Here is a 57,671-nt window from a genome sequence, read left to right on the forward strand (position 1 = left end):
AACTGGACGCCGCGATCGAACAGAACGGCAAGGGCGACCTCGCCGCCCTCCTCGCCGGAGGCGACACCTGGACGGTCACCGCCCGCCATGCTTCATCCGCCCCGTCAGCCTGAGGAGTCACCGTGACGTACGTGATCGCACAGCCCTGTGTCGACCTCAAGGACAAGGCCTGCGTCGACGAGTGCCCCGTGGACTGCATCTACGAGGGCCAGCGGATGCTCTACATCCACCCCGACGAATGCGTCGACTGCGGTGCCTGCGAGCCGGTCTGCCCGGTCGAGGCGATCTTCTACGAGGAGGATCTGCCGCAGCAGTGGGCCGACTTCGGGCCCGCGAACGCCGAGATCTTCGAGTCCATAGGCTCTCCGGGCGGCGCCGCCGACTCGGGCCCGCTCGGCACCGATCATCCGGTCGTCGAGAGCACGGCCCCCGTCAGCGCCTGAGCCAGCAGGGCCCAACGGCCCCGACACCCACCGAGGCCAGCCATGCCCACCGCACGTACGGAAGCGACCGCCCCGACGGAAGCGACCACCCCCACGGAAACCGCCCCCACCACCCCACTCGCCGCCCCCCGCATCGCCGGCCCGCGCGGTGCCACACCACGCACAGTGATCATCCTCGGCTCGACGGGTTCGATCGGCACCCAGGCCATCGACGTCATACGCCGCTCGCCCGGCCGGTTCCGCGTACTCGGCCTGGCCGCGGGCGCCGGTCGGCTCGACCTGCTCGCCGAACAGGCCCTGGAGTTCAGCGTGCCCACGGTCGCCGTGGCCAGCGCCGACGCGGCGCCCGCGCTGCGCAGGCTCCTCGCGGAGCGCGCCGAAGGACGGCCGCTGCCGCGCGTCCTGGGCGGCCCCGACGCGGCCGTCGAACTGGCGGCGAAGGACTGCGACGTGGTCCTGAACGGCATCACCGGGTCCATCGGCCTGGCCCCCACGCTCGCCGCCCTGGAGTCGGGCACCACGCTCGCGCTCGCGAACAAGGAGTCCCTGGTCGCCGGGGGACCGCTGGCGAAGCGGCTCGCCCGGCCGGGACAGATCGTGCCGGTGGACTCCGAGCACTCGGCGCTCTACCAGTGCCTGTGCGGCGGCCGGGACACCGAGGTACGCCGTCTGGTGCTCACCGCGAGCGGCGGCCCGTTCCGCGGCCGGAGCAGGGCCGACCTGGCCGATGTGACGCCCGAGCAGGCGCTCGCGCACCCGACGTGGGACATGGGCCCGCTGGTGACGGTGAACTCGGCGACCCTGGTGAACAAGGGACTTGAGGTCATCGAGGCCCATCTGCTCTTCGACGTGCCCTTCGACCGCATCGACGTCGTCGTGCACCCGCAGTCGGTGGTCCACTCGATGGTCGAGTTCACCGACGGCTCGACGCTGGCCCAGGTGAGCCCGCCGGACATGCGTGTTCCCATCTCGCTCGGCCTCGGCTGGCCGCACCGGGTGCCGGACGCGGCGCCCGCCTGCGACTGGACCCAGTCCGCCGCGTGGACGTTCTTCCCCCTCGACGAGGAGGCCTTTCCCGCGGTCGCCCTCGCGCGGTTCGCGGGCGAGGAGGGCGGCGTCGCCCCCGCGGTGTTCAACGCCGCGAACGAGGAGTGCGTAGCCGCGTTCCTCGCGGGACGGCTGCCGTTCCTCGACATCGTCCCCACCGTACGCAGGGTGGTGGAGGAACGCCTGGACAGCGCCCCCGGTACGGAACTGACCCTGGACGACGTCCTGACAGCGGAGAAGCGGGCCCGCGCCCGAGCCCGCGAACTCACCGTGTAAGAGCGCCTTTGAAGAACCTCACCGGGCCGCCAGCCGGGGCGCGAGGTAGGTGACGAGGTCGGAGATCGTCGGATAGTCCCAGACCAGGGTCGGCTCGACGATCAGCCCCTGCTCGTCCTCCAGGTCGCCGCAGAGGCTGAGCGCGGCCACCGAGTCCATCCCGTACTCCTGGAGCGGCGTGTGGTGGTCGAGGGAGCCCTCCGGGCGGTCCAGGTAGATCGCGAGGCGTGCGGTGAGCCAGCCGCGCAGCTCAGCGGCGAGCGCGGCCTGCCCGGAGGTGCGAGTCGTCATGGCGAGAGCTCCTCGGCGGATACGGCCTGATACGGCCAGGATTGGAATCCCGCCGAGCATGCGCGCCCCGCCTAAAGCCCTGCTTGCAGCGCTAGGCCCGCGGGGCGTTGGTACGCACAGAGGGCCGGGCCGCGACCGGGTCCGGCGGCGAGCCATCGAACCCGGCCCCGAAGTGAGCGACCGTCAGCGGGTCATGAGAGCGAAGACACCCCACCCCAGATACTCACGCGCGTACCTGGCATAGCGGGCTGGCTCTCGGGAGAGTTCGGCCCTCAACTCGGCGGCCAACTCGGCATCCTCGTCATCGGGATTCCGGTCGAGCCAGCGCCGGATGTTGAGCCACTGCGCGGCCTGGTACCGATCCCAGCTGTCCTGGTCGGCGAGCACCATCTCGACGACGTCGTAGCCTAGTTCGCCGAACTGCCCGATCAACTCGTGCAGCAGCCGGAAGTCGTCCCGGTCGCTGGCGTAGCACGCTTCGACGGTGTCCTGGTCCGGGGGGTCCTGACGCCAGTACGGCTCGCCGATCAGCAACAGGCCACCGGGGCGGAGGCTGCGACGCAGCAGCTCGACCGTGCCAGCGACGCCGCCCCCGATCCAGGTCGCACCGAGGCACGCGGCGAGGTCGACGGGTTCGTCCGCGACATGGCCGGACGCGTCGCCGTGCACGAAGACCACCTGATCGGCGACACCGAGCTCGGCTGCCCGAGCCTGGGCCTTGGCCGTGAACTCGGTGCTGATGTCCACCCCGGTGCCGACGACGCGGTGGTCACGCGCCCAGGTGCACAGCATCTCGCCCGACCCGCTGGCCAGGTCGAGCACGCGCGTCCCAGGGGCCAAGCGCAACGCCCGCCCCAGGGCGGCCAGCTTCTCGCCGGTGAACGGGTTGTGAATGCGGTGACCGCTCTCACGGATGGTGAAACTACGCGGCAGATCCACGATGAGAATTCCTTACGTCCGATACGTCAGATGCATCTGATACATCTGATGAGGCCATGGCGTGCGCGGGGGACGGCCTGGTGAAGCTGGCCGCCGTTGCCTGGACCGTCATCAAAAGCACCTCATCCGGACGTGTGGATCTTCGAGCGTCGGCGACGCTAGGGCGTACGGCGCAGCGATGTCCACCGGTTTTCCCCTTCAAAGAGGCCGGTTCGGCCGCTGGCGTACGCCAGGGTCAACGCCCCAGCGCTGTCCGCAGGAACCGGATGCGTCCTCTTCGTCGTACCCCAGTTTCAGGAAGCGGTCGGCGCCCATCAGCAGCAGCTGCGCGGAAATCTCACGGCCCCAGGTGTTGCCCGTCTCGCCGGAGTGCTCCGGGTCCGCTGTCGGCGAACCCGTCTGGGCACCCGGTGCGCGCGGTGCTTGGGTGGCGGGATGGAGATCTTGGTTCTGGGCGGAACAGCATGGGTGGGCAGGGAGCTGTCGCGGCAGGCGATCGGGCGCGGCCACCGGGTGACGTGCCTGGCCCGCGGCGAGAGCGGAGAAGTCGCGGACGGAGCGAGGCTGGTGGCCGCCGACCGGCGCGACCCTTCGGCGTACGCACCCCTGCTCGACCGTGAGTGGGACGCGGTCATCGAGGTGTCATGGCAGCCGGGCTTCGTCCGTGAGGCGCTTGACGCACTGGGCGGCAGGGCCAGGCACTGGATCTACGTCTCTTCCGTCAGCGCCTACGCCTCCCACGCCGTGCCGGACGCGGACGAGTCCGCGACCCTGCTCGCCCCGACCGACCGAAGCGAGGTCGACCGCGGGTCGTACGGCGAGGCGAAGGTGGCCTGCGAGCAGGCGGCGGCGGCCGTCGTGGGCGACCGCCTCCTCATCGCCCGCGCTGGCCTGATCGGCGGACCTGGCGATCGCAGCGGTCGCTCCGGATACTGGGTGACCCGCGCCGCACGCGATCCGCTCGGGCCGATGCTGGTCCCCGACGCGTCGGCCATGCCGACCCAGGCGATCGACGTGCGAGACCTTGCCGCCTGGCTGCTCGACGCCGCGGAGGCGGGGGCCATCGGCGCATACGACGCTGTCGGCCCGGTCGTTCCGTTCGGAGAGTGGATCGAACTGTCCCGCGCCATCGGCGGGCACACCGGCCCGGTGGTCACCGCCGACTCGACATGGCTGCTCGCGAACGGCGTGGCCGGGTACATGGGAGCCGAGTCGCTGCCGATGTGGCTCGTCGAGCCGGGCTGGGAAGGGCTCTCGGCCCGCAACGGCACCGCGGCGCGCGCCGCAGGGCTGCGCCATCGTCCTCGGACGGAACTGCTGGCCGACACGCTGCTCTGGGAACGCGAGCAGGGTCTGGGCCGGGCCAGACGCGCTGGCCTCAGCGCCCAGCGCGAGCGCGAACTGCTCGACGCTCTCAGCTGACTGCATGGCCACCATGGCGGAGGGTGAAGCCAGCCGAGCGGCGGCTTGCGCGCGGCGGTCAGGGGAGGGTCAGGATGCGGGGGCCTTCTTCGGTGATTGCGATGGTGTGCTCCACGTGGGCCGCTCGGCTGCCGTCGGCGGTGTGCAGGGTCCAGCCGTCGGGACTGGTGTGGTAATCGTCGCGGCCGCCGGCCATGAGCATGGGTTCGATGGCGAGGGCCAGGCCGTGGCGGAGGGGGAAGCCGCGGCCGGGGCGTCCGCGATTGGGGACGTGGGGATCTTCGTGCATCCGACGCCCGATGCCGTGGCCGCCGAAGCCGGTGGGCATGCCACAGCGGGCTGCTCGGGCAACGGTGCCGATGGCGTGGGAGATGTCACCGATCCGCTTGCCGGGGACGGCGGCGGCGATACCGGCGTCAAGGGCCTGCTGAGCGGTCTTGATCAGTTCGAGATCGGAGGGGCGCGGAGAACACTTCGGCGCGCTGCTGCGTCAGGCACGTGGCGACCGCAGCATGGTGGAGGTCGCCGCAGCGGCGGGGGTGTCGGCGGAGACGTTGCGCAAGATCGAAACCGGCCGGGCACCGACTCCGGCCTTTTTCACCGTGGTGGCTCTGGCTGCCGCACTGGGGGTGTCCTTGGACGAACTGGCAGCCGCGTGTGTGCACGATGCCGGCCGGGAGGAAGGAGCGCTCTCGGCGTGAGTCACACGGTCGGTCAGGGTACGGAAGCCCCGGAAGGGTGCCACGGGCATCACCAGCCCAGAAGGGTGAACCTTGCCAACTCCACCGGCGGGCTGACGCTCCGTCGGTAACCTGGTCATGACGGGCACCGGAACCACGTCGAGCACTGTTGCCGCCGCACGAATGGAGAGCTTCTGATGCGTCCGATCCCCTCTCTCGCCTCCGGAGCGATCACCGCCCTGGCGACCGTGGGCCTGCTCGGCATTCCGCAACCCGCCCACGCCGCCGGCACCTCCGACCTGTACGCCACCATCAGCGCGTCGGCAGTCGCCGGGACCATCACCTACCAGACACTCTTCGACAACGCCGGTCCGCACAGGGCATCAGGCACCGCTACCGCCACGGTGAAACTCCCCCCGCAGACCACCAGCGCCAGCGTCAATCTCGCCGGCTGCACCTACGACAACAGCAGCAAGACTGTCACCTGCGATGTCTCGGGGATGCCCGTGAGGCAGGGGATCGCTCCCGTCGTGACAGCACAGATCGACCCCCTGGCTCTCGGACCCCTCAATGCCACCGCGAGCATCACCAGCTCGGGCACCATCGACCCCGACCTGTCCAACAACACCGCCTCCGCGCCCTGCACCGCCCTCATCAGCCCCATTATCGTCTGCTGATTCCGATACCGACCCCGCGCAGACTGCAGCACGCTCGGCCGGGGTGTGGCCGGTTGGGCAGGTCAAGGTCGGCACGGGCGGCTCCGGGGCCGGCCCGGAGTTGAACGACATCGAGCTGGCCTGGCGGCAGGCGAAGTACGAGGACTATCACAGCGCGCCCAGACCAGCACGGACTCCCTCGGCGAGGCCGTCGAGACGTTGACGTAGCCGATGGTCAACTCGCGGGTGAGTCCCCGTTCCGGTCCCCTCAGTGCTGCCTTCCAGCCCCGGGGCTGACTGTCACCGGCTGTGAAAGCCGGGCCGGAGATCATGGGATACGCCCACAGGTACTGCGAGACGAACCCGCCGCCGGTCGCATGCCATCCGGCCTTGCAGAACACGGTGGCGTCAGCCAGGGTCTGTCTCTCCTTGAGTACGATGGGGGGGCGCGGTCGGCGTAGGGGCGGCCACCTGTGTGGTGATCGCCTGTACGTCCAACGTGGCTCTCGCCTGCCGCCCGCGGCCCCGAATCGTTCCCCTTTGATCCGGTCATCCGAGTCGGCGCGCCGGACGGCCTGGGCACCCTTCTGCGACGGTCAGAGGTCGTCGGGAAGCAAGCGGAAGGCTGTGTGCCCGGTGATCGGCGCCATGGCGCGGAAGTCCCGCCGGTCGACGGTCAGAATCTCGTTCGTGCCGTGCTCGGCGGCCAGGACGACCACGACCGCGTCGGCCAGGTCGAGGTCCAGGCCGGAATACTGCTCCCGTACGGTCAGGGCGCGTTCCAGGACTCCGGCGGTGAGTTCTGCGAACTGGAAGCGTCCGGATCGAATCCGACGGGCGATGGCCCTGATGGCGCGGTCTGCGGCATCCCTCCCCGCGCGGGAGGTCACGACCTGATGAACCTCGGTGACGGCCAGCGGCGAGAGAATCACCAGCCCGGCGCGGGTGAGCGCGTCGAGTGAGCCCGCGTGGTCCTTGTCGTCGGGGTTGAGCGCTGCGATCAGACCGCCGGTGTCGGCGATCAGGATCACCGGCTCCGCTCCTTGCCGGTGCGCTCGGCGGCTTCGCGGCGGGTGGCCTTGATCTCGTCGTGCGAGACCGGTCCGCCCATGGGGATCAGCTCGTCCTCTGTGAAGGCAGGGGTGTCCCAGGTGCGGACGGACAGGGCGGCGAGGTGGACGCCGTAGCGGATGATCTCGGATTCGGAGCGGCCGAGTCGTACCGAGGCTTCCTTGATGAGGGCGAGGTCATCGGCGTCGGCGTAGACATTGGTTCTCTGCATCGACATGTGTCCAAGGTTAGTACATGTGTCAGCCCTGGGGGTGTGGTGAGGTTCCATGCTCGCCTGACTTCTCAGGTTCCTCGAACCCCGGATCCCCGGTCGCTCGCGGGGGAGCGGCCGGGGACGGCGTGGGTGGTCTGCTGGCGGTGTGTGTCGCGCTGGGGGCCGTGGGTGGGCCACGGTGGGGCCTGGTGGTGCGCGTTGGCGGTGGCGGTCGCCGGTGCGGGCGGGGACCGGGCGGGGGGCCGGGGCACGGGGGCGTCGCCCCGTGGGGACCGGCCGGGTCGCGACCAGCGGGCGGCGTCGCCTGGTCGGCGGCTGGGCGCCGCCTTGCCGTGGGTTCACCGCACCACGACCGCGGGTTCGCCGGAGCGCTCCTCCTCCGGCATCTCCTCCACCAGCTTCAGCGCCTCCTCGATCAGGGTCTCCACGATCTTCGCCTCGGGTACGGTCTTGATGACCTCGCCCTTGACGAAGATCTGGCCCTTGCCGTTGCCGGACGCGACGCCCAGATCCGCCTCCCGTGCCTCGCCGGGGCCGTTGACGACGCAGCCCATCACGGCGACCCGCAGCGAGGCGTCGAGGCCGTCCAGGCCCGCCGAGACCTTGTCGGCCAGGGTCCAGATGTCCACCTGGGCGCGGCCGCAGCCAGGGCAGGACACGACCTCCAGGCCGCGCTTTTTGAGGTTGAGTGACTCCAGGATCTGTAGGCCGACCTTCACCTCCTCCACCGGCGGCGTCGACAGGGACACCCGGATGGTGTCGCCGATGCCGTCGCCGAGCAGCGCGCCGAACGCGACCGCCGACTTGATGGTGCCCTGGAACGCCGGGCCCGCCTCGGTGACGCCGAGGTGCAGCGGGTAGTCGCACTGGGCGGCCAGCTGCCGGTACGCCTCGATCATCACGACCGGGTCGTTGTGCTTCACCGAGATCTTGATGTCGCGGAAGTCGTGCTCCTCGAAGAGCGAGGCCTCCCACAGCGCCGACTCGACCAGCGCCTCGGGCGTCGCCTTGCCGTACTTCTGCAGCAGACGCTTGTCCAGGGAGCCCGCGTTGACGCCGATGCGGATGGGGGTGCCCGCGTCCTTCGCGGCCCGCGCGATCTCCTTGACCTTGTCGTCGAACTGCTTGATGTTGCCTGGGTTCACGCGGACCGCGGCGCAGCCCGCGTCGATCGCGGCGAAGACGTACTTGGGCTGGAAGTGGATGTCCGCGATCACCGGGATCGCCGACTTCCTCGCGATCTCCGGCAGCGCTTCCGCGTCGTCCTGCGACGGGCAGGCGACCCGTACGATCTGGCAGCCCGCCGCGGTGAGTTGGGCGATCTGCTGGAGCGTGGCGTTGACGTCGGAGGTGAGCGTGGTGGTCATGGACTGGACGGACACCGGGGCGTCGCCGCCGACCGGCACATTGCCGACCATGAACTGACGGGACTTGCGGCGGGCGGCGACGGACTTGGGCGGCAGGGTCGGGGTACCGAGCAGGACAGACATGAGGGGGTTCCCTTCGGGTGGGTGGGGCGCGTACAGGGGGCGGGTGTGCGTAGAGAGGGAGGGTTGTGCGTACAGGGGGAGGGTGTGCGTGTGCTTCAGGCCGAGAGGCGTGCCGGGAGCTGGGCGTTCTGGCGGTTGAGGGTCTCGGTGATCTGCAGGGCGATGTCGCCCGACGTCAGGCCCAGCTCGCGCAGGATGTCCGCGCGCTTGGCGTGGTCGAGGAACTCCTGCGCGATGCCGTGCGAGCGCAGCGGCGTGTCCACACCGGCCGCGCGCAGCGCCTGCCCGATCGCCGAACCGACGCCGCCCGCCAGGCCGTTGTCCTCGATCGTGACGACCAGACGGTGCCGGGCCGCGAGCGGCGCCAGGGCCGGGGGGACCGGCTTGACCCAGCGCGGGTCGACGACCGTGCAGCCGATGCCGTCGGCGCCGAGCAGCGACGCCGCGTCGAGCGCGGTCTGCGCCATCGAGCCGATCGCGACGATCAGCACGTCCTCGGCGTCCGAGGCGTCCGAGCCGACCGAGGCGTCCACGGCGTCCACGGCGTCCGCGCGGTGCAGTACGTCGATGCCGCCGACGGTGTCCACCGCGTCGATGTCGGTCTGCACCGGGCCCTTGGGGAAGCGCACCGCGGTCGGCCCGTCGTCGACGGCGACGGCCTCGTCGAACAGCTCGGCGAGCCGCTTGCCGTCCCGCGGCGCGGCGAGCCGCAGCCCCGGCACGACCTGGAGGATCGACATGTCCCACATGCCGTTGTGGCTGGCGCCGTCGTCGCCGGTGACCCCGGCCCGGTCCAGGACGAACGTGACGGGCAGCTTGTGCAGGGCCACGTCCATCAGGGCCTGGTCGAAGGCCCGGTTGAGGAACGTCGCGTACATCGCCACCACGGGGTGCTTGCCGCCCATGGCGAGCCCGGCCGCCGACGTGACGGCGTGCTGCTCGGCGATGCCCACGTCGAAGGTGCGCTCCGGGAACGCCTTGGAGAAGTTGAGCAGCCCGGTGGGCTCCAGCATCGCCGCGGTGAGCGCCACCAGGTCGGGCCGCCGCTCACCGGCCGCGACGAGCGCGTCGCTGAACACCGACGTCCAGGTGCGGACCGGGGCGGCCGCCGCCTTGCCCTTGCCCGTACGCGGGTCGAAGGCGCCCGTGGCGTGGAAGCGGTCCAACTCGTGCTTCTCGGCGGGCTGGTAGCCGTTGCCCTTGGTGGTGATGGTGTGCACCAGGACCGGGCCGCCGTAGTGCCGGGCCCGCTCCAGGGCCTTCTCCAGGGCCGCCGTGTCGTGCCCGTCGACCGGGCCGATGTACTTCAGGCCGAGCCCGTCGAACAGGTTCTGCGGCGTGACCATGTCCTTCAGGCCGTGCTTGGCGCCGTGCAGCCCCTCGTACAGCGGGCCGCCGACGACCGGGGTGCGCTGGGCGACGAGCTTGCCCCACTCCAGGAACCGCTCGTACCGGTGCGAGGTGCGCAGCGTGGTCAGCTGCTCGGCGAGCCCGCCGATGGTCGGCGCGTACGAGCGGCCGTTGTCGTTCACGACGATGATCACCGGCCGGTCCTTGGCGGCCGCGATGTTGTTGATGGCCTCCCAGCACATGCCGCCGGTCAGCGCGCCGTCGCCGATCACGGCGATCACCGCGCGGTCCGACTCGCCGTTCAACTGGTGCGCCTTGGCCAGCCCGTCGGCGTACGAGAGGGCCGTGGAGGCGTGCGAGTTCTCCACGAAGTCGTGCGGCGACTCGGCCCGCGAGGGGTAGCCGGAGATGCCGTCGGCCTGGCGCAGCGAGTCGAACCGGTCGGCGCGGCCGGTCAGCATCTTGTGCACGTACGTCTGGTGGCCGGTGTCCCAGACGATCTGGTCGCGCGGCGAGTCGAACACCCGGTGCAGCGCGAGGGTCAGCTCGACGACGCCGAGGTTGGGGCCCAGGTGCCCGCCGGTCTTGGACACCTTGCGGATCAGCAGGTCGCGGATCTCCTCGGCGAGGAAGCCCAGTTGGCCGTGGTCCAGGTCCTTGAGGTCGCGCGGGGAGCGGACGCCCGCGAGCAGCGTGCCCAGCTCCTCCTCGCGGGCGCGGTGGCCCGCGGCCGGTACGAAGCGGATCCCGGCGCCCGGCTCAAGGCCGATCTCTGGTCCGGTGCGCGGCGGGTCGCAGGCGATCAACACGTTGTAGTGGTTGGGGAAGTGGCAGGCGTCCCAGCCGAGTACGGTGCCGACGCGTTCGCCGCCCACCCACACCTCGTCGCCGCGGTCCAGGACGCCGCCGCCCGCGATCTCCACGAAGCCGAGGAAGCCGACGCGGTCGACGGTGCCGCCGGGCTCGGTGTCCGCCTGGTCGGTGGTGACCAGCTCGTGCACCTCGCCTTCCCGCACACACCGGCTGGTGTGCGGCTCCAGGACCATGCCGCGGTCGTCGCGGCGGTGCTTGAGGACCTTGACGACGGTGCCGTCGACGCTCTTCTTGCGGCCGTTCTCGAGGTGTGCCATGACGATCGACTCCCTTGGCGCGGTGGGTTGCGGGGCGGGGCGGGCGGAGTACGGGGGGTACGGGGCGGAAGTACGGGCGACGGGGTACGGGCTACGGGTACGGGCGCGGGGCTCAGGCCGTCGCGGCGGCGCGCTCGGCCGCGTACACCCGGTCGACGAGGTCGAGCGTGGCGAAGCCGTCCGGCCAGCGGTCCCGCTCGCCGCGCAGCACCTCGCCGAACTCCCGGAGCACGCCCACGTATTCGTGGGCGAGCGAGCTCTTGAAGGCCGGGTAGCCGGCGAGCATGTCGCAGCTCAGGGTGCGGCCGTCGGCGAGCAGGACGTCCACGTCCTTGCGCTCCCCGTGCTCGTAGGCCCAGTCCAGGTCGACGACGGCCTCGACGCCGTCCGCGGCGGTCAGGCCGATCACGGCCTGCCGGTCGACGCCGTCGGCGTCCCGTACGACCGTCGCCTCCTTGAAGGCGACGTCGCCCAGGAACAGGTGCACCACGTCGATGGCGTTGGGCCCGTTGTCGGCGACGCAGCCGCCGCCGCAGCGGGCCGGGTCGAGGTACCAGCGGTCCTTGCCGACGTGCTCCTCGATCTTCTCCCAGTAGCGCACGGTCAGCTTCTCGACCGGCACGTCGGCGGGCAGCGCGGCCAGCAGGTCCAGGACGTTGGCGTTGTAGCGGCGGTGGTACGCGGTGAACAGCGCCACGCCCTTCTCGCGCGCCAGGTCCACCAGGGCGCGGCCCTCCCGCACGGTGATGCCGAGCGGCTTCTCCACGCAGACGGCGACACCGGCCGCGAGCGCGTCCCGGCACACCGCGAAGTGCACGTCGTTGGGTACGTTGACGACGACCGCGTCCAGGTCGGTCGAGGCCAGCAGTTCACGGTGGTCGCGGAAGGCGGGGACCCGGCCCCGGTGCGGGGCGAGCACCTCGTCGTTGAGGTCGCACACCGCGGCCAGTTCGATGTCGGTCACCTCGTCGGCCAGCGCGTCGACGTAGAACCGGGAGATGACGCCGAGGCCGATGATGCCGACCCTGATCGGTGTGCGGGTGCTCGTCTGGATGCTCATCGGGTCGCTCCAAGCGGGGTGGGCACGGTCAGGGACAGCTGCGACGCCACCTGCTCCAGCTCCGCGAACAGGGCGGCGGCCAGGGGCACTCCGTCGGCGCGGGCCTCGGCGGCGCGCTGCGCCTCGGGCCAGCCCGGATAGCGCACGGGCCGGTCGGGGTCGAGGGCGCGGGCGTTCATCAGCGCGCCGAACAGCTCCTCGGACTGCGCGCGGAACGCGCTGGGGGAGCGCAGCTTTCCGGGGGCGATGGCGAGTGTGAAGAAGCCGATGTTGTCGTCGCGCCCGGCCGTCGAGGTGGGGCCGAGCTCGGCGCCCGGCAGCAGGGCCGCCAGGGTCTCCACCATCAGGCTCAGCGCGTACCCCTTGAAGGAGCCGGTCTCGGGGCGGCCGCCCAGCCACTGGAGATGGGCCTCGCCGCGGTCGAAGGCGTGCGGGTCGGTGACCGGGTTGCCGAGGTCGTCGGCCAGCCAGCCCTCGGGGATGGACTGCCCGGCGCGGGCGGCGGCCCGGATCCGGCCGGTCGGCACGACCGTGGTGGACATGTCGAGTACGTACGGCGGGTGGTCGCCGATCGGCACGGCGAGCGAGAAGGGGTTGGTGCCCAGCAGCGGCTCGGCGGCGCCCGGCGGGCGGATGATGCGCTGCCCGCCGCAGTTCCCGGCCAGGAAGCCGATGGCGCCCCGGCTCGCCGCGTGCGCCGTGAAGTGTCCGGCGCAGCCGAAGTGGGTGCCGTTGTAGAGGGAGACCAGGGCGACGCCGTAGGTTTCGGCGCGCTCCAGGGCCAGTTCCATGGAGGCGTGCGCGGACCACAGGCCGAGCGCGTTGTGGGAGTCGACGAGCACGGCCGCGCCGCGGTCGGCGACGATCTCCAGGTCGGCGTCGGGGTCGGTGCGCCGGTCGTCGAACAGGGGCAGATAGAGCCGGGTCAGGTTGGCCAGGCCGTGCGAGGTGACGCCGGTCAGGTCGCCGTGGACCAGGGCTCGCGCGGCGATCTCGGCCCGCTCGGGGGCGAGTCCGCGGCGGGTGAACACCCGGGCGGTGAACCCGACGAGTTCCTCGTGGTCCAACCGGACGGTGCCTACGGCACGTTCGGCAGTGGTGGCGGTGGTCATCGCTTCCTCAATCGAGTCGGTGGTCGAGCATCGAGTCGGTACGGTGGCCCTGGAGCGGCCAGGGTGGTCAGGAGTCGCTCAGAGCTGGCTCAGGAGACGCTCAGGGCGGCCGGACGCCAGGTGGTCGCCAAGTGGGCTTCCAGGCGGCCGCCTGGCGGCCCGCCGGGGGACGGGCGCGGCGGTCAGACCAGTTCGGTGGCGGCCGTCGTCGACTCCGTGGTGGCGAAGACGGCCAGCAGCCGGGCGACGTCGGCGGCGAAGGACTCCAGCTCGGACCGCTTGGCGAACTCCCCTTCGGCGTGCGCGTTGTTGGCCCGCAGATCGCCGGGCCCGAACACCGCCGTGAAGGCGCCGGGCAGGCCGTCCGCCCAGATCGCGTCGCAGGTGAAGGCGGGCTCGTCGGCGGGCCAGCGGGCCAGCCCCACGCGGGCGGTGAGCAGATGCTCGGCCCACGCGTCGTGCGCGTCGAGGGTCGGCAGGCCGCGTTTGAGCCAGTCCAGGCGGGTGATCAGCTCGGCGTCGTGCGCGGTCAGGGCGAGCAGCGGGCTGCCCGCGTGCCGGGCCCGGAAGTCCGCGATCCCGGCCCGCAGCTCCCTGGTCATCGCGGCTTCCAGGGCGATGCCGTCGGCCGCGGCCCCGTAGGACAGGTTCAGCAGGAGCTGTCCGCTGCCGTAGACCTTGTTGTGCAGCGGCCCGGTCTGCAGGCCCGCCACACACACCTGCCCGCTGTCCGCGTACGGCGGCAGGGCGGCGGCCAGATGCCCGGCGAGGTGGCCGAGCAGCACCGAGGCGTTGTGCCCGGCGCCCGGCGCGTCGTCGATGGAGTCCTCGCCGTCGACCGCGACGCGCGCCGTCATGGACGCCGTCGAGCGGGTCAGCAGCCGCCCGCGGGTGGGCTCGCAGAAGATGTTGAGGCGGCCCGTGTAGCCCTGCTCGATCAGCGGCCGGGTGCCGAACACGCCCATCGCGCCGCCCTCTTCGCCGGACACGATCTGCACGAGGACGCCGACCTCGCTGCCGATCAGCGGCTCGGCGGCCGCCGCGGCGCGGATCCCGGCGAGCAGCGCCACGGCGGGCCCCTTGGCGTCGATGGCGCCCCGCCCGTGGAACCGGTCGCCCTCCAGCTTGACGGGCTGCTGTCCCGCGACCGTGTCCATGTGGACGTTGAACATCACCGTCGACCTCTTCGGCAGGCGCGGCCCGAGCCGCAGCACCAGGCTGGGCTGCACCTTCAGGAAGTCCGCGTCGCGGGCCATCGCGGCCCGCACCGAAGCGGGCACCTGCGGGTCGGTCACGGCCGAGGGTTCAGCCGTGCCGTGCCACTCGACGACGAAGCCGAGGTCACGGGCGGCTTCGGCGTACGCCCGCTGGGCCTCCCACAGCCGCACCCGGTCGCTCGCCGCGCCCTCCAGGGGCCCCGCGGTGGGCAGCGCGAGCAGGTGGAGCAGCAGATCGTCGTCGGCGGATGTCAGGGGGGCCTCGCGTACGGTCTCAGCGGTCGACGCTGACATGGGCTCGCTCCTTTCGTGGCTGAAGGGTTCGTGGCTCGCGGCGTGCGCCGAGGACTTCGGCGGCGACGAGGCTCTCCAGACGGCGGCCGTACTCGACGAACAGCCGCGGCCCGTCGTCGCCCAGATCGGTACGGGACTCGTGCGGGCGCAGCGCCAGATGCGGCTCGATGGACCACACCCCGGCGAAACCGGACTCGCGCAGCAGCCGCAGGCAGTCGGCGACGCGGCTCTCGCCCTCGCCCGGCAGCGTGTAGCGGGCCCGCTCACCGCGGCCGACGGCGTCCTTGACGTGCACGTGGGACACCGCCTCCGGGCACTCGCCGAGCAGGCGGACCAGGACGTCGTACGTCGAGTAGCGGTACGCGGCGCCGTTGCCGGTGTCGAACAGCAGCCGCAGCGCCGGGCTGTCCACCTCGGCGAGCAGCCGCAGCATCCGGTTCGCGTCGCGCCCCGCCCAGCCCGCGCAGTTCTCGTGCAGCAGCACCAGGCCGTAGCTGGCGGCGCGAGCCGCGAGCAGCCGCATCCGGCGGATCACCTCCCGGCCCCAACTCGCCTCGTCCCACCCGCTGTTCGGGTACGACATGACGCGGACATAGCGGGTGCCGAGTGCGGCGCAGCGCCGCCCGAGCCGGTCCAGTTCGGCGAGGTCCTGCTCGATGCCCTGGGCGACGGGCCGCGACCAGTCCGCGATCCGCGAGTCCACACACGCGGTGGTCAGGCCCGCGGCCTTCAGGGTGTCCGCGCAGGCGGCGAACGCGGCGTCGTCCAGGTCGGCGAGCGCGACCCCGTCCACCCCGCGCAGCTCGATCAGCTGCCAGCCGAGCCCCCGGATCGCGGCGATCTGCTGCTCCAGGGTCCGCCCCGCCTCGTCGCCGATCCCGGCGTACAGGATGCCGGGGGCGGCCTCGCCGCGCGGGCTGTGCGGAAAGGCGGCGGGCGCTGCCGCGGCGGCGGGCGCTGGCGCGCCGCCGGGAGGCGGTTCATGAGACATGGGGCAGGACCTCCGGGCGGATCTCCTGCTCGATGCGCCGCGCGAACGCGTACTCCTCGGCCTCCATCCGGTTGAGCCGCGCGTGCTCCTTGGCCTCCGCCAGCACCGTGGTGACCCGCGCGTTGAGCTGGAAGCCCGGATCGAGGTCGGCGTCCGAGGTGAACTGCTCGTAGGCGCGCACCAGGAACCGGGCGAGCGAGTCGTCGCGGAACACGCTGTGCGGGACCAGGCCGTCGGCCGAGGTGTCCAGGTGCGCGTAGTCGTCGCTCTCGCTGATCGGGTAGTGGCCGACGGCCCAGCCGCGGCTGAAGCCGAGCCTGATCACCCGCTCCCGTATCGGCGAGGCCAGATCCGAGATGATCTCGGTGCGTACGCCGCTGTGGTGCTCAAGGAGCAGCTGGGCCGAGCCCATGTCGGGGACGACGTTGCCCTTGACGCGCATGTCGTCCAGTTCGGCGCCGGCGGTCTTGGCGTCCCCGGCGAGCGACAGCACCACGCCCACCGAGTGCGGCAACTCCACGTCGAACGCGGTGGGGTGGCCGAACGTGCCGAGCGTGCGGGTGATGCGCGGCTTGCGCTGGGCGATGAACACGGTCTCCAGCTCGCCCAGTTCGCCCCCCGCGACGAGGGTGCGCAGACGCCGGGTCAGCGCGCTCTCCAGCCAGTGCGCCACCACCATCAGCTTCAGATCGCGGGCGCGCCGCAGCGCGTCGATGGCGGGCAGCTCGTCGACCGTGGCGACCAGCGGCTTCTCCACCAGGATCCGGTCGAACCCCAGGTCGGCCAGCTCGGTCAGCGGCCCCAGCCGGTGCGTGGGCGGCGTACACAGATGGACGATGGTGTCCTTCGGGTCGAGCAGCTCGCGCGCCTGCTCAAGGCTGGGTACGGCGAGCACGCCCGGATCGGCCAGCTGGGCGCTGTGCGGGTCGGAGTCGTAGACGACGGGTGGCAGTTCGGAGAACAGGCCCGCACAGCGGTCCATGGTGCGCAGTCGGCGCAGCACGCTCCAGTGCAGTCCATGGCCGGCTCGGCCGAATCCGACGATCAGTGTCCTGGGCATCTCAGTGCACTCCGTAGGGCGGTCGGGGTCAGTGGCTGCGATAGGCCACCTGCGTGGCCAGCTGGGAGAACTCCTGATGCCAGGCCTCGTCGAGCCCCGAAGCGGCCAGCGACGCACAGGCCTTGTCGACCAGGGCCGCGATGGTGCGCTCCACGGCGGCGCGCACCCCGGTCTCCTCCAGCACCCGGCGCAGCTCGTCCACGTCCCACGGCTCGCCGTCCCGCCGCTCCAGCAGGGCGGCGGTGCGCGGGTCGCGCTCGGCCGCCATGGCGAGCAGCAGGGTCATCTTGTGCTCGGCGAAGTCCAGGCCGGTCGGCTTGCCCGCGTCCTCGGTCGAACCGAAGGCGTCGATCAGGTCGTCCCGCAGCTGGAACGCCTCGCCGAGCGCGAGCCCGTACCCCTCGAACGCGGCGGCCATGTCCGGGCGGCCCGCGAGGGTCGCGCCCAGCACGAGGGGGCGGTGGATGGTGTAGCGGCCGGACTTCTGCACGGCCACCCAGCGGGACAGCTTCGGGTCGACGACGCCCTCGGCGGCCACCGCCATGTCCAGGTGCTGGCCGATGACGAGCTCGGCGCGCATCTCGTTCCACACGGCGCGGGCGGGCGCGGGCAGCCGCGCCGCCAGCTGGTCGGCGTAGACGAAGGCCAGGTCACCGGCGAGTACCGCGATGCCCTCGCCGAACCGCCGGGACTCGCCCTGCCAGCCGTTCGCCCGGTGCTCGGCCATGAACACCTCGTGCACGGTGGGGGCGCCGCGGCGCAGCGCGGAGTTGTCGGCGATGTCGTCGTGGATCAGGATGAACGTCTGGAGCAGCTCCAGGGCGGCCGCGGCGTCCACGGCGACCGGGTCGCCGGGACTGCCGCCCGCGGCCAGGAACCCGCTGAGGCAGAACGTCGGGCGCAGCCGCTTGCCGCCGCTGGCGAGGAACGCGTCAAGCGCCTCGACTGGCCGTGCCGCGCGTGGATTGAGCCCGTACCAGCGCTGCTGCTCGCTCGCGATGAGCCCGCGCATCCGGTCCTCGACCTGGGCCAGCAGCCCGGCACGGGTCGGCCGGATCGCGGACTCGGTGACGGAGTATTCGGTGGTGGGGCGGTGGGCGACGGTCGTCATGGAAAGCCTTCTTCGCTGTGGGGTGCGCCATAAGGGCAGGCGGGTGGCGTACGGGGAATACGAGGGGTGTATCCGAGAAGGGGGCGGCGGCACGGCCGCCGAAATGTCAGGCGGCGCTTTCAGCGTTCTCGGTGAGCGAGGCGGGAAGGCCGAACACCTGGTTCTCGACGGCGGACTGCTCGATCTCCAGGTCGACGTAACCGAATTCGGCGAGCCGGTCGAGTACCTGCTCCACCAGGATCTCGGGGGCGCTGGCGCCCGCGCTGATCCCGATGCTCTCGACCCCCTCCAGCCATTCAGACCGCAGATCCGCGACCTCCGGCACCAGATGGGCCGCCGTGCCGAGTCCGCGCACCACCTCGACCATGCGGATGGAGTTGGAGGAGTTGGTGGAGCCCACCACCAGCACCAGGTCGCTGCGGGCGGCGATCGCCTTCACCGCGTTCTGCCGGTTCTGGCTGGCGTAGCAGATGTCACTCTTGGCGGGCGCGTCCAGTGTGGGGAAACGTTCGTGCAGGGCGTCGATGATGTCGGAGGTCTCGTCGAGCGAGAGCGTGGTCTGGGACAGATAGGCGAGGTTCGCGTCGCTCGGCAGGTCCAGCGCGGCCACCGCGTCCACGTCCTCGACGATGATCGTACGGTCGGGCGCCTCGCCGAAGGTGCCCTCCACCTCCTCGTGGTCGGCGTGCCCGATCAGCAGGATCGTCTTGCCGTCACGGGCGTAACGGCGGGCCTCCTGATGCACCTTGGACACCAGCGGGCAGGTCGCGTCGATGACGTCGAGGCTCCGGCCCTGCGCGTTGGTGCGCACCGCCGGGGACACCCCGTGGGCGGAGAAGACGCACACAGCGCCGTGCGGTACCTCTTCTTCCGAATCCACGAATATCGCACCGCGCTGCTGGAGAGAACGCACCACATAGTGATTGTGGACGATCTCCTTTCGTACGTAGACAGGCGCTCCGAACTTGTTCAGCGCCTCCTCGACGATGGAGATGGCGCGGCGCACACCGGCACAGAATCCACGTGGCTCGGCCAGAATCACCTTCTTGGTACCGGCGGAATTCTGTGAGTTGCTCGGCTTCGTCATCTCTGGCGTCTCCCGGTTCGGCGGTTTCGGCGGTGCTGTGGTTCGAGGTGATGCGAGAGTGCCGACCGACGCGAAGACGCGTCAACGAAATCGAGTGCGCACGCCCCGTCCCACCGCTGAAGCCCCCTTTCTCTGCCTGAGTGCTGCCACAGCCGCCCGCCGCCGCACCCGTCCTGCCAGCCCCTGCCCGGCAGCCCGCCGCCGCCTTGCCATGGGCTTGCCATCACCCGCCTTTAGCCGCCCCTTGGCGGGCTGTGCGCACAGTGGCCCATGACCGACTCGCCCGCGCCGTCGGAGCCACGGCAGTTGCTGATGGAGCTGCTCCAGGCCAGGTTGTCCGCGCTGCCGATGCCCGCGGGCGCGCCTGAGCTGCACGCGGAGCGGCTGCTCGCGTTCCTCGGCGGCCGCGACACGGGGGCGATGGCGGAGATACCCGAGGAGATACCCGGCGCGGTCCGCCCCGCGCCGGGTGACCGCGCGGCTCTGGTGGACGCCGCCCTGCTCTCCGTCATCGAGGCCTTCGAGTCCGTCGCCCCCGGCGCCCCGGCCACTACCCCGGAGCCGGGCACGCACCCCGGAGCCTCCGACCAGGCCGCACCCTGACCGCACCCGGTCGAGCCCCGCCCGGTACCGCGTCCACTCGGTACCGCACCCGGTCGAGTCCTGTCCGGTACCGCACCCGGTCGAGCCGCACCCGGTCGAGCCGCGCTCGATCGCGCCGCGCTCAGTCGCGCCGAAGCTGGTTGAGCCGCACCCGGTCGATCCCCCTGGGGTGCGCCCGCGCGCCCCGAAGACCGCCAAGCGCCGCGTCCCCCGGCGCCCCACCCCCTGGAGTCGCCCGGCATGACCATCGCCGTCCTGCTCGCCGAACCGAACCCCGCGCACCGCGCCGCCCACACCGCTCTGCTGGCCGCCGAGCCCGACATCGAGGTCCTGGCCGCCTGCGTCGACTGCGCCGCGGCCCGCGGCGCGGTCGAGCGGCTGACGCCCGACGTGCTGGTGGCGGATCTCCATCTGCCGGGCGTGGGCGGCGTCGAGCTCACCCGCGGCGTGACGGCGGACGGACGCCTCCGCACCAGAGTCGTCGTCCTCGCGGACAGCGCGGACAGCGCAGGCAGCGCACCCAGCGCGGGCGGCGCAGGCGGCGCGGGCAGCGCACCCAGCGCGGGCAGCGCACCCAGCGCCGCGCACGGCCTCGCCTTCACCGCGCTCAACGCGGGCGCGCGCGGATTCCTCTTCAAGGACACCGACGCCGCCTGGCTGCCCCGCGCCGTCCGCGTCGCCGCCGACGGCGGGGCGTTCGTCTCCTCGCGGATCACCAGATCGCTGATCGACCAGTGCCTGTGGCGGGTCGCACCCCCCGCCCTGGACGAGCTGACCCCGCGCGAGCGCGAGGTCCTGTCCCTGGTCGGCACCGGCCTGTCGACACAGGAGATCGCCGACCGCCTGTTCGTCTCGCCGATCACCGCGAAGACCCACGTCCACCGCACCATGGTCAAGCTCGGCGTGCGCAACCGCTCCCGGCTCGTCGCCATCGCCTACGAGAGCGGCCTGGTCCGCCCGCGTACGCCCCGCCCGCGTACGTCCCGCCCCAACGCCGTGGCGCTCCCCGTTTAGGCAGGTGCGGGGCACGCGTTTAGGCACGCGCAAGGCACGCGCAAGAGCCGCGGCCAAGACTCCGCTCCGTCCGGCCGACCGCCGTGCCACTGTCGCAGACGGGGGATCTCATGATCAGCAGACGCTCACTCATACGCACCGGCGCCGGGCTCGGCGCGGCCGCCGCGCTGCCCGCCGCCAGCGGCGCGGCTCTCCTGGCCGGGGCGGGCTCCGCCGCCGCCGCGCCCGCGTGGAACGGCCTGCGCGACCGGCTCGCGGGCGACCTGGTGCTGCCCGCGGACTCCGGCTACGGGCAGGCGGTCCAGCTGCACCAGGCCAAGTTCGACGCCGTGGGCCCCCAGGCCGTCGCGTACTGCACCAGCGAGGCCGACGTCGCCGCCTGCATCCGCTTCAGCCAGGACAACGACCTCGCATCGGCGGTGCGCAGCGGCGGCCACTCCAACGCGGGCTACTCCACGACGCCGGGTCTGGTCATCGACGTGTCGCGGCTGAACTCGGTACGGGCCAGCGGCCGCACCGTACGGTTCGGCCCCGGCACCCAGGGCGTCGACATGGTCAACACCCTCGCCCCGCTGGGCCTGCAGGCCCCCTCCGGCACCTGCCCGACCGTCGCCATGGGCGGCTGGATGCTGGGCGGCGGCTTCGGCCCCGCCTCGCGCAAGTACGGCCTGGGCGCCGACCGGCTGGTGTCCGCGCGGGTCGTGCTCGCCGACGGGCGCGCGGTGCGGGCCTGCCCGTGGTCGCACAGCGACCTGTTCTGGGCGCTGCGCGGCGGCGGTGGCGGCAACTTCGGGGTCGTCACCCAGTACGAGATCCGGCCCGTGCGGACCCCCGTGATGACCCTGTTCAACCTGGCCTTCGCCTGGGACGACGCCGTCGACCTCGTACAGGCCTGGCAGAACTGGCTGCCGAGCGCCCCGCGCGAGCTGACGACGCAGCTGCTCATGGTGTGGCAGACGGACGCGGGCGGCACCCCGCACGTCATCCTCACCGGCACGTACGTGGGCACGAAGTCGTCCGCCGACACCGCGCTCGACAAACTCGTAGGCGCGGCCGCGCGGCCCGCGCTGAGCCGGGAGGTCGTGGAACTCCCGTACCAGCAGGCGATGATGACCGTGTTCGGCTGCGGGGACAAGACAGTCGACGAGTGCCACCGGGTCGGCTACTCGCCCGAGGCGGTGCTGCCGCGCGAGTACCACACCACGTACCGGCACGTACTCGCCGGGCAGGCCATGTCCCGCCCGGCGATCCAGGACGCGCTGGCCCGCCTGGAGAACTCGGTGCGCCCCGCGCAGTTCCGCCTGCTCGGCTTCTTCTCGTACGGCGGCCGCATCAACGACGTGCCGAAGTCCGCGACCGCGTACGTGCACCGCGACACCCTCTACGAGGTCGGCATGCAGATCGCGCTGACTGCCAAGACCCCCGGCGACGCGGACCGGGAGGCGGGGGCCGCCTGGCTGAACGGGACCTACTCCACGGTCGAGCCGCACTCGAACCACGAGCTCTACCAGAACTTCGTGGACCCGGCGGTGAGCAACTGGCGCGAGGCGTATTACGGCCGGAACCACGGCCGTCTGGTGTCGGTGAAGAAGACGTACGACCCCTACCGCTTCTTTGACTTCGCCCAGGCCGTCTGAGGGCCGGACACGAGAGGACAGATGGCCGGACAGATGGCCGGAAACCATACCGAACACAAGAGCTGCTTTAGCGCATCCGATGATGTTCGGATCATGCGTCACCAGACCGGGCAGTCAAGGCCGATCGGGCATCGGCGTCGAAAGAGGTCGCATGAGCTTCGTCGAGGGAACGCGTCGTTATGTGTCGCTGCGGGAGCGCACCGAGGAACTGGCCGCCCTGCGCGACCAGGTGGTGCACGGGGCCGATGAACGCGCCACTCAGGCCCAGCATGCCAAGGGCAAGCTGACCGCCCGCGAACGCGTCGAACTCCTCTTTGACGACGGGACGTTCACCGAGATCGAGGGACTGCGGCGGCACCGGGCCACCGGCTTCGGCCTGGAGGACCGCAGACCGCACACCGACGGGGTGGTCACCGGCTGGGGGCGGGTGCACGGCCGGACCGTCTTCGCCTACGCGCACGACTTCAGGATGTTCGGCGGCGCGCTCGGCGAGGCGCACGCGGAGAAGATCCACAAGCTGATGGATCTCGCGGCCACCACCGGCGCGCCCGTCGTGGGCCTGTGCGACGGGGCGGGCGCCCGCATCCAGGAGGGCGTCACCGCGCTCGCGGGCTACGGCGGCATCTTCCAGCGCAACGTCCGCAACTCCGGCGTCATCCCGCAGATCAGCGTCATCGTGGGCCCCTGCGCGGGCGGCGCGGCCTACTCGCCCGCGCTCACCGACTTCGTCTTCATGGTGCGCGGCACGTCCCAGATGTTCATCACCGGACCCGACGTGGTGCAGTCGGTCACCGGGGAGTCCGTCACCCACGAGGAGCTCGGCGGCGCCACGAGCCACGCGGCCGCGTCCGGGGTCGCCGCGCTCGCGTACGACGACGAGGAGAGCTGCCTGGCGGACGTGCGCTATCTGCTGTCGCTGCTCCCGGCCAACAACCGGGAGCGGCCGCCGGAGGGCGACCGCTCCGACCCCGTGGACCGCCGCGGTGAGCGGCTGCTCGACATCGTCCCGGCGGGACCCCATCAGGCGTACGACATGCGCGCGGTGATCGAAGAGATCGTCGACCACGGCGAGTTCTTCGAGACGCACGCCCAGTGGGCGCCCAACGTGGTGTGCGCCCTGGCCCGCCTCGACGGCCGCCTCGTCGGCATCGTCGCCAACCAGCCGACCGCGCTCGCCGGTGTCCTCGACATCCGCGCGTCGCAGAAAGCCGCGCGCTTCGTGCAGTTCTGCGACGCGTTCAGCATTCCGCTGGTGACCCTCGTGGACGTACCCGGCTTCCTGCCCGGCGTCGACCAGGAGCACGACGGGATCATCCGGCACGGCGCGAAGCTGCTGTACGCGTACTGCAACGCGACCGTGCCGAGAGTCTCGCTGATCCTGCGCAAGGCGTACGGCGGCGCGTACATCGTCATGGACTCCCGCTCGATCGGCGCGGACATCGCGCTCGCCTGGCCGTCCAACGAGATCGCCGTGATGGGCGCGGAAGGCGCGGCGGGCGTCGTCTTCCGCCGCGAGATCGCCGCCGCCGACGATCCGGACGCCGTACGCGCCCAGAAGATCAAGGAATACCGCAACGAGCTGATGCACCCCTACTACGCCGCCGAGCGCGGCCTGGTAGACGACGTGATCGACCCGGCCGAGACCAGAGCCCGGCTCGTCGACGCGCTGGACATGCTGGACGGCAAGCACGCCGACCTGCCGGGCCGCAAGCACGGAAACCTGCCGCTGTGAACGCGCGGGCGGACACGGACGCGCGGGCGGACGCAGAAGCGCGGGCGGCGGCGGTCTCGCTGCGGGTGGTCAGGGGCGACCCGACGCCCGAGGAGATCGCCGCGCTCACCGCGCTCGCCGCGCTGCTCGCCGCGCGCGTGCGGCCGCCACGGCACACGGACCGACCAGACCACAGGGGCCGACCAGGGGCGGCGCGCACGGCGCGGTCCTGGCACACGAAGGGGTTCCGGACGCCGGGCGCCTGGGCGTCGTGAACGCCTCGCGGCCTCGCGGAAACCGGCCGAAGGGGGAATTGAGGATGGACCAGGGCGGCGTGCCGCTCCTCGAGCGACAACGGGAGACCGACCTCGTGACCGCCGCGCTCGACCGCGCGCGCCAAGGCGAGGGCGGCGTGGTGGTGTTCGACGGGGCGGCCGGGCTCGGCAAGACCGGCCTGCTGCGCGTCGCGCGCGACAAGGGCGCGGCCCAGGGCTGCACGGTGCTGCACGCGCGCGGCAGCGAGTTCGAGCGGGACTTTCCCTGGGCCGTCGTACGCCAGCTCTTCGAGAGCCAGGTCGGCGGAGCGGCGCGCGGCGACCGGGACATCCCGGCGCTGTCCGGGCCCGCGGCCCTCGCCCGGCCGCTGTTCGCGTACGGGGACGGGGGAGACGCCGCGGGCGGCGGCCAGGCGCACGGGGCCGGGGGCGGTGCTCACGCGAGCCTGGACCCCGGCGTCGAAGGCGAGGTGTACGGCGCCCTGCACGGCCTGTACTGGCTGTGCCGGAACCTGTCCGCGCGGCGGCCGCTGCTGCTCGTCGTCGACGACGCGCAGTGGGCCGACGAACTCTCCCTGCGCTTCGTCGGCTATCTCGCCAACCGCGTCGACGGCGCCCCGATCGTGATCGTGCTCGCCGGTACGCTCGCCGATGACGACGACGGCGGCATGGGCGGTGACCGCGGCGGCGGCAGTGACGGCTGCGGCGGCAGTGACGGCCGTGATCTGCTGATGGCCGCCGCCACCTCGCCGTCGGCCCGCGTCGCCCGCCTCGCCCCGCTGAGCCGGAAGGCCGTCGCGGACGCCGCGGCCGCGCGGCTGGGCCGCATCGCGCACGAGTCGTTCGTCCGCGCCTGCCACACCGCGACCGGCGGAAACCCGCTGCATCTACGGGAGTTGCTGGAGGACGCCGCCACGCGCGGCATCGAACCCGACGAGGCGGCGGTCGCCGCGCTGCACCGGCTCACCCCGCGCAGGGCCGCCTGGAACGTACGCCGCAGGCTCGGCAGGCTGCCGAGCACGGTGACGGACCTGGCCGGGGCCATCGCCGTACTCGGCGCGGACGCCGAGCCGCGGCACTGCGCGCGCGTCGCCCGCATCGACCACGCGGACGTCGTCGCGGCGGCCGGTGCGCTACGGGACGCGGGCGTCCTCGGCCCCGGCGTCCCGTACACGTTCCACGGCCCGCTCGTCGGGCAGGTCGTGTACGCCGGGCTGTCCGCCCGTGAGCGCAACGCCGCGCACCGCAGGGCGGCCCACTGCCTCGCCGACGCCGAGTCGGCGCCCGCCGCCGCCGACCACCTGTGCCGCACCGACCCCGGCGCGGACCCGTGGGCCGTACGGGTGCTGCGCGCGGCGGCCCGCGAGGCGCTGCTCGCGGCCGACCCGCGCCGCGCCGTACGCCACCTGCGGCGCGCCCTGGCCGAACCGCCCGCCGATGGCGACTGCGCCCGTGTGCTCGCCGACCTCGGCGCGGCCGAGCTCAGGGCCCGGCACCCGGACTGCGTCGACCACCTGGCGGGGGCGCTGCGCGGCCTCGACGACCCGGTCGAGCGGCAGCGCGTACGCCTCGACCTGGCCGCCGCGCTCACTTCGGCGGGCCGCCCCGCCGAGGCCCGCGCCCTCCTGGCCGAACCCCTCTCCCCGACAGCCGCCCCGCACGACCACGCCGCGACCCGCTCCCTCCGGTCCGTACTGGCCTGGGCACTCCCCGACGACGACACCGCCGCCCGCGCGAGCGAGAGCGCACCCGCGGGCGTGGACGCCGCCGAGCGCGGCTCGCTTCGCGGGCCGGATGTGCGGGCGCGGGCCGCCGGTGAGGCCCTGGCGCGGGGGCTGCCCGCGCGGCGGGTGGCCCGGCTCGCCCGGTCGGCCGTCGCGGCCGGGACGCGGACGGGCGACGTACGGGCGGGCGAGCGGGCGGGCGAGCGGGACATGGAGCTGCCGCCGGTCACCGTTGCCGCCTGGGCCCTCGCGCAGTGCGATCAACTCCCCGCAGCGGAACGGGCATTGGCCGAGATCGCGCGGCGCTCCGCCGAACAGGGCCACACCCTGGCCGCGACCACGGCCGAGGCCCTGCGCGGCACGGTACTGCTGGACAGCGGCCGGATCGCCGAGGCCGAGACCGTGGCCCGCGCCGTCCTGCGTGACCAGACGGGGCCCTGCCTCACGCTGATCGCCGTGCCCGTCGCGGCCGCCGCCCTGGTGCACTGCCTCATCGAGACGGAACGCCTCGCCGAGGCCGAGCAGACGCTACGGCGCACCGGCCTCGCCGGGCAGCTGCCCGACACGGCCTTCTCCGTCCCCCTCCGCCTGGCGCGCGGACGCCTGTGGATCCGCCTGGAACGGCCCGCGGAAGGCCTGGCGGAACTGCTCGACTGCCGCGGACTCGCCCAGCGCCGGGGCTGGCTCCCCCCGTCCGCCGCCTGCGCGTACCTGCCGGACGCGGCGCACGCCCTGGCCCTGGCCGAAGGACCGCACGCCGCCCGGAAGATCGCCGCCGAGGAGATCGTACGAGCCCGGTCGTTCGGCGCTCCCCGCCCCCTGGCCGCCGCCCTGCGCACCCACAGCGAGCTGATGGGCACCGGCGATGGCCTCGCCCGCGTCGAGGAGGCCGCCGACCTGCTGGCCGCGCTTCCGGGCACCCTGGAGCACGCCCGTACCCTCGTCGCCCTCGGCTCGGCCCTGCGCCGCGCCGGGAACCGCACCGCCGCCCGCCGCCGCCTCACCGAGGGGATGGAACGGGCCCACGGCTTCGGCGCCCGCGCCCTGCACAACGCCGCGCGGGCCGAACTGCGCCTGGCCGGAGCCCGGTTGACCCGTACGACCGCCGGTCCCGCGGCGGCCCTGACCCCCGCCGAGCTGCGGGTCGCGCAGAAGGCGTCGATCGGACTGACCAACAAGGAGATCTCGCGGACCCTGTTCGTCACCGTGAAGACCGTCGAATGGCACCTCAGCCAGGCGTACGCCAAGCTCGGCATCGGCAAGCGCTCCGAACTGCCCGGCGCACTCGCGTCCGCCGCCACCGCCGGTTCCGGCGGCGCCATCGACGAACGCCGCACCGGATGATGACGACGATGCCCCGCGACCGGCGATTCTGGGGGCGGGTGCCGGGGGTGTGCCGGGGGCGCGCCGCCCGCGAGCTCGGCACGCTCTGCCAGGGAACCGTTCGATCGGACCAGGGGAGGCGACAGTGACGGTTGCGGTCAGCCCCGTGGACCTGTTCGGGAGCGGGGAAGGCGACGGGCCCGTCATCGCGCCCGAGTCCCTGGGCAGCGCCGGGTTCCGCGAGGCCCACGGCGTGCGCTACGCGTACGTCACCGGCTCCATGTACAAGGCGGTGGCCTCCGAGGAGATGATCCTGCGGATGGGCCGGGCCGGGCTGCTCGGCTACTTCGGCGTGGGCGGCCTGCGCACCGACCGCGCCGTCGCCGCCTTCGACCGCTTCCGGCGCGAGCTCGGCGACGACGGCCCCTACGGCGTCAACCTCCTGGCCAGCATGACCAAACCCGCCCGCGAGGAGGAGCAGGTCGAGCTGCTGCTGCGGCACGGCATCCGCCGTGTGGAGGCCTCCGCGTTCATGAAGCCGACCCCGAGCCTGGTGCGCTACCGGCTCAGCGGGGCACGCCGCGCCCCCGACGGCTCGCCGCACGTCCCGCACCGGATCCTCGCGAAGATCTCCCACCCCGAGGTCGCGGGCACCTTCCTCGCACCCGCCCCGCGCCACCTCGTCGACGACCTGCTCGCGCGCGGTCTGCTCACCCCCGGCGAGGCGGCCCTGGCGCCGCAGGTGCCGATGGCGGACGACCTGTGCGCGGAGGCCGACTCCGGCGGTCACACCGACCAGCGCCCGCTGGTCATCCTGCTCCCCGACGTCGTACGCCAACGCACCCTGGCCGCACGGGACTTCCCGGCCGCGGCGCGGGTGCGGGTCGGCGCCGCGGGCGGGCTCGGGGCGCCCGAGTCGGTGGCCGCGGCGTTCGTGCTGGGCGCGGACTTCGTGCTGACCGGCTCGGTCAACCAGTGCACCGTCGAATGCGGCACCAGCGAGCGGGTCAAGGACATGCTGCAGACCGCGGGCGCCCAGGACATGGCGATCGTCCCGGCGGGCGACAAGCTGGAGACCGGCGCGCGCGCCCAGGTACTCAAGCGCGGCCTGTTCTACCCGGCCCGCGCCAACAAGCTGTACGAGCTGTATCTGCGCCACGACTCGCTCGACGACCTCGACCCGCAGACCGCCGACATGCTGCAACGCCGCTACTTCCGGCGCAGCTTCGACGCGGTGTGGCAGGAGACCCGCGCCTACTACGCCGAGGCCAACCCGGCCTCGCTGGAGCTCGCCGAGCGCGACCCGAAGCACAAGATGCTGCTCGTGTTCAAGGCGTACTTCATCCAGTCGATCCGGGCCGCGATGAGCGGCTCGGAGCAGGACCGCACCGACTACCAGATCAACTGCGGGCCCTCGATGGGGGCGTTGAACAGCCATCTGCGCGGCACCCCGTGGGAGGACTGGCGGCGTCGGCACGTCGACGACCTCGCGGAGATCCTGATGCGCGGCGCGGCGCGGGTGCTCACCGAGCGGATGCGCGGCCTGACGTCAGACTGACCCTGGCCCTGGCCCTGGCCCTGACTCAGCGACTCAGCTGACCCTCAACTGGCCGAGACCGGGCGCATCGTGGCCGATACCCGCTCGTTGTGCGGGTATGGGCAGTTTTGACGGGCGAGTGGGGGAGCGCTTCGCGAAGGCGTTCCACATGACCGACGAGGCCTGGCGCAGGCACGCCAACCCCTGGAGCGTGTGGACGCGGTTCGCCGCAGTGCCCGCCCTGCTCCTGGCGGTCTGGAGCAGGGCCTGGATCGGGTGGTTCGCGCTCGTGCCCGTCGCGCTCGTCGTCGGCTGGCTGTGGCTCAACCCCCGCTGCTTCCGGCCCGTCGACACGCCGCCGCGCCAGTGGTCCGCACGCGGCGTCTACGGCGAACGCCTGTGGGTGCACGAACGCTCCCGGCTGCCGCGCCACCACCGTACGACGCTCGCCCTGCTCGCCTGGCTCGGCCCGCTCGGCGGCGTCTTCCTGGTGTGGGGCCTGGCAGCGCTCGAACCCTGGCCGGTGGCCTTCGGGTGCGCGGTCGTCGTCCTCGCGCAGCTGTGGCGCATCGACCACTTCGGCTGGGTCTACGAGCAGGCGACCACGGCCGAGGCCCCAACCGCGCAGGCCCCAGCGGCACCGGACCCAGCGGCACCGGACCCAGCCGCACAGGACCCCGCACCCCGCTGACCCGGCCCGGCCGTCCCGCCACCCCTGGGTACCCGAGTCCGGGGTCACAGGGGGTCAATGCTGGGGGTGAACCCTGGTGTCCGGCCCGCCCCGGCAGGCGAGGCTCGATGGCGCGACACGCCTCCGGACACATCCGTACCGGCGGGCGTCATCAGCCAGCGACAGCGAAGGGACGCGCCATGCCGACGCCGACCGACCAGAAGCCGCCGACCCCAGGGCTGAGCGAGGGCGAGCGCGACTACGTCGACCGCATCGCCGAGCACTACCGGGACACCGACAAGATGGCCTGGGACCACGGGTACCTCATCGGCTGGCTGATGATCAGCGACCCGGTCGAGCAGTCGGTGGAGCAGCTCGTCAAGACGCTCGGCGTCAGCCGGGACGCGGTCGACCACATCGACCGCCTGCTCACCCCGCCCGGCGTCCTCACCCGCCGCGAGCTGTCCGACGGCGAGTACGCGCTGACGATGACCACCGACGTGTGGCCCAACAACGTACGACAGGCGCTGCTGGCCATGCCGAACTTCCACGCGGTGATGCGGCACGGCCTCGAGGTGCTCGAAGACGCCCCCGACGAGCGTCGCCGCCGCCTGGTCAACATGGAGGCGTTCTTCCGCTACCTGGGACGGGAACTCCCGGCGGTCTTCGACCGGTACGAGTCCCCGGACGCCGCCAAGGCGTCCTGAGCCAGCCCGCCACCCCACCGCGAGAGGACGGACCGACCATGACCGAGCAGGAACCCCCGAAGGCGCCGGAACTGACCGAGGGCGAGCGCGGCTTCGTCCACCAGGTCGCCAAGCACTACAAGGACACCGACAACATGGCCTGGAACACCGGCTATGTCTTCGGCTACCTGATGATCTGCTTCCCGGTCGAGCAGCGCGCCAGCGAGATCGTCAAGGCGCTCGGCGTCCAGCGGGAGGACGTCGACCACGCCGCGAAGCTGCTCGCCACACCGGGCGTCTTCGAGAAGCGCGAGGAGCCCGGCAGCGACGACTACTGGATGTCACTCCCGGAGCACAACTGGCCCAAGGCCGTGCGCTATTCGCTCACCAACGTGCCGAGGTTCCACGAGCACCTCAAGCGGGGCCTGGAGGTCCTGGACGGCGCGTCCGACGAACGCCGCGAACGCCTCGTCGTCCTGGAGCGGCTCTACAGCCACCTGGCCGTCGAGATCCCCGCGGTGTTCGACCGCTTCGAGACCGCCACGGCCAAGTGACCCAGCAGGGCGCCCCCGCTCCCGCCGCCGCGCCCGCCACGGCGCGGCGGCTGTCGCCCGAGCACCTCGGGTCCCCCGCGTTCCGACGCGACCACGGGGTGCGCTACGCCTACGTCGCCGGGGCGATGTTCAAGGGCACCGCGTCCGAGGACATGGTCCAGCGGATGGGCCGGGCCGGGCTGCTCGGCTACTTCGGCACCGGCGGGCTGCGTACCGAACGCGTCGAAACGGCGATCCGCACCCTCACCGCCGCCCTGGGCGGCGAGCACGCCTGGGGCATGAACCTGCTGAGCACGCCCAGCGCCCCCCGCAAGGAAGACGAACTCGTCGACCTCCTCCTCGCGCGCCGCGTCCGGCGCGTGGAGGCGGCCGCGTTCATCCAGATGTCGCCCGCCCTGGTCCGCTACCGCGTCACCGGGCTCACCCGTACCCCGGACGGCCGCGTGGCCGCCGCGAACAAGGTGCTCGGCAAGGTGTCCCGGCCCGAGACGGCCGAGGCCTTCCTCGGCCCGCCGCCGCCCGCCGTCGTCCAGGACCTGCTGCGGGCCGGGCGCGTCACCGCCGAAGAGGCCGACCTCGCGGCGCACATCACCATGGCCGACGACCTGTGCGTCGAGGCTGACTCCGGCGGCCACACCGACCAGCGGCCCCTGGTCACCCTGCTGCCCGACATGGTGCGGCTGCGCGCACGGGTCGCGGCCGCGCACCGCCCGGCCGAAGCCGTGCGGGTCGGGGTCGCGGGCGGCATCGGCACGCCCGACGCCGTGGCCGCCGCGTTCATGATGGGCGCCGACTTCGTCCTCACCGGCTCCGTCAACCAGTGCACCGTCGAGGCGGGCACCAGCGACGCCGCCAAGGACCTGCTCCAGCAGGCGGGCGTCCAGGACACCGCGATCGTGCCCGCGGGCGACATGCTGGAGATCGGCGCCAAGGCCCAGGTACTGCGCAAAGGGCTGCTCTTCCCGGCCCGCGCCAACAAGCTGTACGAGCTGTATCTGCGCCACGACTCACTCGACGAGCTCGACGCCAGGACCGCCCGGCAGATCCAGGAGAAGTTCTTCCGCCGCACCTTCGACGACGTGTGGCAGGAGACCGCCGCCTATCTGCGGGGCAGCGACCCCGACCAGCTGGCCGCCGCCGAGCGGGACCCCAAGCTCAAGATGATCCTGACCTTCAAGTGGTACTTCGTGCACTCCACCCGGCTCGCCATGCGCGGCTCGGCCGAACAGCGCGTCGACTACCAGATCCCCTGCGGCCCCGCGATGGGAGCGCTCAACTCCCTGCTGCGCGGCACCGCACGCGAGGACTGGCGCGCCCGCCACGTGGACGACCTGGCAGAACTCCTCATGGACGGCGCGGCACGGCTGTGGCAGCGGCGCATCGACGAGACCGCCGCCCTCCAGAAAGGCTCGATGTGACCGTCATCCACGTCTTCCCCGGCCAGGGCGCACACCGCGTGGGCATGGGAGAGGAGCTGTTCGCGACCTACCCGCACCTGGTCCGCCAGGCCGACCGGATCCTCGGCTACTCTCTCAGCGACCTGTGCCTCAAGGGCCCCGAACAGCGGCTCTCCGACACCCGCCACACCCAGTGCGCCATGTACACGGTGGGCGCCCTGTCGTACGTCGACCGGGTGCGCACCACCGGCGAGATCCCCGACTTCGTGGCCGGACACAGCCTCGGCGAGTACGTCGCCCTGTTCGCCGCCGGGGCCTTCGACTTCGCCACCGGACTCGAACTCGTCGCCAAACGCGCCGCGTTGATGGCCGACGCGGGCCCCGGCGCGATGGCCGCGGTACTCGGCGTCACCGCCGACCGGGTGCGGGCCGTACTCGCCCGCGACGACGCCCCGCCCGTCGACGTCGCCAACCTCAACGCCCCCGAGCAGACCGTCGTCTCGGGCGCGCCCGACGCCGTCACCGCCGCGAGCGCGCTGCTGAACGAGGAGGCCAAGGCCGTCGTACCGCTCAAGGTCAGCGGCGCCTTCCACTCGCGTCTGATGGCGCCCGCGGCGCGGGAGTTCGAGCGGTTCCTGGCCGGATACCGGTTCGCGCCCCTGCGCATCCCCGTCATCGCCAACGTCACCGCCCGCCCGTACGAGGACCACGAGACCGCCGACCTGCTGGTACGCCAGCTCACCGGCTCCGTGCGGTGGACGGAGTCGGTCGCCCACCTCCTCGACCAGCCGGAGCCCGAGTTCCACGAGCTGGGCCCGGGCCAGGTGCTCACCGGTCTGATCGGCCAGATACGCGCGCAGCGGCCGGTGCCCGCCGGTTCGCCGAGCTGACCCGGAAGGACTTACGACATGCCATCCGCATCCGCGCACCGGTTCCGCGTGGCGGGCGACGACGTCGCCCTGTTCGCGCAGGCGAGCGGGGACCGCAGTCCGCTGCACATGGACGCGTCGTACGCCCGGCGCACCTCCTTCGGGCAGCGGGTCGTGCACGGGGCCGTGGGGGTGCTGCACGCCCTGGCCGCCCTGCCCGAGCCGCCGGACGGCCGGGTTCCCGTCGCCCTGGAAGCACGCTTCCACGCGCCCGTGTTCATCGGCCAGGACTACACCGCCCGTACCCGCGCCGACGGCGAGCGGGCGGGCGTACGGATCGCGGACGGCGCCCGCCCCGTCCTGGACGTCGAAGTCACCTACGGCACCCGCGCGTTCGGAGCCCTGCCGCTCACCCCGGACGCCCCGCGCCGCCGCGCCGAGGCCGCCGTACGCGGCCTCGACTCCCTCACATCCGGCGCGCTGGACGCGGCGTACGACCCCGACCCGGAGGCGTACGAGCGGCTGCTCGCCCGCATCGGCGGCGCCCCGGCCCCGGTCGAACTGGCCGCCCTGCTCGGCTGGGCCAGCTACCTCGCCGGAATGGAGGCGCCGGGACGGCCCGCGCTCGTCTCCCGCTACACCCTGCGCCTCGACGGCACCGACGCGGCGGCCGAGACCAGGGCGCGCGCCGAAGTCACCACGGTGGACCGCAGGTTCGGCCGCGTCGAGCTGACCGCCCGCGTCGACGGGCCGGGATTCGCCGCTGTCGCCGAGACCGAGGTGCTGGTGCGCGACGAGCCCGCGTCTTCCCGCATCGACACGCTGATCGGCCAACTGGGCGGCGGCGACACAGCTTTGGAAGGCCGCGTCGCCCTCGTGGTCGGCGCCAGCCGCGGCCTCGGGGCCGCACTCGCCCAGGCGCTCGTCCTGCGCGGCGCCACCGTGTACGGCGGCTACCACCGGAGCCGCGAAGACGCCGAGGCGGTGCGCGCGGGGCTCGGCGACGCCGGGCAGCGCCTGCACCTGCTGCGGGGCGACTGGGCCGACCCCGACTGGTGCGCCACGGCCCGCGAACGGATCCGCGCCGCGCACGGCCGCGTCGACCTGCTGCTGCTCAGCGCCTGCCCGCCGGTCAACACCCTCGGGCTCGACGCCGCCGCCGACGACCGCGCGGCCGCGTACGTCGCGGACAGCCTGGCGCTCACCCGCGGGCCGCTCGCCTGCTTCGCCGAGGACGTCGCCGACGCCGACGGCTGGGTGGCGGCCCTCTCGTCCGAGTGGGTGACCCAGCCGCCGCCGGGCCGCTCCCACTACGTCACCGCGAAGTTCGCCGTCGAGGGCCTGCTGCACGCGGCCGCCGTCGAATATCCGTCGGCCCGCTTCCTCATCGCCCGGCCGCCGCGGCTGGCCACCGGACTGTCGGGCGGCATCGCGGGCCAGGCGGGCGGCATGCCGGTCGAACCGGTCGCCGCGGCGCTGGTCGACCGGATCCTGCGGGGCGGCGAGCCGGGCACCGCCCATCTGCTCGACGCCTTCGACCCGGCCCACGCCGCCGACGTACGGTCCGACGGAGCGGAGGCCGCCGGACCGCACACCGCCGCACCCCTGACACGGGCGTCCGTCGGCTCGGGAGCCGACGCCCCGCCCGCCCCCGAGGTGACCGCCCCCGAGGTGACCGCCCGCGAGGTGACCGCCCGAGACCAGGCCGCCCGAGACCAGGCCGCCCCCGAGGAGGCCGCCCCCGACCCCGCGGCTCCCGACGACGACCGACGCCCGGCCCTGGTGGCCGCCGCCACCTTCACCCTCGACCCGCTGATGCCCGTACTGGAGCACTGGAACGCCCGCATGGGTCTCGGCCTGCGGCTCGAACCCGCCCCGTACGGCCAGGTGTTCCAGGAACTCCTCGACCCGGCCAGCTCCTTCCACCGCAACACCGGCGGCTGCAACGCCGTCCTGCTGCGCGTCGAGGACTGGTTCGACGGCGACGGCGAACCCGAACGCGCCGCCGCCGACTTCGTCGCCGCCGCCGAGTCCTACACCGGGCACGGCGGCGCACCCGTACTCGTCCACCTCTGCCCGATGGAGCCGCACCAGGACCCGGCGCGCGCCGCGCGCGCCGCAGCGGTACGCGACCTCGTACGCGACGGGCTCACCGGACTGCGCGGCGTCCACCTGACCGGCGGCGACGCCTGGGGCGGCGGCTACGAGACCCCGGAGTACCACGACGCGGCCCGGCTCGGCCACGCCCACATCCCCTACACCGACGCCGCCTACACCGCCATCGGCACCGCCCTGATCCGCTCCGCGCACAGCCTGCTCGCCCCGCCCTTCAAGGTCCTCGTCCTGGACTGCGACAACACCCTGTGGCGCGGAGTGTGCGGCGAGGACGGGCCCGACGGAGTCGCCTTCGACGACGCCCACCTGCGCCTCCAGGAATGGGCGCTGCGGCTGCGCGAGCGCGGCGTCCTGCTCTGCCTGGCCAGCAAGAACGACGAGGACGGCGTCGCCGAGGTGTTCCGCCGCCGCGCCGATGTGATGCCGCTGCGCTGGGAGCACCTGGCGGCCTGGAAGGTCGACTGGCGGCCCAAGGCGGCCAACCTCGTGGACCTGGCCCGCGAGCTGGACCTCGGCCTGGACAGTTTCGTCTTCCTCGACGACAACCCCGTGGAGGTCGCGGCGGTGCGCGCGGCCTGCCCCCAGGTACTCGCGCTGACCTTCCCCGCCGACGACCCGCGGGGCCTGCCCGGCTTCCTGGAGCGGATCTGGGCCTTCGACCGGCCCGAGGTCACCGCCGAGGACCGCAAGCGCGCCGCGACCTACGAGGCCCGCCGGGAGCGCGAGGACCTGCGCAAGTCCTCGCTCACCTTCGCCGACTTCATCGCGAGCCTCGACCTGGTGATCGACATCCGCCCCGCGGCCGAGGCCGACCTGCCGCGCGTGGCCCAACTCACCCAGCGCACCAACCAGTTCAACTTCTCCACGATCCGCCGCTCCGAGGCCGAGATCCGCGCCCTGCTCGCCGACGAGCACGCGGACACCCGCTGCCTGGTCGCCGAGGTCCGCGACCGGTTCGGCGACTACGGCATCGTGGGCGCCGCCCTGACCCGGCACGAGCCGGGCGCCGACACCGTCGTACTCGACACCTTCCTGATGAGCTGCCGGGTCCTGGGCCGCGGCGTCGAGCACGCCCTGCTCGGCCACCTCGGCGCGGCCGCGCGGGACGCGGGCGCGCGCGTACTCGAAGCGGCCTGGCGGCCCACGCCCAAGAACGAACCGGCCCGCGCCTGCCTGGAGTCGGTCGCCGCCGCGCACGCGCGGCCCCAGGACGACGGCGCGGTGCTCTACCGGATGCCCGTCGACCACGCGGCCGCGATCACCTTCCGGCCCGACGAGCACGCCCCCGCGCAGGCCGCGACCGGCCAGCGCGACCCGCGGGCCGTGCCCGCCGACCCGGTACGCCTGTCCGCGCTGACCGAACTGGCCGAGCAGATCACGGACGTGGCCGCCCTGGACGCGCGAGTACGCGGCACGACCCCGAGCCCCGCCCGGGCATTGCCCTCCGCCTCCCCCTCGTCACACGGCGACCTGGAGTCGATACGCGCCGCCGTCCTGGAGGTGTTCGCGCGCACCCTCACCGACCCCAGGGTGTCCGTCACGGCCGACGCCTCCTTCGAGGCGCTGAAGCTGACCTCGCTCGACATCGTCAACCTGACCGTGGCCCTGGAGAAGCGGCTCGGACGCGAACTGCCGACCACCCTGCTCTTCGAGCACCGCGGCATCGACGGCCTCGCCCGCTCCCTCGCGGGCCCGCGGCAGCGACAGGCCTCCGCCGCTCCCGCCGCTCCCGCCGCCCCGACGGCCGCCACTCCCACCACAGAGGACCCCATCGCCGTCGTCGGCCTGGCGGGCCGCTACCCCCGGGCCCGGACCGTGGACGAGCTGTGGGAGCTGCTCGCCGCGGGCCGCAGCGCCGTGACGGAACTGACCTCCGAACGCTGGGAGCACCGCCGGCACCTGGACCCGGACGGCGGCCCCGACACGACGTACTCCGCGTGGGCCGCGCTCGTCGACGACGTCGACCGGTTCGACGCCAAGTTCTTCGGCATCGCCCCCAGCGAGGCCGCGATGATGGACCCGCAACAGCGCCTGTTCCTCGAAGTCGCCCACGAGACCGTCCAGGACGCGGGCCACACCCGCGCCACGCTCGGCCCCGACGTCGGCGTCTACGTCGGCGCCATGGCCAACGACTACGCCGCGCTGAGCCGCGCGGCCGCCGTCACCGGGCACAGCCCGTTCCCGTACGCCGAGAACTACCAGATCGCCAACCGCGTCTCGTACTTCTTCGACTTCGCCGGGCCCAGCCTGGCCGTCGACACCGCCTGCTCGTCGTCCGCCGTCGCCCTGCACATGGCCTGCGAGGCGATCCGGCGCGGCGAGGTCGGCGCGGCCATCGCGGGCGGCGTCAACCTCGTCCTGCACCCGGCGCGGCACATCCAGTACGCGCAGATGGGCATGCTGTCGCGGGGCGGCGCGTGCCGCTCGTTCGGCGCGGGCGCGGACGGGTTCGTCATCGGCGAGGGCGTCGGCGCCGTCCTGCTCAAGCCGCTGTCCCAGGCGCTGGCCGACGGCGACCACGTGCACGGCGTGATCAGGGGCAGCGCACTCAACTCCGGCGGCCGCACCAGCGGGTTCACCGTGCCCAACCCCGACGCGCAGGCGGCGCTCGTCGCCCGCGCCCTGGCCGCGGCCGACGTCGACCCGCGCACCGTCAGCTACGTGGAGGCCCACGGCAGCGGCACCGAACTCGGCGACCCCATCGAGATACGCGGCCTGACCACCGCCTTCGCACCGGGCGACGGCGAGCGGGGCTGGTGCGCCGTCGGCAGCGTCAAGTCCGCGATCGGACACCTGGAGTCGGCGGCCGGGATCGCGGGCCTGACCAAGGTCCTGCTGCAACTGCGGCACCGCACGCTGGCGCCCACGCTGCACGCCGACACCCTCAACCCGCGCATCGACTTCACGGCCACCCCGTTCCGGGTGCACCGCGAACTGAGCGACTGGCGGCGGCCCGAAGGGCCCCAGGGCGAGACGCCGTTGCGGGCCGGAGTCAGCTCCTTCGGGGCGGGCGGCGTCAACGCCCACCTGGTCGTCGAGGAAGCGCCCGCCCGCGCGGCCGCCGGGTCGGGACCGGCCGCCGACGGACCCGAGCTGATCGTCCTGTCCGCCGCCGACGCCGACCGGCTGCGCGCGTACGCCCACCGGCTGCACACGCACCTGACGAGCGCCACGGCCCCCGACGCCTCGCTCGCCGACATCGCGCACACGCTGCGCGTCGGCCGCGAACCCCTCGCCCACCGGGCCGCGTTCACCGCCCGCAGCCGCACCGAACTGACCGACTGCCTGGCCAGGCTCGCCCGGTCCGAAGAGGCGCCCGGGATCGCGTACGGCCAGCCCGACGCCGACACCTCGCTCGCGGACGTGTTCACCGACGACGCCGAGACGACCCGCTTCCTGGCCGACCTGATCACGGCGGGCGACCTGACCCGCGTCGGCCGCTTGTGGACCCGCGGCGCCCGCGTCCCCTGGGACGCCCTCCTCACCGCCGTCGGCCGACGACGCGTCCCCCTCCCCGCCCACCCCTTCCACCCCACCCGCCACTGGCTCCCCAACACCCAGCCACCCACACCCGGATCCCCCACACCCGGATCCCCCACAGCCAGCACGCCCGCCGCCCGGCTGTCCGACGGCCAGGTGTCCGCGGACCGCGGCCCGGCGGGCGCGGGTACGGGCGCGGGTCGCGTGGCCGGGGGACAGGGGGAGCGGGCCTGGTACCTGCGGCCGGACTGGCGGGACGCCGACGCCACCGGCACTCCCGAGAGCCCGGCGGACGCCATCGTCGTCGCGCTGGCCTCCGGGGCCTGGCGGCCGCACGGCGGCCCCTCGGTCGAGGTCGTCCCCGACGAGGAGCACGCGCTGCGCGTCGTCGCCGCCGCGCCGCCTCGGCGGCGCGTGGTGGTGCTCGACGCGCGCCGCCTGCACGCCGCCGCACGCGCGGACGACCCGCTGCGCCTGCCCCTCGCCCTGGCCCGCGCCTGCGCCGACGGCGAGACCCGAGTGACCTACGCGGGCCTGTACCCGCCAGCCGACACCGACCCGCTCGGCGCCGCCGTCGCCGCGTTCACGCGTTCCGCAGAGCAGGAGCTGCCCGGCTTCCGCGGCGTACGCGTCGAGGTCGACGACGCGCACGCCGCGCCCGACACCGCACGGCTGCTCGCCGAGGCGTACGGCACCGACGCGGAGGTACGACTCGCCGACGGACGGCGCCAGGTCCGTACCCTCACCCCGCAGCCGCCGCGCACCGGCCCCGCGCCCTGGCGCGAGGGCGGCGTCTACCTCGTCACCGGCGGCGCCGGGGGAGTGGGGCGACTGGTCGCCGAACACCTCGCCCATACCCACCACGCCGCGCTGATCCTGCTCGGCCGCGCCCCCGCCAGCGCCGCCACGCACCACCTCGTGGCGCGCGTCGAGGAGCTGGGCGGCCGGGCCCTGTACGCCACCGCCGACGTCTGCGACCCCGACGCCCTGGCCGCCGCGCTCGCCGCGGGCGAGGAGCGGTTCGGGCCGCTCAACGGCGTCGTACACGCCGCGGGCACCATCGAGGACGGCGGCCTGCGCGGCAAGTCCGACGACTCCTTCGCCCGCGTACTCGCACCCAAGACCACCGGAACCCGACTGCTCGACGCGCTCACCGCCGACCGCGGGCTGGACTTCTTCTGCCTGATGTCGTCCGTCAACGGCACCCTCGGCAACGCGGGCCAGGCCGACTACGCCGCGGCCAACCGCCACCTCGACGCGTTCGCCCTGTGGCGCGACGCGCGCGTACGGGCCGGTGAACGCCACGGCCTGAGCGTGTCGGTGGCCTGGCCGCACTGGCGCGACGGCGGCATGTCCGTCACACCCGAGGCGCTCGCGCTCGCCGAGACCGCCACGGGACTCACCTCTATGGACACCACGGCCGGGCTTCGCGCGCTCGACGACGTCCTCGCGGGCCCGCCCGGATGCACCGTCGTGGGCGTGGGGGACCAGGACAGGTTCACGGCCGCGTTCACCCGCACGCCCTCGCCGTCCTCGTCGTCCGTCTCTGCCGCCATGCCGTCCGGTACGTCGCCGAGCGCGGCGGCGGGATCCCCGCTCGCGCAGCGGCTCGTGGACATCGCCGCCGGGATACTCGGAATGCCGGGCGACGAGATCGACGCGGACGCCGAGATGGGCTCGTACGGCTTCAACTCGGTGCTCCTGACGCGGTTCTGCGCGCAGCTCAACTCCGCCTTCGGCACCGCCCTCACCCCGGTGGTGTTCTTCGAGCACCCCACCCTGACCCGCCTGGAGGGGGTGCTCGCACAGAACGACGCGGTGCGGGAAGCCCTGACGGCGACGCCGCGGCCAGCCGCGTCCGAGCCGGAGCCGGAGCCGGAGCGGGAACCGGAACCCTCGCGTCCCGCGCACCCCGAGCCCGTGGCCGTCGTCGGCATGGCCGGGCGGTTCCCCGGAGCGCCCGACCTGGAGACGTACTGGGAGAACCTGCTCGCCGGACGCGACGCGGTGCGCGAGGTGGATCCGGAGCGCTGGGACTGGCGCACCTCGCCCGCGGGCGAGGCCTGCCGCTACGGCGGCTTCCTCGACGACATCGACGCCTTCGACGCCGAGTTCTTCGGCATCTCGCCGCGCGAGGCCCGCACCATGGACCCGCAGCAGAGGCTGTTCCTGGAGACCGGCTGGGCCGCGATCGAGCACGCCGGATACGACCCCCGTTCGCTGTCCGGCAGCCGCACCGGCGTGTTCGCCGGAGTGACCCTGCACGACTGGCTCGACGTGCTGCGCGAGCACGGCGAACCGCCCGCCGCCCACACCGTCACCGGCAACGTGCACAGCATCGTGCCCAACCGGCTCTCGCACGCCCTGGACCTGCGCGGCCCCAGCGAGGCCCTCGACACGGCCTGCTCCAGCTCGCTCGCGGCCCTGCACCGGGCGGTGGCCGCACTGCGCTCCGGCGAGTGCGACCTCGCGCTCGCCGGTGGCGTCAACGTCCTGCTGTCCACGTCCGTCTACGCGTCACTCGCCCGCGCCGGGATGCTCTCGCCCACGGGCCACTGCCACGCCTTCGGCGACGCCGCCGACGGGTACGTACGCGGCGAGGGCGTCGGCGCGGTCGTGCTCAAGCCGCTGTCGCGGGCGCTCGCCGACGGCGACACGGTGCACGGGGTGCTGCTCGGCACCGCCGTCAACCACGGCGGACGCGGCCACTCGCTCACCGCCCCCAACCCGTCGGCGCAGGCCGACGTGGTCGTGGACGCGATCAGGGCGGCCGCCGTACCGGCCGCGAGCATCACCTACGTCGAGACCCACGGCACCGGCACCCGGCTCGGCGACCCGATCGAGGTCGGCGGGCTCAAGGAGGCCTTCGACCGGCTCGGCGCCGCCGACGGCGCGCCCGGCGGCTGCGCCCTGGGCGCGGTCAAGTCGAACATCGGACACCTCGAGTCGGCCGCCGGTATCGCGTCCCTGGTCAAGGTGCTGCTCGCGATGCGCTACCGCACCCTGCCGCCCAACCTGCACTGCGATCCGCCCAACCGCTATCTCGACCTGGCGGGCGGACCGTTCCGGCTGCCCGCGACGGCCGAGCCGTGGAAGCCCCCGGCCTGCGCCGACGGCGCCGTACCGCCGCTGCGCGCGGGCGTCAGCTCGTTCGGCTTCGGGGGCTCCAACGCGCACGTGATCCTGGAGGAGCCGCCTATGCCGTCAGACCCCACCGCCGAAGCCGGTGCCGCGCAGGCGGTCACCCTGTCCGCCCGCTCGACGGAGGGCCTGCGCGCCTACGCGCGGCGGCTCGGGGCCCGGCTCGCCGAACACGAAGGACCGGAGACGCTCACCCTGCCCGACATCGCGTACACCCTGCGGACCGGCCGCGCGCACTTCGCGTGCCGGGTCGCCCTGGTGGCCGGATCGGTCGAGGAACTCAAGGACCGCATCGGGCAGTTCCTCACCGAAGGCGGCGGCCCCGGCGTATACACGGGCGACACGGGCGACACGGGCGACACGGGTGACACGGGCGACACGGGCCACGCGGGTGACACCGATGCGGCGGGACCGGCGCACGAGCTGGCCCGCGCCTGGGCCGCTGGCGGCGACGTCGACTGGAGCGCGCTGCACACCGGCACGCCGCCCCGCCGCATCCCGCTTCCCACATACCCGTTCGACCACACGCGGCGGCACGGCCCGGACACCGGTTCCACCGCCGCGCCCACCTCACCCGCCGCACCCGCCGCACCCGCGCGGTCCGCGCCCCCGCCGCGGTCCACACCCGCGGGGTCCGCTTCGCGCGCGACCGGCGACAGCGTCGATACGACGACGCCCGACCCGTCACGCGCGCGGCGGCCCGAGACCGACGCCTCCCCGGCCGACGCACCCGAGCCGACCCCCGGCACCGGCCCGGACCACCACCCGGTGCTCATGGAACGCCGCTGGGTGACCCTGTCCGGCACACTGCGGGCCCCGCGCCGCCGACTGGCCTGCCTGCTCCTGGTGCGCGGACCCGAGAGCCTCGGACTCGTCGGCGCGCTGGACCCGGACATCGACTGGATCGTGCTGCGCGAACGCGCCCGCACCCCCCGACTCCTGCCGCCGGGCCGGGAGTTCGAGGTCGACTTCGACGACCACGCGGACGGCGCGGCCGTCGCCGCAGAGATCGTCGAGCGGCACCCCGGCATCGACGCCGTACTCGACCTCGTGGACCTCGCCGTCCCCGACGCCGTACCCGAAGCCGCGTCCGAAGCCGCGTCCGAAGGCGCGTCCGAAGGCGACGGCGCGGAGACCGGGCTCGGGCGCGAGGCCGCACGGGTCGCCCTGCTGCAGACCCTCGTACGCCACCACGTCGACTCAGACCTGCACGTCGTCCACGCCACCCGCGCCCTCGCCCCGTACCGCAACCCGCGCCCCGGAGTCACCGGCGCCCGCATGGCGGCCCTGATCCGCACCCTGGGCAGCGAGTACTCCGCGGTCCGTGCCACCACCGTCGATCTCGAACCCGACACCGACCAGAGCGCCGCGCTGCCGCTCGCCGTACGCGAGATCGAGACCGCGGGCGAAGAGCCCGAGGTGTGCTTGCGCGGTAATGTGCGCTACGCACCCCGGCTCGTCGACCTGGACCAGGACGGCGAAGTACCGGCACGCGACGGCACGTTCGGCGGATTCCCCATGGACCCCGCCCGCGTGTACGTGATCACCGGCGGCACCGGCGGACTCGGCGCCGCACTCGCCCGCGAACTGTTCGCCCGCGGCGCCCGCCGCTTCGCCCTGCTCGGCCGCCGCCCCGTACCCCCCGTGGACGAGTGGCGCGCCGACGACGCCGGGCCCGGCCTCCCCAACGGCATCGCCGACCTGGCGGCCCTGCGCGACCAGGGCGCCAGGATCGCCGTGCACAGCGGGCCGCTCACCGAACGCGGCACGCTCGGCGCCTTCCTGGACGAGGTGCGCGGCACGCTCGGACCGATCGCGGGCGTCGTGCACTGCGCGGGCTCGGTCGACGAGCGCAACCCGGTGTTCATCCGCAAGACCTGGCAGGACATCGCCCGGACGTGGGAGCCCAAGGGCGAGGGCACGGTCGCCCTGGACGCGCTGCTCGCCGACGACGAACCGGACTTCATGGTGTTGTACTCGTCGCTCTCGGCCGTCCTCCCGTTCCTGTCCGTCGGCCTGGCCGACTACGGCAGCGCCAACGCCTACCTCGACGCCTTCGCGGCGCGCGCCGCGAAGCGCCGGTCCGGCCGTACCCGCTACCTCTCCGTCGCCTGGGGCGGCTGGGCGCAGATCGGCATGGGCGAGGTGCGCAGCTCCCGCTATATCGAGCAGGGCTTCACCTCGCTCACCCCGGCCGAGGGCATCGGCCTGCTCGACCGGGCGCTGCGTCGGCGTGGCCTCGGACCGACCGTGATCGCCCTGGCGCGCAGCGGCGACATCGCCGAACCCGCCCCCGCCTCCGCGTCCGCGTCTGGTGCGTCCGGTGCGCCCGACACGCCCGGAGGCGGGACGGGCGCACCCGGCGAGATCTCCGAGCAGCTGCGCGAGCTGGTGGTCGAGGCCGTCTGCGACCTCATCGCAGAAGAGGTGCTGGTGCCGCGCGAGCGCGTGCGCCCCGACAGCGACTTCGCCGAACTCGGCGTCGACTCCGTCCTGTTGTCCGGAGTGGTCGCCCAGCTGGAGACCCTCACCGGCGGTCCCGTGCCACCGTCGGCCGTCTTGGAGTACCCGACGCCGGGCAAGCTCGGCGCGCATCTCCTCCAGGAGCATTCGACGGGCGTACGGGCTTGGGCCGAGGACCGCCTGCCCGAGCCCACCGGCCCCGTCGAGCCCACCGGCCCCGTCGAGCCCACCGGCCCCGTCGCCGGGCCTGCCGAGCCCGCCCCCGCACCCGCGTCCGCACCCGCCCAGGCAACCGCGCCCACCCCCGGCCCCTTGGCGGTCATCGGCATGGCGAGCCGCTTCCCCGGCGCGCCGACCACCGACGCGTACTGGGAGCTGCTGCGCACCGGGACCGACGCGGTGACCGAAGTCCCGGCATCCCGCTGGGACATCGACCGGCTCTACGCCCCCACGGCCGCCCCCGGCCGCTCCACCAGCAAATGGGGCGGCTTCATCGAGGGCATCGAGGACTTCGACCCCGGCTTCTTCGGCATCTCCGACGATGACGCCCCCCACGTCGACCCCGTCATCCGCCTCGTACTGGAGAGCGCCGAGTCCACCTTCAGGGACGCCGGATACCAGCGCGACGAGCTGTCGGGACGGCGGATCGGCGTCTTCGCCGGGGCGGCCGCCAGCGGGTACGGGACCAGGATCGCCGAGCCGCGGCGCGGCACCGTCACCGGACTCAACCCCAACTTCATCGGCGCGCACATCGCCCACGTCTACAACCTCAGCGGCCCCAACATGGTGGTGGACACCGCCTGTTCGTCCTCCGTCACCGCGCTCTACCTGGCCCGCCAGGCCCTCGCGCTCGGCGAGTGCGAGATGGCCCTCGTGGCGGGCGCCGACCTGCTGCTCGACGAGCGGCCCTACCTCAAGCTCAGCGCCGCCCAGGCACTCTCACCGCAGGGCCGCTGCCGCGTCTTCGACGTGGACGCGGCGGGCCTGGTACTCGGTGAAGGCGCGGGCGCCGTCCTGCTCAAGCCGCTCGCCGCGGCCGTCGCGGACGGCGACCGCGTCCACGCCGTACTCGAATCCGTCGCGGTCAACAACGACGGCCGCACCATGGGCCTCACCACACCGAACCCGGAGGCGCAGGAGCGGGTCGTGCTCGACGCGCTGCGCACCGCGGGCGTCGACGCGGACACCGTCTCCTACGTGGAGGCGCACGGCACCGGCACCATGATCGGCGACCCGATGGAGCTGCGGGCCCTGACTCGGGCCTACCGCCGCACCACCGAAGAGGCGGGCTACTGCGCGGTCGGCAGCGTCAAGTCGAACATCGGCCACCTCCTGATGGCCTCCGGCATGGCGGGCCTGCACAAGCTGATCCTGGCGCTGCGCCACCGGCAGCTGCCGCCGACACTGCACTGCGACACGCCCAACCCCCGTTTCTCGTTCGACAGTTCGCCCTTCTATCCGAACACCGGGCTGCGCGAGTGGACCCCGCGTGCCGGGGTGCGCCGCGCTGGCATCAGCTCGTTCGGATTCGGCGGCACCAACGGGCACGCGATCCTGCGCGAACCCCTCGGCGACGAGCGCCGCCCCGCCGTCCGCGAGGCGCTGCCGCCCGCCCCGTTCGAGCGCGCCCGCCACTGGGTGGAGCCGCTCGCCGCCCCGGCCGCCGCACCCGCCGTGTCGCCACCGGACAGCGCGCCAGCCGCCCCGCGGGCCGTTCTCGCAGGCCGCCGCTATCTGGAGTTCGTCGCGGACGAGCCCGTCTCCCCTTCCCCCGTCGTCACCTCTCGTACGCCTGGCGGCCCCGCACTCGGGGCCCCCGCGCACCGGCCGTACCTGCAGCTGGAGGAACTCTCATGACCCCATCCCCCCGCCCGTCCGCGGTCGACGCCGACCTCGCGGCCATCGAGGGCCGTCGGCTGCGCTCGGTCGTGACGGCCGACGACGAGATCGTGCGAGGGCATCTGGTCCACGAGGTTCCGGTGCTGCCCGGCGTCTTCCACCTGGATCTGACCCTGCGGCTGCTGGCGCACCACGGCGTCGACCCGGCGTCCGCCGAGCTGCGCCGCTGCCTGTTCATCGCCCCCGTGGTGGCCACCGCCGAGCTGAACAAGGAACTGCGGGTCGTCGTGGGGACGCGCTCCGGACCCGACACCGTGCCGGTCCATGTGGAGAGCCGCCCGCTGATCGACGGCGAACCCGTCGGCGACACCTGGGAGCGCAACTTCCAGGCCGAGATCAAACTCGGCCAGCCCACCGAGAGCCCGGTCATCGACCTGGCGGAGCTGAGGGGCCGGGCCACCGAGCAGGGCGACGCCGAGGAGCTGTACGCCTTCGCCCGCCAACTCGCCATCCATCACCGTGACTTCATGAAGGTCGCGGGCCGCATCCAGTACGGTCCTTCGGTCGCGCTCGCCGATGTCTCGCTCGGCGACGCGGCCACCGCCTATCTCGACCACTTCCACATCCACCCGGTGGTGCTCGACTTCTCCACCCTGGTGCCGTTCCTGCACTTCGGGCGGGACCAGCGGGAGGCGCTGACCCGGCCGTTCATCCCCATCTTCATCAAGTCCTTCCGTGCCACCGGATCGCTGAGCCGCGACAGCTGGGTGTACGTCCCCGAGATCGGCCAGCGGGTCGCGGACGGCGACACGGTCACCGGCGATATCCGCATCTGCGGCGCGGACGGCCGGGTACTCGGCTCGATCACCGGCTTCACCTGCAAGCGCGTGCGGTCGGCCGAGCACATCACCAAGTTCACCGAGGCGGTACGCACGCCGACCGCGCTCGCACCGGCCGCACCGGCCGCGCCCGCCGCGCCCGCCGCACCGGTCGTACCCGAGCCCGCCCCCGAGCCCGAGCCCGCGCCCGACGCGGCGTCGCTGGACCGGCTGATCACCGGCCTGGTGGCGGAGGCGCTGGGCAGTGACGACGTACGGCAGGACCTCGGCTTCTACGATCTGGGTCTGACGTCGGTCAACTTGCTTGCGATCGCGGGGAAGTTGGAGGAGGCGTTGGGGCAGGAGTTGTATCCGACGCTGTTGTTCGAGTATCCGACGGTGCGGAGTCTGGCCGCGCATCTGCGTGATGAGGGCATGGCCCCCCAGACCGCCCCCGAGCCGTCCGCCCCCGAGCAGGCCGCGCCCGAGCCGTCCGCGCCCGTTCCCGCGCCCGCGCCCGCGCCGGTGTCCGTACCGGCCGCCCCCGCCGAACAGGACGGCGCGCCGGGCGTCGGCGACATCGCCATCGTCGGCCTGGCGGGCCGCTACCCCCAGGCCGACGATGTGAACCGGTTCTGGGACGTGCTGCGCGACGGCAGGGACTGCGTCACCGAGATCCCCGAGGAGCGCTGGGACTACCGGGACTACTACGAGCCACGCCGCGGCGCCACCGGCCGCTCGTACAGCAAGTGGGGCGCGTTCCTCGACGGCGTCGACCGGTTCGACCCGCTGTTCTTCAACATCTCGCCGCGCCAGGCCGAGTTGATGGACCCGCACGAACGGCTGTTCCTGGAGACCGCCTGGGAGACCATCGAGGACGCCGGGTACACCCCGGAGGCACTCGGCGCCGCCACCGGCTCACGGGTCGGCGTGTTCGCCGGAGTGATGTGGAACGACTACCAGCTATACGGCCTGGAGTCGGTCCAGCGCGGCGACCCGCAGGTGGTGGCCTCCACCTTCTCGCTCATCCCCAACCGCGTCTCGTACGCCTTCGACTTCCAGGGCCCGAGCGTGGCCATGGACACCGCCTGCTCGTCCTCCCTTTTCACCCTGCACATGGCGTGCGAGAGCATCCGGCGCGGCGAGTGCCGGGCGGCGGTGGCCGGTGGCGTCAACCTCTCCCTGCACCCGTACAAGTACCTGCGGCTGTCCGACAACAACCTGCTGTCCACCGACGGCCGGTGCCGCGTCTTCGGGCGCGGGGCCGACGGCTATGTGCCCGGCGAGGGCGTCGGCGCGGTCCTGGTGCGCCCGCTGGCCGACGCGATCGCCGCGGGGGACCAGATCTACGGCGTCATCCGCGGCTCGGCCGCCCACCACGGCGGCCGCACCAGCGGCTTCGCCGTGCCCAGCCCCGACGCGCAGAACCGGGTCGTGCTCGAAGTCCTGGAGAAGGCTCGGGTGCCGGTCGAGACGATCACGTACATCGAGGCGCACGGCGGCGCCACCACACTCGGCGACCAGATCGAGATCGCGGCGCTCACCAAGGCGTTCCGCCGCTACACGCAGGACACGGGCTTCTGCGCGATCGGCTCGCTGAAGTCCAACATCGGCCACCTGGAAGGCGCGGCCGGTATCGCGGCGCTCACCAAGGTGCTCCTGTCGATGCGCCACGAACTCGTCGTGCCCTCCCTCTACACCGCCGAGCTCAACCCCGAGATCCCCTTCTCCAACACGCCGTTCTACGTCCCTCAGGAGACCCGCTCCTGGGACCGTGTGAACGACCCGCGCACGGGAGCCCTGGCGCCGCGCCGCGCCGCGATGAGCGGCTTCGGCTTCGGCGGCGCCAACGTTCACGTCCTCGTGGAGGAGTACGTTCCCGAGCCCGCCGCCACGCGCGCCAGCGCCGGGCCGCGCCTCATCGACCGGTATGTCGTCCCGCTTTCCGGGCGCGACGAGCAGCGCACCCGCGAGCAGGCTCAGCGGCTGCTCGAACACCTGCGCGCGCATCCGGAACTGCGCATCGAGGACGTCGCGTTGACGCTGAGCCTCGGCCGTCGCGCCATGGAGTCGCGGCTCGCCGTCGCGGTGCGCGACACCAGGGAACTCGCCTACGCGCTGGAGGACTTCACCGCCGGACGCAGCGGCTCGTCGCGCCGCTGGACCGGGCGCGCCAAGTCGGCGCCGCCCGCGGACGACCCGACGGCCGCGCGGGCGCCGCTGACGACGGAGTCGCTCGCCGAGCGCTGGGTACGCGGCCACGAGGCGCCGTGGCGGGACGTGCTGCCGACCGGGGCCCGCCGGGTCTCGCTGCCCACGTACGCCTTCGGACGCCAGCACTGCTGGATACCCGGCGCGGGCGAGACGCCCACCAAGGCGGTCGCGCCGCCGGCCCCCCAGCCAGCCGCCGCCGCACCGGCCCCCGAGCCAGCCCCCGCCGTACCGGTGTCCGAGCCCGTCGCCGCACGCGCCCCCGAGCCCGCGCCCGAACCGGCACCCGCGGCGGCCGCCGCCCCCGTGCCGCGGCTCGCCGACCGCACCCTGCTGTACCGCCCGGTGTGGACCCCGCGGCCCGCCGAAGGCGAGCCGGTCAGCGGCACCCTGCTCGTCTTCGACACCAACGCCGAGCGGATCGCGGCACTCCGCGCCCGCGGCGGGCGCGTGGTGTGGGTGCGTCCGGGACGCGAGTTCACCCGCCTGTCGCCGGACGACTACGAGGTGGCCCCGGACAGCCGGGACGACCACAAGGCCCTGTTCGGCGCACTCAAGGAAGACCGGGTCGTGCCGCAGGCCGTACTGCACCTGTGGCAGCTGGACGGACCGACCCCGCTCGGCGGGTCGCTCGGCGACCTCGACGCGGCCCTGGTGCCCGTGTTCCTGTTCTGCCAGGCGTGGGCCGTCGGACTCGACCGCACCCTCCCCGTGATCCACGCCTTCGACGGCGACCGCGACCTGCCCGCCAACGCCGCCGTCGGCGGCTTCGCCCGCAGCGTCCGGCTCGAACAGCCCAAGCTCTCCGTCAAGGCCCTCGACCTGCGCGGCCGCCGCGGCGACACGGCCGAGGTGTGCGCGCTGCTCCTCGCCGAGACCGCGGGGCTCGACGACATCGAGGTCCGCCACACCGGCGCCGAGCGCACCGTCCTGTCCTTCGCCCGCACCCCGCGCCCGACCGGCAGCACCACCCGCCTCGCCCGCGACGGCGGCGTCTATCTGCTCAGCGGCGGCACCGGAGGCATCGGCCTGCATGTGGCGCGGCACCTGGCGGCACAGGCCGAGGTCGCACTCGTGCTGTTCGGGCGCTCCGAGCCCGGACCGGCCCAGGAGGCCGCCGTCGCCGACATCAGGCGCGCCGGTTCCGACGCCGTCTACCTGCGCGCCGACACGGCCTCGCGCGCCGACATGGAACGCGTCGTCGCCGAGGCGCGCTCCCGGTTCGGCCCGGTCACCGGCGTCCTGCACGCGGCCGGGATCTGCGAGGACGCGCTGCTCATCACCAAGCCGCTCGACTCCCTGCGCCGGGTCCTCACGCCGAAGCTCGCGGGCACCCACCACCTCGACGCGGCCACGCGCGGCGAGGACCTGGACTACTTCGTGCTCTTCTCGTCCGCGTCGGCCGTGCTGGGCAGCGTGGGCGCGGCCGACTACACCTCGGGCAACCGTTTCCTGGACGCCTACGCCGAGTGGCGCGAAGAGCGCAGGGCGCGGGGCGAGGCCCGCGGGCGCGCCCTGTCCGTCAACTGGCCGATGTGGCGCGACGGCGGTATGCGCATCCACCCCGACGTGGAGCAGGAGGTACTCGCACGGGCCGGGCTCGAACCGATGGACACCGAGGACGGGCTCGCCGCGTTCGAGGTGGCGCTGGCGGCCGACGGGCCGCAGATGGTCGTCCTCCAGGGCGACCCGGCCCGCCTGGAGGCCCGGATGACGTCGGTGGTCGAGAACATGGGGAACACGGTCCCGGCCGCACCAGCCGCACCAGCCGCACCAGCCGCACCAGCCGCACCAGCCGCCCCGGCCGCCGCGCTCGCCCCGGCCGCTCCCGTCGCTCTGGCAGGCGGGTCCGGACCGGGCGTCGACACTCTCGTACGAGAGCTGACCGAGGTCATCGCGAACGTCCTGAAGGTTCCGCAGGACGAGCTGGACATCGAGGACGACCTGTCCGAGTACGGCCTGGACTCGGTCGGCGCGATGCGCGCCCTGAACGACCTGGAGGAGAAGTACGGCGTACCGCTACAGCCCTCGCTGCTGCTGCGCTACCGGACGATCCAGACCCTGGCCGAGCACCTCGCCGACGAGGCCCTGGCCGAGCTGCCCGCACCGGCCGCGGCGATCACCGTCCCGACCGCCGCCCCGAGCACCGTGACCACTGAAACCACCGGAGCCGCCCCGACCGCCCCGGCGAACGGCGGACGTATCGCCGTCGTGGCCGCCGCGTGCCGCTTCCCAGGCGCGCCCAGCCTGGAACGCTTCTGGGACAACCTCGTGAACGGCCGCGACTCGGTGGGCGCCGTGCCCGAAGGCCGCTGGTCCGAGGAATGGCTGAGGCACGCGGGCCCCGAGGTGGCCGCGGCAGCCCGCTGGGGCGGATTCATCGACGGCGTCGACCAGTTCGACGCCGCCTTCTTCGGCATCGACGAGGAAGAGGCACGCTGGATGGACCCCCAGCAGCGGCTCGCGCTCGAAGTCGCCCAGGAGGTCCTGGACCGCGCGGGCTACCGCCGCGAGGAGCTGGCGGGCAGCAGGACCGGCGTCTTCCTCGGGGTCGCGCCCACCGACTACACCCGGCGCGGCTTCCTGTCCGGACTGCCCACACCCCCGCAGCTGCTCGCCGACTCGCTGCTGAACATGGCGGGTTCCGGCATCTCGCACGCCTTCGACTACCGAGGCCCCTCGCTCACCGTCGACACCGCCTGCTCGTCCTCGCTGGTCGCCCTGCACCGGGCGAGCCAGTCGCTGCTCGCGGGCGAGTGCGAGGCCGCCGTCGTCGGCGGCGTCGAGCTGCTGCTCGACCCGTTCGTGTACGTCGGCCTGGAGCGCGCCGGAGCCCTGTCCAAGGACGGCCGCTCCCGCGTCTTCGACCGCGACGCCGCCGGATTCGTGCCGGGCGAGGGCGTGGGCCTGCTGCTGCTCAAGGAGGAGAGCCGGGCCATCGCCGACGGCGACGCCATCCTGGCCACCGTCGTCGGCTCCGCCGTCAACAACGACGGCCGCACCATGGGCCTCACCGCGCCGAGCCACGACGCCCAGGTCGACGTCATCCGCACCGCGCTCGCCTCCGGCGGCATCACCCCCGACACCGTGGACTACCTCGAAGTACACGGCTCCGCGGGCTCGTTCGGCGACCCCATCGAGATCGGCGCGGCCGCCGAGGCGTACGCGGGCGGCGGCGGGCGGACCCCGATCGGGGTCGGCTCGGTCAAGACCAACATCGGCGCGCTGCTGCACGCGGGCGGCGTCGCCTCCCTGATCAAGGTCGTGCTCGGGCTGCGCCACGGCCATCTGCCGCCGACCCTGCACTGCGCCGAACCCCACCCGCGCATCCGGTTCGACAAGACCCCGTTCGCGCCGGTGCTCACCGGACGCGACTGGCCGGCCAAGGACACGACTCCGCGCCGGGCCGCGGTCTCCTCGTTCGGCTTCGGCGGCACCAACTGTCACGTCATCGTGGAGGAAGCGCCCGCGGGACACCGGCCGAGCCGCACCCCGCTGCCCGTCACCGCGTTCCAGCGCCGTCGCGCCTGGCTGGAGCCGTCCGGCCCGGCGGCCGCGCCCGCGACCCCCGTACTCGGGACCCCCGTACTCGGGACCCCCGCACTCGGGGCCGAGGGCGAGCGTCCCGCGCGGATCGACCACGCCGCCCTGGCCGCCGCGGGCGGCGGGCTGCTGGCCGCGGTCACCGAGTGGATCGCCACGACCGTGGGCGCCCTCGTCACCGGGCCCGCCGGGCAGGACCTGAGTGAGCTGTGCGAGCACAACTTCATGGAACTGGGCCTCAGTTCGGCCGCCCTGGTCGAACTCAACGGCACACTCGACGACGAGTTCGGCGTGGCCGTCGCGCCCACCGCCCTGTTCCGCCACCCGAACGTCCCCGACCTGTCCGACCACCTCGTCCACGAGTACCGCGACGAGCTCACCCGCTGGTTCGCGGCACGCCCCGGCGGCGCGCGCGGCGGCGCACGCCCCGACCACGCCGCCGCCAGCCCCAAGGCCAGCGGCGCGGCACACCGGCCGTCCGGCCGCCGCGAACCGGCGACCGCCGCGGCGGGACGCGCCAGCCGGCGCTCCGGCGGCGGCGCGAAGGAGGAGGACATAGCGATCATCGGGATCGGCGGCCGGTTTCCGGGCGCGGCCGACCCCGACGCCTTCTGGGCCCGCCTCGCGGCCGGTGACGACCTGATCACCCCGGTTCCCGGCAGCCGCTGGGACCACAGCCTGCACTACGACCCCACCGGCGCCACCGCCGGAAAGACGGACTGCGGCCACGGCGGCTTCCTCGACGCGATCGACACCTTCGACGCGGGCTTCTTCAACGTCCTGCCCAGCGAGGCCGAGTCGATGGACCCGCAGCTGCGGCTGCTGCTCGAAGTGCTGTACGCCACCGCCGAAGACGCGGGCGTCACCCCCGTCCTGCGCGGCTCCGCCACCGGCATGTACATCGGCCAGTGCTTCCAGGACTACGACAACGAGATGATCGCCCGAGGCCGGACGGTCAACGTGCACGACCCCATCGGCGCGGCCATGTCGATGACGGCCAACCGCCCGTCGTTCTACTTCGACCTCAGCGGGCCCAGCCTGACCGTCGACACCGCCTGCTCGTCCTCGCTGACCGCGCTCCACCTGGCCGTCGCCGCGCTGCGCCGTGGCGAGTGCGACATGGCCTTCGCGGCCGGGACCAACCTCATCGCCAGCCCGCGCCACTACACCAAACTCTCCGCCATCGGCGCGCTGTCGCCCTCCGGGCGCTGCCACAGCTTCGACGCCCGCGCCGACGGCTACGTACCGGGGGAGGCCGTCGCGGCCGTCCTGCTCAAGCCGCTGTCTCGGGCACTCGCCGACGGCGACCCGGTGCACGCGGTCATCAAGGCGGTCGCCGTCAACCACGGCGGGCACGCCAGCTCCGTCACCGCGCCCAGCCAGGCCCGCCAGGAGGAACTCCTGCGCGCCGCCTGGCAGGAGGCCGACATCGACCCCGCGACGCTCGGCTACCTGGAGGCGCACGGCACCGGCACCGCGCTCGGCGACCCGATCGAGATCGACGGCATCAAGGCAGCCCTGCGCGACGTCGGCGGCGACGAGCCGTTCGTCGCGCTCGGCACCGCCAAGGCCCACGTCGGGCACACCGAGGGCGCCGCGGGCCTGGTCGGCGTGATCAAGACGGTCCTGTCCATGCGGCACGGCCTGATCCCGGCCATGCCGGACTTCGGCACCCCCAACCCGTACTGCCGCATCGACCAGGGACCGCTGTACGTCAACACCGCACCCGAGCCATGGAACCCGCCCCCCGGCGTGCCGCGCCGCGCGGGCGTGAGCTCCTTCGGCTTCGGCGGCGCGTACGCCCATGTGGTCCTGGAGGAACCCCCGGTGCGCCAGGCCGCGCGCGGCCAGGCGGGCGGCCCCCTGGTCTTCCCGTACTCCGCCCGCGACGGCGAGCGCCTGCGGGCGCTCGCCCGGCGGCACCTGGACTTCCTCGCGGCGGGTTGCGCGCTGCCTGCGGCCGGGATCGCGGTCACCCTCCAGCACGGCCGGGAGAACGCCGCCGCGCGGTTCGCGGTGATCGCCGAGAACCGGGACCAACTGGCCCGTGGCATCGAGGCGTTCCTCGCGTCCGACGCGGCCGACGGCACCGTGCACGACATGGCGGCCGCGGCCGCCGAAGGCGGCCAGGAGGGCGGCCGCGCGGTCGAGCTGGCCCGCCGCTGGACCCGTGGCGCGCCCGTCGACTGGCCGCAGTCCGCGACCGGCCCCGAGACCCGCGTCCCGCTGCCGACCTATCCGTTCAAGCAGGAGCGGTACTGGCTGGCGGAGGCCCCAGCGCCAGCCGCCGCCCCCGGTGCCGTCGCCGTGCCCGCCGCCGCGCCTACCGCCGTCGCCGCCAGCGGGGACACCGGCGAGGACGCCGCCGACACCGCGGCCCTGGCCGCCGAGCTCACCGCGCACGTCGAGGCGGGCGGCTATCCGGGCGCCCGGATACTCGCCGCGCTGCGCGCCTTCGGAACCCTCGGCCGCAGGCTCGTGGCGAGCGTGCTGCGCGAGCACGCCGGAACGGGCCGGTTCGGCCCCGACGACGCGCTCGCCGACCGCGTCGAGATCGCCGACGGGCACGAGCGGTTCACTCTGTTCCTGGAGAGCGCCCTGCGCGACTTCGACGCACCGGCCGACGACGAGCTGTCCGAACAGGCCCGCATCCGGGCCGAGCTGACCGCGCTCGCCGAGTCCCACCCGGAGATCGGCAACCACATCGGCCTGGTGTCGGCGTGGGCGCCACAGCTGCCCGACGTGCTCGCGGGCCGCGTCAACGCGCTCGAACTGTACTTCCCCGGCGGCGACGAGGGGCTGCCCCGCATCTACGGCGGCACCCCCATCGCCGACCACTACAACGACCTGATCGCCCACGTCGTGGCGGGTCACCTGCGCGCCCAGCACGCGCGCCGCCCCGGCGAGCCGCTGCACGTCCTGGAGATCGGCGCGGGCACCGGCTCCACGTCCGAGCGGGTGCTGCGCCTGCTCGACGACCTCGAACTGCCCGACGGCACGGTCACGTTCCACTTCACGGACGTGTCGCCCGCGTTCTTCCGCACCGCCAAGGACCGCCTCGCCGGGCTCCGCACACCGGTCCGCTACGAGGTGTTCGACCTGGAGAAGGACCCGGCGGAACAGGGCTTCACACCGGGCGGCGCGGACGCCGTCATCGCCACCAACGTCGTCCACGCCACCCGGCTGATCTCCGGCTCCCTGGCCAGGACCCGGCAGCTGCTGACCCCCGGCGGTGTGCTCGTACTCAATGAACTGACCCAGGCCCTGGACTACTTGGGGCTCATGTTCGGCATGGTCCCCGGCTGGCAGGCGGCCCTGGACGCGGCCGAGCGGCTGCCGGGATCCCCGCTGCTGGACGCCGCCCGCTGGCGCGCGGCGCTCGCCGGGGCGGGCTTCGGTCCGGTGTGGGTGTTCGGCGCGCCGGAGGTCGACGAGGCGGAGTCCGACCAGTGCGTACTGCTGTGCCGGGCGTCCCGCCAGCCGACCGCCGAAGCGCCCGCGCAGGTCACCCCGCACGCCGGGGAGGAGGACACCGGCACGCGTCTGGTGCGCCATCTGCGCCAGGAGTTCGCGGAGTTCCTGCGCATCCCGGTGGAGACGGTCGAACCGGACTCCACCTTCGAGAAGTACGGCCTCGACTCCCTCGGCTCCATCCAGCTGGTCCGCACCCTGGAGAGCGACTTCGGACCGCTGCCCAAGGTCCTCCTGTACGAGTGCAACACCCTGGCCGCGCTCGCCGCCTACCTGCTGGAGCACACGCCCGACGCCGCCGAGACGGCCGCCGCCGCCGTGGCTCCCCCCGCCCCCGCGCCTGAGCCCGTACCGGCCGCGACCGCGGACGCACCCGTCACCGCACCCGCCACACCCCCGGCACCCGCACCTGCGCCCACGCCCGCTCCGGCGCGCCCCCGCACCCCGGCTCAGGAGCCCCCGGACGACGACCCGGTAGCCGTCGTCGGCATGGCCGGGATCTTCCCCGGCTCGCCCGACGTGCACGCCCTGTGGCGCCGCCTGCGCGAAGGCGCCGACCTGGTCACCGAGATCCCCGCCGAGCGCTTCGACTGGCGGCCGTTCTACGGCGACCCGGAGCGCGAGGAGGGCAAGACCAACACCCGCTGGGGCGCCTTCATCGACGGCGTGGACCGGTTCGACGCCGACTTCTTCGGCATCTCGCCGCTCGAAGCCGGGCTCATGGACCCCCAGCAGCGCCTCTTCCTCGCCTGCGCCTGGCAGGCCGTCGAGGACGCCGGACACCGTCCAGGCGACCTGAAGGGCACCGACACCGGCGTCTTCGTCGGGGCCACGTCCCACGAGTACGACGGCCACCTCATCAAGATCGGCCGGGACCGCGAGGCCCACTCCAGCCTGGGCGTCGGCCACTGCATCCTGTCCAACCGCGTCTCGTACCAACTGGGCCTGCACGGCCCCAGCGAGACCGTCGACACCGCCTGCTCCAGCTCGCTCACGGCGCTGCACCGCGCCGTGCTCGCCATCCGGCACGGCGAGTGCGGGGCCGCGCTCGTCGGCGGCGTCCACCTCAACCTCGGCGAACGCCTGTTCGTGGCGCTGGGCCAGCTCGGAGTGCTGTCGCCGGACGGCTGCTGCCGTCCCTTCGACGACAAGGCGAACGGGTTCGTACGCGGCGAAGGCATCGGCGCGCTCTACCTCAAGCCGCTGTCCGCGGCGCTCGCCGACGGGGACACCGTGCACGGCGTGATCCGCGGCAGCGGCGTCAGCCACGGCGGCCACGTCCAGTCGATGACCGTGCCCAACCCGAGCGCCCAGGCCGACCTGATCACCTCCGTCTACCGCAAGGCCGGAGTCGACCCGCGCACCGTCACCTACATCGAGGCGCACGGCACCGGCACCCATGTCGGCGACCCCATCGAAGTACGCGGTCTGCGCAAGGCGTTCGCCACCCTCACCGGGCGGCCCGAGAGCGAGCCGGTCGAGCCCTGGTGCGCACTCGGCAGCGTCAAGTCGAACATGGGCCACCTGGAAGCGGCGGCCGGGCTGGTCAGCACCGTCAAGACGCTGCTGGCCATGCGGCACGGCGCACTGCCCGCGAGCATCAACTTCGACACCGCCAACCCGCTGCTCGAACTCGACCGCAGCCCCTT

At 73.4% G+C, this 57,671-nt stretch carries 32 protein-coding genes and 1 pseudogene (1 of these 33 running past the window's edge); 19 read left to right on the forward strand and 14 right to left on the reverse strand.

Annotation, left to right across the window (positions count from 1 at the left end):
- The first annotated feature begins 122 nt into the window (after positions 1–122).
- Both fdxA and dxr read left to right on the forward strand, forming a co-directional pair.
- A complete protein-coding gene (fdxA, locus tag ACX6XY_RS21925) occupies positions 123–443 on the forward strand; it encodes a ferredoxin (RefSeq protein ID WP_460333305.1) in 321 nt (106 codons plus the stop codon).
- A gap of 42 nt (positions 444–485) precedes the next feature.
- Positions 486–1,766: a 1-deoxy-D-xylulose-5-phosphate reductoisomerase gene (dxr, locus tag ACX6XY_RS21930; RefSeq protein WP_460333308.1), complete on the forward strand. Its 1,281-nt coding sequence runs from the start codon at positions 486–488 to the stop codon at positions 1,764–1,766.
- Between the two features lie 18 nt (positions 1,767–1,784).
- Here dxr and ACX6XY_RS21935 read toward each other — a convergent pair whose 3' ends face one another.
- On the reverse strand, positions 1,785–2,057 hold the full coding sequence (locus ACX6XY_RS21935) for an acyl carrier protein (protein WP_460333311.1): 273 nt from the start codon (positions 2,055–2,057) through the stop codon (positions 1,785–1,787).
- A 183-nt stretch (positions 2,058–2,240) separates the two neighbouring features.
- Positions 2,241–2,996, reverse strand: a complete 756-nt coding sequence (locus tag ACX6XY_RS21940; RefSeq protein ID WP_460333314.1) for an SAM-dependent methyltransferase — start codon at positions 2,994–2,996, stop codon at positions 2,241–2,243.
- Between the two features lie 435 nt (positions 2,997–3,431).
- Between ACX6XY_RS21940 and ACX6XY_RS21945 the strand changes: the two genes are divergently transcribed.
- Positions 3,432–4,418 (forward strand): NAD-dependent epimerase/dehydratase family protein, encoded by a 987-nt coding sequence (locus ACX6XY_RS21945; protein WP_460333317.1) that lies wholly within the window; start codon positions 3,432–3,434, stop codon positions 4,416–4,418.
- Positions 4,419–4,476: 58 nt separating this feature from the next.
- Here the strand turns inward: ACX6XY_RS21945 and ACX6XY_RS21950 are convergent.
- Positions 4,477–4,887, reverse strand: a pseudogene (locus ACX6XY_RS21950) (M24 family metallopeptidase); the annotation flags it as partial.
- Between ACX6XY_RS21950 and ACX6XY_RS21955 the strand changes: the two are divergent.
- A complete protein-coding gene (locus ACX6XY_RS21955; RefSeq protein ID WP_460333395.1) occupies positions 4,859–5,119 on the forward strand; it encodes a helix-turn-helix domain-containing protein in 261 nt (86 codons plus the stop codon). The pseudogene ACX6XY_RS21950 and the gene ACX6XY_RS21955 sit on opposite strands and share 29 nt — an antisense overlap.
- Positions 5,120–5,295: 176 nt before the next feature.
- Positions 5,296–5,775, forward strand: coding sequence for a hypothetical protein (locus tag ACX6XY_RS21960; RefSeq protein WP_460333320.1), 480 nt, complete (start codon positions 5,296–5,298; stop codon positions 5,773–5,775).
- Positions 5,776–6,350: 575 nt separating this feature from the next.
- On the opposite strand, the gene ACX6XY_RS21965 is transcribed toward ACX6XY_RS21960, so the two are convergent.
- The 11 genes from ACX6XY_RS21965 to ACX6XY_RS22015 form a co-directional block, all read right to left on the reverse strand.
- The gene (locus ACX6XY_RS21965; protein WP_460333322.1) at positions 6,351–6,785 is read right to left on the reverse strand and encodes a PIN domain-containing protein; all 435 of its coding nucleotides are present in this window, start codon (positions 6,783–6,785) and stop codon (positions 6,351–6,353) included.
- Entirely contained in the window at positions 6,782–7,042 is a 261-nt protein-coding gene (locus ACX6XY_RS21970; RefSeq protein WP_460333324.1) for a hypothetical protein, read from the reverse strand. The genes ACX6XY_RS21965 and ACX6XY_RS21970 overlap by 4 nt, the downstream gene beginning before the upstream one ends.
- A gap of 335 nt (positions 7,043–7,377) precedes the next feature.
- Positions 7,378–8,529 (reverse strand): flavodoxin-dependent (E)-4-hydroxy-3-methylbut-2-enyl-diphosphate synthase, encoded by a 1,152-nt coding sequence (gene ispG, locus ACX6XY_RS21975; protein WP_460333327.1) that lies wholly within the window; start codon positions 8,527–8,529, stop codon positions 7,378–7,380.
- A 95-nt stretch (positions 8,530–8,624) separates the two neighbouring features.
- On the reverse strand, positions 8,625–11,009 hold the full coding sequence (gene dxs / locus ACX6XY_RS21980) for a 1-deoxy-D-xylulose-5-phosphate synthase (RefSeq protein WP_460333330.1): 2,385 nt from the start codon (positions 11,007–11,009) through the stop codon (positions 8,625–8,627).
- Between the two features lie 112 nt (positions 11,010–11,121).
- A complete protein-coding gene (locus tag ACX6XY_RS21985; protein WP_460333333.1) occupies positions 11,122–12,069 on the reverse strand; it encodes a Gfo/Idh/MocA family protein in 948 nt (315 codons plus the stop codon).
- A complete protein-coding gene (locus ACX6XY_RS21990; RefSeq protein ID WP_460333336.1) occupies positions 12,066–13,181 on the reverse strand; it encodes an Ldh family oxidoreductase in 1,116 nt (371 codons plus the stop codon). Before ACX6XY_RS21990 ends, ACX6XY_RS21985 begins: the two co-directional genes overlap by 4 nt.
- Before the next feature lie 182 nt (positions 13,182–13,363).
- On the reverse strand, positions 13,364–14,692 hold the full coding sequence (locus tag ACX6XY_RS21995) for a M20/M25/M40 family metallo-hydrolase (RefSeq protein WP_460333339.1): 1,329 nt from the start codon (positions 14,690–14,692) through the stop codon (positions 13,364–13,366).
- Positions 14,673–15,683, reverse strand: a complete 1,011-nt coding sequence (locus tag ACX6XY_RS22000) for a sugar phosphate isomerase/epimerase family protein (RefSeq protein WP_460333342.1) — start codon at positions 15,681–15,683, stop codon at positions 14,673–14,675. The genes ACX6XY_RS21995 and ACX6XY_RS22000 overlap by 20 nt, the downstream gene beginning before the upstream one ends.
- Positions 15,673–16,743, reverse strand: a complete 1,071-nt coding sequence (locus tag ACX6XY_RS22005) for a Gfo/Idh/MocA family protein (protein WP_460333345.1) — start codon at positions 16,741–16,743, stop codon at positions 15,673–15,675. Before ACX6XY_RS22005 ends, ACX6XY_RS22000 begins: the two co-directional genes overlap by 11 nt.
- A 28-nt stretch (positions 16,744–16,771) precedes the next feature.
- Positions 16,772–17,854 carry a polyprenyl synthetase family protein gene (locus tag ACX6XY_RS22010; RefSeq protein ID WP_460333348.1) on the reverse strand — a complete coding sequence of 361 codons (1,083 nt, stop codon included), beginning with the start codon at positions 17,852–17,854 and terminating at the stop codon, positions 16,772–16,774.
- A 106-nt stretch (positions 17,855–17,960) separates the two neighbouring features.
- Positions 17,961–18,941, reverse strand: a complete 981-nt coding sequence (locus ACX6XY_RS22015; RefSeq protein ID WP_460333351.1) for a 4-hydroxy-3-methylbut-2-enyl diphosphate reductase — start codon at positions 18,939–18,941, stop codon at positions 17,961–17,963.
- Positions 18,942–19,211: 270 nt separating this feature from the next.
- Between ACX6XY_RS22015 and ACX6XY_RS22020 the strand changes: the two genes are divergently transcribed.
- The 14 genes from ACX6XY_RS22020 to ACX6XY_RS22085 all read left to right on the forward strand — a co-directional run.
- A complete protein-coding gene (locus tag ACX6XY_RS22020) occupies positions 19,212–19,544 on the forward strand; it encodes a hypothetical protein (protein ID WP_460333354.1) in 333 nt (110 codons plus the stop codon).
- A gap of 240 nt (positions 19,545–19,784) precedes the next feature.
- Positions 19,785–20,558 carry a response regulator transcription factor gene (locus ACX6XY_RS22025; RefSeq protein WP_460333357.1) on the forward strand — a complete coding sequence of 258 codons (774 nt, stop codon included), beginning with the start codon at positions 19,785–19,787 and terminating at the stop codon, positions 20,556–20,558.
- Positions 20,559–20,668: 110 nt separating this feature from the next.
- On the forward strand, positions 20,669–22,195 hold the full coding sequence (locus ACX6XY_RS22030; RefSeq protein ID WP_460333360.1) for an FAD-dependent oxidoreductase: 1,527 nt from the start codon (positions 20,669–20,671) through the stop codon (positions 22,193–22,195).
- 151 nt (positions 22,196–22,346) lie between these two features.
- Entirely contained in the window at positions 22,347–23,927 is a 1,581-nt protein-coding gene (locus ACX6XY_RS22035) for an acyl-CoA carboxylase subunit beta (RefSeq protein WP_460333363.1), read from the forward strand.
- Positions 23,924–24,181, forward strand: coding sequence for an acyl-CoA carboxylase epsilon subunit (locus ACX6XY_RS22040; protein ID WP_460333365.1), 258 nt, complete (start codon positions 23,924–23,926; stop codon positions 24,179–24,181). The genes ACX6XY_RS22035 and ACX6XY_RS22040 overlap by 4 nt, the downstream gene beginning before the upstream one ends.
- Positions 24,182–24,225: 44 nt before the next feature.
- Entirely contained in the window at positions 24,226–27,249 is a 3,024-nt protein-coding gene (locus ACX6XY_RS22045) for a helix-turn-helix transcriptional regulator (protein ID WP_460333368.1), read from the forward strand.
- Positions 27,250–27,373: 124 nt separating this feature from the next.
- The gene (locus ACX6XY_RS22050; protein ID WP_460333371.1) at positions 27,374–28,786 is read left to right on the forward strand and encodes a PfaD family polyunsaturated fatty acid/polyketide biosynthesis protein; all 1,413 of its coding nucleotides are present in this window, start codon (positions 27,374–27,376) and stop codon (positions 28,784–28,786) included.
- A gap of 97 nt (positions 28,787–28,883) precedes the next feature.
- Positions 28,884–29,456, forward strand: coding sequence for a DUF6653 family protein (locus tag ACX6XY_RS22055; protein ID WP_460333374.1), 573 nt, complete (start codon positions 28,884–28,886; stop codon positions 29,454–29,456).
- 179 nt (positions 29,457–29,635) lie between these two features.
- Positions 29,636–30,142 (forward strand): hypothetical protein, encoded by a 507-nt coding sequence (locus ACX6XY_RS22060; RefSeq protein WP_460333377.1) that lies wholly within the window; start codon positions 29,636–29,638, stop codon positions 30,140–30,142.
- A gap of 38 nt (positions 30,143–30,180) precedes the next feature.
- Complete coding sequence (locus ACX6XY_RS22065) at positions 30,181–30,675, forward strand: hypothetical protein (protein ID WP_460333380.1); 495 nt, start codon at positions 30,181–30,183, stop codon at positions 30,673–30,675.
- Complete coding sequence (locus ACX6XY_RS22070; protein WP_460333383.1) at positions 30,672–32,093, forward strand: PfaD family polyunsaturated fatty acid/polyketide biosynthesis protein; 1,422 nt, start codon at positions 30,672–30,674, stop codon at positions 32,091–32,093. The genes ACX6XY_RS22065 and ACX6XY_RS22070 overlap by 4 nt, the downstream gene beginning before the upstream one ends.
- Complete coding sequence (gene fabD / locus ACX6XY_RS22075; RefSeq protein WP_460333386.1) at positions 32,090–32,962, forward strand: ACP S-malonyltransferase; 873 nt, start codon at positions 32,090–32,092, stop codon at positions 32,960–32,962. The genes ACX6XY_RS22070 and fabD overlap by 4 nt, the downstream gene beginning before the upstream one ends.
- A gap of 18 nt (positions 32,963–32,980) precedes the next feature.
- Positions 32,981–45,997, forward strand: a complete 13,017-nt coding sequence (locus ACX6XY_RS22080; RefSeq protein WP_460333389.1) for an SDR family NAD(P)-dependent oxidoreductase — start codon at positions 32,981–32,983, stop codon at positions 45,995–45,997.
- Positions 45,994–57,671: the 5' portion of an SDR family NAD(P)-dependent oxidoreductase gene (locus ACX6XY_RS22085; RefSeq protein ID WP_460333392.1), read on the forward strand. 604 nt of this gene lie beyond the right edge of the window; only the first 11,678 of its 12,282 coding nucleotides appear in the window; it begins with the start codon at positions 45,994–45,996; its stop codon lies off the right edge, out of view. The genes ACX6XY_RS22080 and ACX6XY_RS22085 overlap by 4 nt, the downstream gene beginning before the upstream one ends.

The sequence above is a fragment of the Streptomyces sp. O3 genome, from assembly GCF_054788135.1.

Excerpts from the sequence above, each read along its gene's own strand:
- dxr (WP_460333308.1), top strand. The coding sequence starts at position 486 with ATGCCCACCGCACGTACGGAAGCGACCGCCCCGACGGAAGCGACCACC.
- ACX6XY_RS21935 (WP_460333311.1), bottom strand. The coding sequence starts at position 2,057 with ATGACGACTCGCACCTCCGGGCAGGCCGCGCTCGCCGCTGAGCTGCGC.
- ACX6XY_RS21945 (WP_460333317.1), top strand. The coding sequence starts at position 3,432 with ATGGAGATCTTGGTTCTGGGCGGAACAGCATGGGTGGGCAGGGAGCTG.
- ACX6XY_RS21960 (WP_460333320.1), top strand. The coding sequence starts at position 5,296 with ATGCGTCCGATCCCCTCTCTCGCCTCCGGAGCGATCACCGCCCTGGCG.
- ACX6XY_RS21970 (WP_460333324.1), bottom strand. The coding sequence starts at position 7,042 with ATGTCGATGCAGAGAACCAATGTCTACGCCGACGCCGATGACCTCGCC.
- ispG (WP_460333327.1), bottom strand. The coding sequence starts at position 8,529 with ATGTCTGTCCTGCTCGGTACCCCGACCCTGCCGCCCAAGTCCGTCGCC.
- dxs (WP_460333330.1), bottom strand. The coding sequence starts at position 11,009 with ATGGCACACCTCGAGAACGGCCGCAAGAAGAGCGTCGACGGCACCGTC.
- ACX6XY_RS21985 (WP_460333333.1), bottom strand. The coding sequence starts at position 12,069 with ATGAGCATCCAGACGAGCACCCGCACACCGATCAGGGTCGGCATCATC.
- ACX6XY_RS21990 (WP_460333336.1), bottom strand. The coding sequence starts at position 13,181 with ATGACCACCGCCACCACTGCCGAACGTGCCGTAGGCACCGTCCGGTTG.
- ACX6XY_RS21995 (WP_460333339.1), bottom strand. The coding sequence starts at position 14,692 with ATGTCAGCGTCGACCGCTGAGACCGTACGCGAGGCCCCCCTGACATCC.
- ACX6XY_RS22000 (WP_460333342.1), bottom strand. The coding sequence starts at position 15,683 with ATGTCTCATGAACCGCCTCCCGGCGGCGCGCCAGCGCCCGCCGCCGCG.
- ACX6XY_RS22005 (WP_460333345.1), bottom strand. The coding sequence starts at position 16,743 with ATGCCCAGGACACTGATCGTCGGATTCGGCCGAGCCGGCCATGGACTG.
- ACX6XY_RS22010 (WP_460333348.1), bottom strand. The coding sequence starts at position 17,854 with ATGACGACCGTCGCCCACCGCCCCACCACCGAATACTCCGTCACCGAG.
- ACX6XY_RS22015 (WP_460333351.1), bottom strand. The coding sequence starts at position 18,941 with ATGACGAAGCCGAGCAACTCACAGAATTCCGCCGGTACCAAGAAGGTG.
- ACX6XY_RS22020 (WP_460333354.1), top strand. The coding sequence starts at position 19,212 with ATGACCGACTCGCCCGCGCCGTCGGAGCCACGGCAGTTGCTGATGGAG.
- ACX6XY_RS22025 (WP_460333357.1), top strand. The coding sequence starts at position 19,785 with ATGACCATCGCCGTCCTGCTCGCCGAACCGAACCCCGCGCACCGCGCC.
- ACX6XY_RS22030 (WP_460333360.1), top strand. The coding sequence starts at position 20,669 with ATGATCAGCAGACGCTCACTCATACGCACCGGCGCCGGGCTCGGCGCG.
- ACX6XY_RS22035 (WP_460333363.1), top strand. The coding sequence starts at position 22,347 with ATGAGCTTCGTCGAGGGAACGCGTCGTTATGTGTCGCTGCGGGAGCGC.
- ACX6XY_RS22045 (WP_460333368.1), top strand. The coding sequence starts at position 24,226 with ATGGACCAGGGCGGCGTGCCGCTCCTCGAGCGACAACGGGAGACCGAC.
- ACX6XY_RS22055 (WP_460333374.1), top strand. The coding sequence starts at position 28,884 with ATGGGCAGTTTTGACGGGCGAGTGGGGGAGCGCTTCGCGAAGGCGTTC.
- ACX6XY_RS22060 (WP_460333377.1), top strand. The coding sequence starts at position 29,636 with ATGCCGACGCCGACCGACCAGAAGCCGCCGACCCCAGGGCTGAGCGAG.
- ACX6XY_RS22065 (WP_460333380.1), top strand. The coding sequence starts at position 30,181 with ATGACCGAGCAGGAACCCCCGAAGGCGCCGGAACTGACCGAGGGCGAG.
- ACX6XY_RS22080 (WP_460333389.1), top strand. The coding sequence starts at position 32,981 with ATGCCATCCGCATCCGCGCACCGGTTCCGCGTGGCGGGCGACGACGTC.